Source organism: Nocardioides sp. Root1257, from assembly GCF_001425175.1.
GTDB lineage: Bacteria > Actinomycetota > Actinomycetes > Propionibacteriales > Nocardioidaceae > Nocardioides.
On the sequence record NZ_LMDV01000014.1, the window covers coordinates 112,771 to 168,142 of the forward strand.

Genomic DNA, 55,372 nt, shown 5'->3' on the forward strand with positions numbered 1-55,372 from the left:
CCTTCGAGAAGGTGCTCGACGACCCGAGCGCCCTCGGGCTGCCCGACTACGCGGAGGGCAACCCCGAGGGCTACCTGTTCCCCGCCACCTACGACTTCGGACCGGACGCCACGCCGGAGTCGATGCTGAAGGCCATGGTCACCCGCTGGCGCCAGGCCGCCGACGACGCCGACCTGGAGAACGCGGCGGCCGACCTCGGCTACACGCCGCAGGAGCTGATGACGGTCGCGAGCCTCGTGCAGGCCGAGGGCCGCGGTGACGACATGCCCAAGATCGCCCGCGTGATCTACAACCGCCTGGAGATCGAGCCCAACCCGGCCGCCGGCTACCTGCAGATCGACGCGTCGGTCAACTACGCGCTCGACCGTCCGGGCATCGCGGTGCTGACCCAGGACCAGATCGAGTCGGTCGCGGACTCGCCGTACAACACGTACAAGCAGAAGGGCCTGCCGCCGGCGCCGATCGAGTCGCCCGGGGACGACGCGATCGCCGCGGCCGCCCACCCGGTCGACGGCCCGTGGTTCTTCTACGTGACCGTCAACCTCAAGACCGGCGAGACCAAGTTCACCGACGACTACAACGAGTTCCTGCAGTTCAAGCAGGAGCTCAAGGACTACTGCGCCAACGAGTCCGGTGGTGCGTGCTGAGGTGCGCCGTCCTGGGTGATCCGATCGCCCACTCGCTGTCACCGGTCCTGCACCGGGCCGGGTATGCCGCGACCGGGCTCGACTGGGAGTACGACGCGGTCCGGGTGCCCGAGGTCGAGTTCACCGACTTCGTCCGCGGGCTCGATGGCGGATGGCGGGGGCTCTCGCTGACGATGCCGCTCAAGCGGAAGGCGTTGGGGCTCGCGGGCTCGGTCACCGCGCGCGCGGCGCTGGCCGCCGCCGCCAACACGCTCCTCCTCGAGGACGGCGTCGTCGTGCTGGCAGACAACACCGACCTGCCCGGGGCGGCTGCCGCGGTGCGCGAGAGGTACGACGGTCCGGTCCGCACGGCGACCGTGCTGGGCGGCGGTGCGACGGCGGCGTCGACCGGGCTGGCGATGGTCGACCTGGGTGCGACCTCCGTCCGGCTGCTCGTCCGCAGTCCCGACCGGGCCACCGAGGCGGCGGACGCGATCGCCGCCCATCCGTCGGGACCGAGCGTGGAGGTGGGCTCTCTCGCAGACAGTGCGGTGGCCGGCGACGTCGTCGTGAGCACGATCCCGGCGGCTGCCCAGGACGAAGGCCTCGTCGCCAGGTGCGCCGAGGTCCCGGTGGTCTTCGAGGTGATCTACGACCCGTGGCCGACCCCGATCGCGGCGTCGGCGGGGGACCGGGTCCTCGTCTCCGGCCTCGACCTGCTCGCCCACCAGGCCGTGCTGCAGTTCGAGCTCTTCACCGGCGTGCCCGGTCCGCTGGACGTGATGCGGTCCGCGGGCGCGGCCGAGCTCGCAGAGCGACACCGGGCGTGATCGGCGTGCCGCTCTGGCTCGTCGGGGTCGTCGTCCTGTGCGGGCTGGCCGGGTGGGGAGTGCCACGACTGATCGCCCGGATCCCGGAGCCCGTCCCGAAGGACGGGGAGGAGGCGGTGGACCGCTACGGACCGGTCGCGGCCCTGCCCGGGCTCGCGTGGCGAGCGGCGCTGGTCTCGGCCGTGGCCGGCGGCCTGGTCGCCGGATCGGTGGGCCTGGACTGGCCGCTCCTCTTCCTGCTGCCGCTGGTCCCCGTGGCCGTCGCGCTGGCGTTCGTCGACCTGCACACCCACCTGATCCCGACCAAGGTCGTCTGGCCGACGCTGGGCGGCACCGCCGTGCTCGCCGCCATGGCCGCCCTGGCCGACGGAGACCCGGTGGCCCTCCTCCACGCGGTCGTCGGCGCGGTCGTGGTCTTCGTGTTCTTCCACGCGCTGTGGTGGTTCTACCCGGCGGGCATGGGCTACGGCGACGTCCGGCTGTCGGCCGTCGTCGGCTTCGTGCTCGGCTACTTCGGCTGGGCGGAGCTCCTCGTCGGCGTCTACGGCGCCTTCGTGGTCTTCGCCGTGCTCGGCGTCGTCCGAGCTGCCCTGCGCCGCGACCGCACGGTGCTGCGCACGCCGCTGCCGTTCGGGCCGTTCCTGCTCGGGGGCGTCGTCGCTGGCATCGTGCTGGGCGGCACGCTGTGGGGACATCTCGTCTCCGGGTGACCGGCCGTCCCCTGCGTACGCCGCGTGAAACACTGGTCCCATGCTGCGTTGGCTCACCGCGGGCGAGTCCCACGGACCGTCCCTGGTCGCGATCCTCGAGGGGCTGCCCGCCCATGTCCGGGTGACGTCGGCCGACGTCGCCGACGCCCTCGCCCGGCGGCGCCTGGGCTACGGCCGCGGCGCCCGGATGAAGTTCGAGCAGGACGAGGTGACCCTCGTCGGCGGGGTCCGGCACGGCGAGACCCAGGGCGGCCCGGTCGCCATCCAGGTCGGCAACACCGAGTGGCCCAAGTGGGAGAAGGTGATGTCGGCCGACCCGGTCGACCCCGTCGAGCTCGAGGCGATGGCCCGCAACGCCCCGCTGACCCGTCCTCGGCCCGGTCACGCCGACCTCGCCGGGATGCAGAAGTACGCCTTCGACGACGCCCGGCCGATCCTCGAGCGCGCCTCGGCCCGCGAGACCGCCGCGAGGGTGGCGCTCGGACGGGTCGCCAGCAACTTCCTCGAGCAGGCCGTCGGCGCCCGCATCGTCTCGCACGTCATCGAGCTCGGCGGCGTCCGCGCCCCGGCCGGGCTCTGGCCCGAGCCCGACGACGTCACGCGCCTGGACGCGGACGAGGTGCGCTGCCTCGACGCCGACACCAGCAAGCTGATGGTCGAGCGCATCGACCAGGCGCACAAGGACGGGGACACCCTCGGCGGCGTCGTCGAGGTGGTCGTCCACGGCTTGCCGCCGGGCCTCGGCTCGCACGTGCACTGGGACCGGCGCCTCGACGCCCGCCTGGCGGGTGCCCTGATGGGCATCCAGGCGATCAAGGGGGTCGAGGTCGGGGACGGCTTCGAGCTCGCCGCCACGCCCGGGTCGCTCGCCCACGACGAGATCGTGCCGACGCCCGAGGGCATCCGGCGCGTCAGCGGCCGCTCCGGCGGCACCGAGGGCGGGATGACGACCGGCGAGATCCTGCGGGTCCGGGCGGCGATGAAGCCGATCGCGACCGTGCCGCGGGCGCTGCGCACCGTCGACCTCGCCACCGGCGAGGAGGCCGTCGCCCACCACCAGCGGTCCGACGTGTGCGCCGTGCCCGCCGCCGGGATCGTCGCCGAGGCGATGGTGGCGCTGGTGCTGGCCGAGGCGGTCCTGGAGAAGTTCGGCGGCGACTCGGTCCAGGAGACCCGGCGCAACGCCGAGTCCTACCTCGACACGCTCCGCTACCGGTGACCCGTCGATGATCGTGCTGATCGGGCCGATGGGGTCCGGCAAGACGACCGTCGGCGGTCTGGTGGCCGAGCGCCTCGGCACGGACCTGCGCGACACCGACCACGACGTCGAGGCGACCGCGGGACGGCCGATCTCCGAGATCTTCGTCGACGACGGCGAGGCCGCCTTCCGTGCACTCGAGCGGGCCGCGGTGGCCGAGGCGCTGGTGACCCACGACGGGGTGCTCGCGCTCGGCGGGGGAGCCGTGCTCGACCCCGGCACCCGCGACCTGCTCGCCGGTCACGACGTCGTCTTCCTCCGGGTCGGCCTCTCGGACGCCGTGAAGCGGGTCGGCCTGGGCGCCTCGCGACCCCTGCTGATCGGCAACGTCCGCGGTCGCATCAAGGCCCTGCTCGACGAGCGCACCCCGATCTACGAGTCGGTCGCCACGCTGGTGGTCGAGACCGACGGCCGGGACGCCGACGAGGTCGCCGACGAGGTCGTGTCGGCGCTGGCGGCGCGAGCATGAGCACCGTGGTCCGGGTGGCCGGCCCGGCGCCGTACGACGTCGTCGTCGGCCACGGCGTCGCCGACCGGCTGCCCACGCTCCTCGGTGCGGGCGTCACCCGGGTCGCCGTCGTGCACCCGGAGGGCCTGTCCGCCGACCCGGTCATCGAGGCACTCGAGAGCGACTACGAGGTCATCGGCATCGCGATCCCCGACGGCGAGAGCGCGAAGACGGCCACGGTCGCCGCCGGGTGCTGGGAGGTCCTCGGCGAGGCCGGGTTCACCCGCTCCGACGCGGTCGTGACGTACGGCGGCGGGGCGACGACCGACCTCGGCGGCTTCGTGGCCGCTACCTGGCTGCGCGGGGTCAAGGTCGTGCACGTGCCGACGACCCTGCTGGCGATGGTCGACGCCGCGGTCGGCGGGAAGACGGGCATCAACACCGGCGCCGGCAAGAACCTCGTCGGCTCCTTCCACGAGCCCACCGGCGTCCTCTGCGACCTGGCCACGCTCGAGACCCTCCCGCGCGCCGAGCTCGTGGCCGGGCTCGGCGAGGTCGTGAAGTGCGGCTTCATCGCCGACCCGGTCATCCTCGACCTCGTCGAGACGACGGATCCGGCCGAGCTGACGGCCGACTCAGCGGTGCTGCACGAGCTCGTCGAGCGTGCGATCCGGGTCAAGGCCGAGGTGGTCGCCGCCGACCTCAAGGAGACCGGCGGCCGCGACGGGCACCCGGGCCGGGAGGCGCTCAACTACGGGCACACGCTGGCGCACGCCATCGAGCGCACCGAGGGCTACACGATCCGGCACGGCGAGGCCGTGGCGATCGGCTGCGTCTTCGTCGCCGAGGTGGCCGGGCGCGCGGGCCTCCTCGCACCCGAGGTCGTCGCACGGCACCACTCCGCGTTCGCCCGGGTCGGGCTGCCCACGACGTACGACGGCGCGCCGTTCGAGACCCTGCACGCCGCCATGAAGGTCGACAAGAAGTCGCGCGGCAACCTCCTCCGCCTCGTCGTGCTGAGCGACGTCGGCGAGCCCCTGGTGCTGGCCGGCCCGGACGAGGCCGACCTGCGCGCCGCCTACGCTGCCATCGGAGGTCCCGCGTGACGAAGGTACTGGTCCTCAACGGCCCCAACCTCGGCCGGCTCGGCAAGCGCCAGCCCGAGATCTACGGCAGCACGACCCACGCGGAGCTCGTCGACCTGTGCGTCGGGTGGGGTCGCGACCTCGGGCTCGAGGTCGAGGTCCGGCAGACCAACCACGAGGGCGAGATGCTCGACTGGCTCAACGCGGCCGCCGACGAGGGCAACCCGGTGGTGCTCAACGCTGCCGCGTGGACGCACTACTCGTACGCGATCTTCGACGCCTGCGCCCAGCTGGTCGCCCCGCTGGTCGAGGTGCACATCTCCGACCCGCACCAGCGCCCCGAGGAGTTCCGGCACACGTCGGTGGTCACGCCGTACGCCGCCGAGGTGGTGAAGGGCCACGGGATCGACGGCTACCGGCTGGCCCTGGAGGTCGTCGCGCGGAGCTGACCAGTCGGGAACCGATCGCGTCGGACCACCGTCCGAGCACCCATGGACTCCAACGTGAGCGTGAGTGTGCGCAGCCTCCTCCTGGTGGGCCTGGTGCTGGCGGCGCTGGTGATCGCCTACCTGCTGGGTGGTGCGGGCGGAGGCGGCAGCACCGCTGAGGCCGCCGACGAAGCGACACCGGCACCGGCCGAGAAGCACGAGCTGACGATGACCGGGACCGGGGACGCCAGCGCGGTGCCGGACCAGCTGTCGTTCGCCCTGGCGGTGAACCTGACCCGTCCCGACCTCGCTGACGCCCTGGACGCCGCCAACCGCGCCATGTCGCGGGTGCTGGCGTCGCTGAAGGTGCACGGCGTCGAGAAGGGCGACGTGCAGACCACCGGGCTGTCGATGGACCCGGTCTACGACTACCCGAACTACGGTCCACCGGTGCTGCGCGGCTACCACGTCTCGGAGCGCGCCCGGGTGCTGGTCGACGACCTGAAGGACGGCGGCGCCGCCGTGACCGCCGCGGTCGCGGCAGGCGGCAACGACGTACGCGTCGACGACCTCCAGCTCCTGGTGGGGGACACCGACGCGGTCATGGAGAAGGCCCGCGACGCCGCCGTCGCGGAGGCGCGCACGAAGGCCGAGCAGTACGCCGCGGCGTCGGGCGAGGACCTCGGCGACGTGGTGACCATCAACGAGGTGCGGGCCAAGCCGCTCCCGACGCCGGTCGAGCAGTACGCCGACCTCGGCGCTGCGCTCGACCGGGCAGCCTCGGTGCCGATCCGCGCCGGCCGGGACGAGGCGTCCGTGACGGTCCGGATCGTGTGGGACCTCGCTTAGCGGGACGCGCGCGCGGCGGATTCTGCCGACCTCGGGGACGCCCGATAGACTCCTGCGCTGGTGCCCATCCGTGTGGGTGACCCATGAACCCACCCGACGCATGAAGGCTGGCTACGCGCGCATGGCAACGACGAACGACCTGAAGAACGGCATGGTTCTCAACATCGAAGGCCAGCTCTGGGCCGTGGTGGAGTTCCAGCACGTGAAGCCGGGCAAGGGCCCCGCGTTCGTGCGCACCAAGCTGAAGAACGTCGAGTCCAACAAGACCGTCGACAAGACCTTCAACGCCGGCACCAAGGTCGAGACCGCCACGGTCGACCGTCGCACCATGCAGTACCTCTACAACGACGGCTCGTCGTTCGTCTTCATGGACGTCTCCGACTACGAGCAGATCGAGATCGCTCCCGAGATCGTCGGCAACGCCGCGAACTTCCTCCTGGAGAACCAGGAGGCCGTGGTGGCCACCAACGAGGGCCGCGTCCTCTTCATCGAGCTCCCCGCCTCGGTCGAGCTGCTCATCACCTTCACCGAGCCCGGCCTCGCCGGCGACTCGGCCACCGGCCGCACCAAGCCGGCGACCCTCGAGACCGGGCACGAGATCCAGGTCCCGCTCTTCATCAACCAGGGCGAGAAGGTCAAGGTCGACACCCGCGACTCGTCGTACATGGGGCGCGTGAAGGGCTGATGTCGGCTCGCTCGAAGGCCCGGAAGCGGGCGCTCGACGTCCTCTTCGCCTCCGACGTGCGCGGCGAGTCCGCGACCACCGCGCTGGAGAACGCGATCGCCGACGGCGAGGGCCCGACCAACGACTACACCGCCGTCCTGGTGCGTGGGGTCGAGGAGCACCGCAGCCGCATCGACGAGGTGCTGGCGCAGTTCGCCGAGGGCTGGACCCTCCAGCGGATGCCCGCGGTCGACCGCAACGTCCTGCGCCTCGGCGTCTGGGAGCTGCTGTACGCCGACGACGTGCCCGACAGCGTCGCGATCAGCGAGGCGATGGCCCTGGTCACCGACCTGTCAACCGACGAGTCGCCGCAGTTCGTCAACGGCGTCCTCGGCGCGGTGCAGCGCAACAAGGCGTCGCTGGTCTGATGTCCCTACGCTGGGCACATGACTCAGCGTGAGGTGGACCTGGTCGTCATCGGCACCGGACCGGGCGGCGAGGCTCTCGCCACCGGCGCCGCGAAGGCGGGCCTGGAGGTCGTCGCCGTCGACAAGCACCTGGTCGGTGGCGAGTGTCCCTACTACGGCTGCATCCCGACCAAGATGATGGTCCGCGGCGCCGACGTCGTCGCGGAGGTACGCCGGGCCGCGGAGGTCGCCGGCGAGGCGACCATCGCGCCGTCGTGGGGCGTCGTGCACCGGCGCATCGACGAGCAGGCGACGACCCACTGGGACGACACGATCGCCGTCGACCGGCTGCGTGACGCGGGCGCCACCGTGCACCACGGCGTCGGCCGCCTCGCCGGCCCGAAGCAGGTCACCGTCGAGACCGCCGACGGCGAGACGCTCACCTACACCGCGCGTCGCGGCGTCGTGGTCAACCCCGGCACCCGCCCCGCGGTCCCGCCCGTGGACGGGCTCGCGGACACGCCGTACTGGACCAACCGCGACGCCGTGCAGCTCGCCGAGCTCCCGGGGTCCCTGGTCGTCATCGGCGGTGGGCCGATCGGCTGCGAGCTGGCCCAGGTCTTCGCCCGGTACGGCGTCCGGGTGACGGTCGTCCAGCACGGGCCGCGGCTGGTGCCGGCCAACGAGCCCGAGGCGGCGGAGCTGCTCGCCGAGGTCTTCGCCCACGAGGGCATCCGGGTGCTCACCGACGTCGAGCTCCAGCGGGCGTCGTACGCCGAGGGCGCCTTCACCCTCGGCCTCGACACCGGCGAGGAGCTGGTCGCCGACAAGGTGCTGGTGGCGGCCGGACGGACCCCCAACCTCGACGACCTCGGCCTGGAGTCGGTGGGCCTCGACCCGCACGCCCGGACCCTGCCGACCGACGACGACCTCCGGGTCCAGGACGGCCTGTGGGCCATCGGCGACGTGACGGGCAAGGGCGCATTCACGCACGTGTCGATGTACCAGTCCGCGGTCGCTCTCCGCGACGTCCTCGGGGAGGACGGTGCCCCCGCCCGCTACCACGCGGTGCCGCACGCGACCTTCACCGACCCGGAGATCGGCGGCGTCGGGATGAGCGAGCAGCAGGCGCGCGACGCGGGCCTGTCGGTGCGCACCGGTCTCACCCGGCTGGAGCAGTCGTCGCGCGGTTTCACCCACGGTCCCGGTGGGCACGGACTGATCAAGGTCGTCGAGGACGCCGACCGCGGGGTCCTGGTCGGTGCGACCGCGATGGGACCGGCAGGCGGCGAGATCCTCGGCTTCCTGGCCGTCGCGGTGCACGCGGAGGTCCCGGTCGACACGCTCAGGACGATGATCTATGCCTACCCGACCTTCCACCGCGCCATCGAGTCCGCGCTCGCCGATCTCTCCTGACAGCGACTGGATCGACCGGGCCGCCCGCGGCGGGCTCGACCAGGCGCTCCTCGGGTGCCAGGCCCGCCACCTCTCCCGCTAGGAGCTCCATGACCTCCGACGTCGATGTCGTCGTGCTCGGGCTCGGCGCGGGTGGCGAGTACGCCGCCCGCAAGCTCGCCGAGGCCGGCCTCCGGGTCGTCGGGGTCGAGCGCGACCTCGTGGGCGGCGAGTGCCCGTTCTACGGCTGCACCCCGTCGAAGCTGATGATCCATGCGGCCCACGACGGGCAGGGGCTGGGTCGGGCCGCGGCTCGGATCCGCGAGGCCAACCACGACTGGGACGACGAGACCCACACCGGGCCGCTCGAGGAGGCCGGCGTCCGGGTCGTCCGCGGGCACGGCCGCCTCGCCGGGCCGGGCCGCGTCGAGGTCGACGGCACGACGTACGACGCGCGGCTCGGCGTCGTCCTCGACACCGGCACCGCGCCCACCGTCCCGCCGGTCGACGGCCTCGCCGCGACGCCGTACTGGACCAACCGCGAGGTGATGCGGCAGGTCGAGACCCCCGAGTCGCTGGTCGTGCTCGGCGGCGGCCCGATCGGGTGCGAGCTGGCGCAGGCGTTCGCCCGGTTCGGGACCCGGGTGACGCTGGTCGAGGCCGAGGACCGGCTGCTCGGCCCGGAGGAGCCGGAGGCCGCCGAGGTCGTCACCCGACTGCTGCGCGCCGACGGCGTCGACGTGCGGGTCGGCGCCGAGCTGACCCGGGTCGAGCACGACGGCGCGTTCGTCCTCGAGGTCGGCGGTGTGGTCCTGGGCGCCCAGCACCTGCTGGTGGCGGTCGGCCGCACCCCGAACCTCGCCGACATCGGGCTGGAGACGGTCGGCCTGTCCCCGGACGCCGACCACCTGGACACCGACGAGTGGCTGCGGGCGGGGGAGCGGCTCTGGGCCGTCGGCGACATCACCGGCCAGGGCGCGTACACCCACGTCTCGCTCTACCAGGCCGAGGTCGCGGTGCGCGACCTGCTCGGCGCGGGCGGCCCGACCGCCGACTACCGAGCGGTCAGCCGGGTGACGTTCACGGATCCGGAGGTCGGGGCCGTCGGGCTCACCGAGGCCGGCGCGCGCGAGGCCGGTCTGCGGGTCGTGGTCGGGCACGCCGACATCCCGCGCGCGGCGCGCGGCTGGATCAACGAGGCCGAGGGGATCGTCAAGGTCGTCGCCGACGCAGACCGCGGGGTGCTGGTCGGCGGCACCGTCGTCGCGCCGTACGGCGGCGAGGTCGTCGGCCTGCTCAGCGCGGCCGTGCACGCCGCGATCCCGGTCGAGACCCTGCGCCGGATGCACTACGCCTACCCGACCTTCCACCGGGCGATCTCCGCCGCGCTGGCCGATCTCTGAGGAGCCTCCGACCGGTGCGTGTGACCACGTCAATTTCGGGGAAGGACCTGCGGGAGCCGGGACGGGCCCGGCCCTGAGGGAGGAACCGATGTCGCAGGAAGCATGGAGCTCCGGGGGCTCGCGACACGAGGCCGATGACACCAGCGACCGGCTGTACACGCCGGAGGACTTCGCGGCGTACGCCGCCCGCCGGGAGAACCGCGACGGCGGCGCCGGAGGCCGCGAGCCGATGACCTACGGCGACCCCCTCACCGACCCGCTCCCGTCCGCGGAGCCGCCGGTCGAGGCGGCCCCTCCCACGGCCCCGCCCGTCGCCCAGCCGGCGAGCACGCCGAGCACCCCGAACACCCCGCCGCCGGCCTACCGGCCCTCGACTCCGCCGCCGCCCGCCGCCCCGCCCGCTGCCGGTCCGCCAGCCACCCGCCCGCCGGTGACGACGGCCCCGGTGGCCGCCGCGCCGGCCCAGCCGGGCGCCGACGAGGCCGCCGGCGACGTACGCCGCTTCATGTCGGCCACCGACTTCCTGGACCGGCGCGACGCCGAGCAGGAGCACGGCCCGGCCACCTGGGGCTGGCGCGGGAAGGTCCGCCGCTGGAGCGGCGGCCTGATCACGCCGCGGATGGGCCCCGACGAGCTCGCCTACGAGCAGGACCGGGCCACCATCCAGCGCGACTTCGACGGCCCGCGCACCATCGCGTTCATCAACCCCAAGGGCGGCGCCGCGAAGACGACCGGCGTCCTGGCCGCCGGCTTCACGTTCGGCACCGTCCGCGGCGGCGGCGTGGTCGCGTGGGACAACAACGAGACCCGCGGCACCCTCGGCATCCGGGGCACCCGCAGCGCCCACCGCAACACCACGCGCGAGCTGCTCGAGGACCTCGAGCGGTTCACCGACGTCTACCAGTCCCGGATCGGCGACCTGGGCGCGTTCGTGCGCTCCCAGGGCGACGCCCACTTCGACGTGCTCGCCTCCGACGAGCGCCCCGACGTGACCGGGACCATCAAGGCGTCGGACTTCGACTCGGTGCACAAGCTCCTGGAGCGCTTCTACCGAGTCATCCTGATCGACACCGGCAACAACATGCGGGCCGAGAACTGGCTCGCCGCCGCCGGGGCAGCCGACCTCCTGGTCGTCACCTCGACGGTCCGTGAGGACACCGGCTACAGCGGTTTGTGGATGCTGGACGCCCTGCAGGACGCGGGCTACCAGGATCTCAAGCACAAGACGGTGACGGTGCTGTCCGACCCGTCCGCGAACGTCGACGCGAAGCTCGCGGCCGACCTCGTGGACGTCTACCAGCAGCGCACCCGCGGGGTCTACCGCGTCCCCTACGACCCGGCGCTCGTGGCCGGCTCGGTGGTGCCCTACGCGCAGCTGTCCGAGAACACCCGGATGCAGTGGCTGCGGGCCTGCGCCGGGATGGCCGCGGCGCTCTGACCGCTGGCTCGCTGCCTCCGGCCGCTCGACCCGGCCGGAGGTGGTGGGTCAGCTCTTCGCAGCACCCCACCCGTGCCACTTCTCGACGACCAGCCAGGCGCTGGTGCGCGGGCTCTCCCGGTTGGGATAGGGCTTGCCGGTGTAGTGGGTGCTGAGCCGGTCGATGTCGACGAGCCCCTCGTCCGCGCTCAGGCCCTCGACCCGACCGACCAGGGACACGTGCGTGTACCAGCCGGACTCGTCCAGGACGGTCAGGCTGACCCGGGGGTCGCGCCGCAGGTGCTGGAGCCGGACCCGGGTGTCGTCCATGTTGAGCAGCACCCGGTCGTCCTCCTCGAGGAGGTACCAGGTCGCCACCGAGATCGGCTGGCCGTCGGAGCGCAGGGTCGACACGACGGCGGGATTCGGCTTCAGCAGCAGCGCACGGACGTCGTCGCGGTACGGGAGCTCGGGCATGGATCCTCCTGGAGACGGGTTACGACGAGGTTAGGTCCCCTGTTTCCCCAGCGAGAGGTTCACCATGCGCGCAGTCGTCTATCGCGAGACCGGTCCGTCGTCGGTGCTGGAGCCGGTCGAGCGCGACCTGCCCGAGCCCGGTCCCGGCGAGGTGCGGGTGCGGGTGGTCAGGTCGGGCGTCAACCCGACGGACTGGAAGTTCCGCGCCGGGATGATGGCCGGGTGGGACGAGGTCGTCCCCGGGCAGGACGGCGCGGGAGTCGTCGACGCGGTCGGCCCCGGCGTCGAGGAGTTCGCCGTGGGCGACCGGGTCTGGCTGGTGCTCGCCCAGCACGGCCGGCCCTACGGCACCGCGGCCGAGTTCACGGTGCAGCCGGTCGAGCGGGTCGCGCCGCTGGCCGACGAGGCGTCGTACGACCTCGGCGCGAGTCTGGGGGTGCCCGCGGTGACGGCGCACCGGGCGCTGACCGCCGGCGAGGACGGACCCCACCGGCTCGGTCCGGGAACCCTGGCCGGCCGGGTCGTGCTGGTGGCCGGGGGAGCGGGCGCGGTTGGGAACGCCGCGATCCAGCTGGCCCGCTGGTCCGGCGCGACCGTCGTCACGACCGTGAGCAGCGACGAGAAGGCCGACCTCGCGCGTGCCGCGGGCGCCGACCACGTCGTCAACTACCGGGAGTCCGACGCGACGCAGGCCATCCGCGAGGTCGCACCGGACGGGGTCGACATCGTGGTCGAGGTGGCGCCCGCCCAGAACGTCGGCATCGACCTCGAGGTGGTCAAGGTGCACGGCCTGGTCTCGATCTACGCCAACAACGGCGGCGACGAGCTGACCATGCCGCTGCGCGCGGCGTTCGGGAAGAACCTTCGCTTCCAGTTCCTCATCCTCTACACGCTGCACGACCACCTGGTCCGGGCTGCGATGGAGGACGTCAACGCGGCCGTCGCGGCCGGGGCGCTCCGGGTCGGGGCCGAGGCGGGGGTCCCGCTGCACCACTTCGGGCTGGCCGAGACGGCCGCCGCTCAGGATGCTGTGGAGGCTGGCGCGGTCGGCAAGGTGCTGATCGACGTCACCGACGCGTAATCAGCACGGCCACCGATCTCAGGCACCGCGTGGTTGAGTGGTGAGGTGGCCAAACCGTTGTGGGTCGTCGTCGGTGTCGTCCTCGTGCTCGTCGGACTGCTGTGGACCTTGCAGGGCATCGACGTCATCCAGGGCAGCTCCATGAGCGGCACCCGGACCTGGTCCGTCATCGGCCCGATCGTGCTGCTCGTCGGGGCCTTCGTCATGTCGGTCGGCATCCGTGGACGCAAGCCCTAGCCACGGCCCGGACGGCGCCCCGGTCGGCCGCCGGGTGGTGCTCGGCCTCCTCGGGCTCGGTGCGCTCGGGGTCGTCACCGGCGCCTCGGTCCAGGACGGGCTCAGCAGGATGCTCGCGCCGGTCCAGCTGCGCGACCCGACCGGCCTGACCTCGCTGGTCCCGCTCGGCAACACCTGGCGCTACTACTCCGTCACCGGCGCGGTCGAGCCGCGCGACGCCTCGACGTACACGCTGAAGGTCGCCGGCCTCGTCGACCGTCCCACGACGTACCGGCTCCCGGACCTCGAGGCGCTGCCGCAGCTCTCGTTCACCGACACGTTCCACTGCGTCACCGGCTGGCACGTGCCGGACGTGCCATGGCGGGGCGTGCGGCTCTCCGACCTGCTCGACCGGGCAGCGCCGACGGACGAGGCGGTCGGCGTGCGCTTCCACTCCTTCGACGGCACCTACTCGGTCAACATGACCCTCGACCAGGCCCTGGCCGACGACGTGATCGTCGCGCTCGGGATGTACGGCAAGCCGGTGACCCACGACCACGGGGGTCCGGTGCGGATCTACTCCGGCTCGATGTACGGCTACAAGAGCACGAAGTGGCTCTCCGAGATCGAGGTGACCGACAACGACGACCCGGGCTACTGGGAGGCTCGCGGCTACCCGCTCGACGGGATCATCGGTGAGTGAGTCCGCCGCCCACTCCGTGGCGCGGTTCGCGCGCGCGGAGCGGCTGGTGCACCGCTCGGTCGCGATCCTGATGGGCGTCTGCCTGATCACCGCCGTGATCCTCTACAACGGCTCGCTGATGCTGGCGGTCGGTCACCGGCACGTCGTCGAGACCGTGCACGTCTGGAGCGGCCTCGCGCTGCCCGTCCCGATGCTGGCCGGCGCGCTCTCGGCGGCCTACCGCGCCGACGTACGCCGCCTCAACCGGTTCACCCCCGCCGACTGGCGGTGGCTGCGGAGCAAGGACCGGCGCGACGGCACCATCCGGGTCGGGAAGTTCAACGCCGGCCAGAAGGTCAACTCGTGGCTGGTCGCCGGGGCGACCGGGGTGCTGCTCGGCACCGGCGCGCTCATGTACTGGACCGGCCTGGTGCGGCTGTCGTGGCGCTCCGGAGCCACCTTCGTGCACGACTGGTCCGCCCTGGCGCTCGGTCTCCTCGTGCTCGGCCACATCGCGTACGCCGTCCGCGACCCCGAGGCCCGCCGCGGCATGCGCACCGGACGGGTCTCGACGCGCTGGGCGCGGACCGAGCACGCTGCCTGGGTGGACGAGCTGGAGGATCGGTCCATCCCCTGAGAATCGTCGGATCCCGGTTGGCCGGTCGGCCCTCGGCGCAGGTAAGGTGCGTCTCGATCGACATCCTTTAACGAGCCGTCCCGTGAGGCGGAGAAGGAGGTCCGAGGCAGTTGCCTGCGCACCCGTACGAAGAGTCCGTCCCGCTCTCCCGCGTCGTCCTCGACGCCGGTGACATCACGCGGGCGTTGACCCGCATCTCCCACGAGATCCTCGAGCGCAACAAGGGCGCCGACGACCTCGTCCTGCTCGGCATCCCGAGCCGAGGAGTCCCGCTGGCCCGCCGGATCGCCGAGCGGATCGCCTCCGTCGAGGGCCACGACGTGCCCGTCGGCTCGCTGGACATCACGATGTACCGCGACGACCTGCGGCTGAAGCCGGCCCGGGCGCTGCTGCCGACCGAGATCCCGCCGGGCGGGATCGACGGCAAGGTGGTCGTCCTGGTCGACGACGTGCTGTTCTCCGGCCGCACCATCCGGGCCGCGCTGGACGCGCTCGGCGACATCGGCCGCCCGACCGCGGTCCGCCTCGCCGTCCTCGTCGACCGTGGCCACCGCGAGCTGCCGATCCGCGCCGACTTCGTCGGCAAGAACCTCCCGACCTCGCTGGTCGAGCGGGTCAAGGTGCGGCTCCTGGGCGTCGACGACGTCGACGCCGTGACCATCGAGGGCTTCGGACCTCAGGAGGGAGCACGGTGAAGCGACACCTGCTGAGCGCGGCCGACCTGAGCCGCGACGACGCCGAGCTGGTCCTCGCGACCGCCGACGAGATGCGCTCGCTCGCGGACCGGCCGATCAAGAAGCTGCCCGCGCTGCGCGGCCGCACCGTGGTCAACCTCTTCTTCGAGGACTCGACCCGCACCCGGATCTCGTTCGAGGCGGCCGCCAAGCGGCTGAGCGCCGACGTCATCAACTTCTCCGCCAAGGGCTCGAGCCTGTCGAAGGGCGAGAGCCTCAAGGACACCGCCCTGACGCTCGAGGCGATGGGTGCCGACGCGGTCGTCGTCCGGCACGGCGCCAGCGGCGCCCCGCACCTCCTCGCCCACTCCGGCTGGGTGCGCTCCAGCGTGGTCAACGCCGGTGACGGCACCCACGAGCACCCGACCCAGGCGCTGCTCGACGCCTTCACGATGTGGAAGCACCTGGGGGAGTCGAAGCCCGGCGGGCTCGAGGGCCGCAGGATCGCGATCGTCGGCGACGTGCTGCACAGCCGGGTCGCGCGCTCCAACGCGCTGCTGCTGCGCACCCTCGGCGCCGAGGTCACGCTGGTCGCGCCGCCGACCCTGCTGCCGGTCGGCATCGAGGGCTGGCCGGTCGAGACGTCGTACGACCTCGACGGCGTGCTGCCCAAGGCCGACGCGGTGATGATGCTGCGGGTCCAGCGGGAGCGGATGCACGGCGGGTTCTTCCCGACCGCGCGGGAGTACTCGCGCCGCTACGGCCTCGACGGCAAGCGGATGGCGATGCTCCAGGACCACACGATCGTGATGCACCCCGGCCCGATGGTCCGCGGCATGGAGATCACGGCCGACGTGGCCGACTCCGACCGCTCCGTGATCGTCGAGCAGGTCACCAACGGCGTCGCCGTGCGGATGGCCGTCCTGTACCTGCTGCTCGGTGGTTCCGAGCCGGCTGTCGGAGGAGAAGAGTGAGCACGTCCTACCTGATCAAGAACGCCGCGATCCTCGGCGGCGAGCCGACCGACCTGCTGCTGCAGGACGGGACGATCCAGCAGATCGCGCCGGGTCTTGCGGCCGACGACGCGGTCGAGGTCATCGACGCGACCGGCCTGGTCGCGCTGCCCGGCCTGGTCGACCTGCACACGCACCTGCGTGAGCCGGGTCGCGAGGACGCCGAGACCGTGGACTCCGGGACCCAGGCGGCCGCGCTCGGCGGGTTCACCGCCGTCTTCGCGATGGCCAACACCGAGCCGGTCGCCGACACCGCCGGCGTCGTCGAGCAGGTCTGGCGGCTCGGTCGCGAGGCCGGTCACTGCGACGTCTACCCGATCGGCGCCGTCACCGTCGGCCTCCAGGGCGAGCGCCTCGCCGAGCTCGGTGCAATGGCCGACTCCGCCGCCCGCGTGCGGGTGTTCTCCGACGACGGCAAGTGCGTCCACGACCCGGTGCTGATGCGGCGGGCCCTGGAGTACGTCAAGGCGTTCGACGGCGTCGTCGCCCAGCACGCCCAGGAGCCGCGGCTCACCGAGGGCGCGCAGATGAACGAGGGCGAGCTGTCCGGCCGCCTCGGCCTCGCCGGCTGGCCCGCGGTCGCCGAGGAGGCGATCATCGCCCGCGACGTGCTGCTCGCCGAGCACGTCGGCTCGCGCCTGCACGTCTGCCACCTGAGCACCGCCGGGTCGGTCGAGATCGTCCGCTGGGCGAAGGCCAAGGGCGTGGACGTCACCGCCGAGGCCTGCCCGCACCACCTGCTGCTGACCGACGAGCTGGCGGCGACCTACGACCCGATCTACAAGGTCAACCCGCCGCTGCGCTCGGCCGCCGACGTCGAGGCGGTCAGGGCCGGCCTCGCCGATGGCACCATCGACATCGTCGCCACTGACCACGCGCCGCACCCGCACGAGGACAAGGACTGCGAGTGGGCGGCGGCCGCGTTCGGCATGCTCGGCCTCGAGACCGCGCTCTCGATCGTGCAGCAGACGATGGTCGACCCCGGCCTGCTCGACTGGGCCGGCGTCGCCGAGCGGATGTCCTACGCGCCGGCCCGGATCGGTCGGGTGGCCGACCACGGCCGTCCGATCGAGGTCGGCGCCCCCGCCAACGTGGTGCTCTACGACCCGGGCGCGACCCGGACGGTCGACCCGTCCGAATCGGCCAGCCTGAGCCGCAACACGCCCTACCGCGGGATGGAGCTGCCCGGCCGCGTGGTCGCGACGTTCCTCCGCGGCAAGGCCACCGTGCTCGACGGGAAGCTGGCATGAGCGCCCTCCTCGTCCTCGAGGACGGGCGCACCTTCACCGGCGAGACGTACGGCGCGGAGGGCGAGACCTTCGGCGAGGCGGTCTTCAACACCGGCATGACCGGCTACCAGGAGACGCTGACCGACCCGTCCTACCACCGCCAGGTCGTCGTGATGACGGCTCCGCACATCGGCAACACCGGCGTCAACGACGAGGACCCGGAGTCCTCGCGGATCTGGGTCGCCGGGTACGTCGTCCGCGACCCCGCCCGCCGCGCCTCGAACTGGCGCTCGCAGCGCAGCCTCGACGACGAGCTGCGGGCGCAGGGCGTCGTCGGGATCTCCGGCATCGACACCCGCGCGCTGACCCGTCACCTGCGCGAGCGCGGTGCGATGCGGGTCGGCATCTCCTCGACCGAGACCGACCCGGCCGCCCTGCTGGAGCGGGTGCTCGCGTCCGGCGAGATGGCCGGCTCCGAGCTCGCCTCGGAGGTGTCCACCGCGGAGGCCTACGTCGTCCCGGCTGCGGGGGAGAAGCGCTTCACCGTGGCCGCCCTCGACCTCGGGATCAAGGGCATGACGCCCTACCGGATGGCCGAGCGCGGCATCGAGGTGCACGTGCTGCCCGCGACCTCGACGCTCGACGACATCCGCGCGACCGGCGCGGACGGGCTGTTCTACTCGAACGGTCCCGGTGACCCGGCCGCGACCACGCACCAGATCGAGGTGCTCCAGGGGGCGCTGGCCGACGGGCTGCCCTACTTCGGCATCTGCTTCGGCAACCAGCTCTTCGGGCGGGCGCTCGGCTTCGGCACCTACAAGCTGAAGTACGGCCACCGCGGCATCAACCAGCCGGTCATGGACCGCACCACCGGCAAGACCGAGGTCACCGCCCACAACCACGGGTTCGCGGTCGACGCCCCGCTCGACGGCTCGACCAGGACGCCGTACGGCGAGGCGACCGTCAGCCACGTGTGCCTCAACGACGACGTGGTGGAGGGCCTCGAGCTCCGCGAGGACGGGAGGCTCAAGGGCTTCTCCGTCCAGTACCACCCCGAGGCCGCCGCCGGCCCGCACGACGCGGCGTACCTCTTCGACCGCTTTGTTCAGCTCATGGAGGGCACCGTCTGATGCCGAAGCGCGAGGACATCAAGTCCGTCATGGTGATCGGCTCCGGGCCGATCATCATCGGCCAGGCCTGCGAGTTCGACTACTCGGGCACCCAGGCCTGCCGGGTCCTCAAGGAGGAGGGCATCCGGGTCATCCTGGTCAACTCCAACCCGGCCACGATCATGACCGACCCCGAGTTCGCGGACGCGACGTACGTCGAGCCGATCACGCCCGACTTCGTCGAGAAGGTGATCGCCAAGGAGCGGCCCGACGCACTGCTCCCGACACTGGGCGGTCAGACCGCGCTCAACGCCGCCATCGCGCTGCACGAGCGCGGCATCCTGGAGAAGTACGGCGTCGAGATGATCGGCGCCAGCTTCGAGGCGATCCACCGTGGCGAGAACCGCGAGCTCTTCAACGCGATCGTCGACAAGGTGGGCGGCGAGACCGCGCGCAGCTTCGTCTGCCACACGCTCGAGGACTGCGAGAAGGCGACGGTCGAGCTGGGCTACCCGGTGGTCGTGCGCCCGTCGTTCACCATGGGCGGCACCGGCTCCGGCATCGCTTACGACGAGGGCGACCTCGCGCGCATCGCGGGCGCCGGCCTGGCCGCCAGCCCGACCACCGAGGTCCTGATCGAGGAGTCGATCATCGGGTGGAAGGAGTACGAGCTGGAGGTGATGCGCGACAAGGCCGACAACGTCGTCATCATCTGCTCGATCGAGAACCTCGACCCGATGGGCGTCCACACCGGCGACTCGATCACCGTCGCCCCCGCGATGACGCTCACCGACCGGGAGTACCAGCACCTGCGCGACCTGGCGATCGGCATCATCCGCGAGGTCGGCGTCGACACCGGCGGCTGCAACATCCAGTACGCCGTCAACCCCGCCGACGGCCGGGTGATCGTCATCGAGATGAACCCCCGGGTCTCGCGCTCCAGTGCGCTCGCCTCGAAGGCCACCGGCTTCCCGATCGCCAAGATCGCCGCCAAGGTCGCGATCGGCTACACGCTCGACGAGATCCCCAACGACATCACGGTGCGCGCCGACGGCTCCAGCACGCCCGCGGCGTTCGAGCCGACGCTCGACTACGTCGTGGTGAAGGTCCCGCGCTTCGCGTTCGAGAAGTTCCCCGGCGCCGACCCGCGGCTGACCACGCACATGAAGTCCGTCGGCGAGGCGATGGCGATCGGCCGCAGCTTCACCGAGGCGCTCCAGAAGGCGCTGCGCTCGCTGGAGTCCAAGGACGCCGCCTTCGACTGGCACCAGGAGTGGGTCGAGCTCGACAAGGCCGCGCTGCTGGCCGAGATCGAGGTCCCGCACGACGGCCGGCTCAAGAAGGTCATGGACGCGCTGCGCGCCGGCGCCACGGCCGAGGAGATCTTCGACCACACCCGGATCGACCCGTGGTTCGTCGACCAGCTGCTGCTGATCAACGAGGTCGCCGAGGAGGTCACCGCGGCGCCCGAGCTGACGCCGACCCTGCTGCGCAAGGCCAAGCGGCACGGCTTCTCCGACGTGCAGATCGGCAAGATCCGCGGCATGACCGCCGACGTCGTCCGGGGCGTGCGCCACGCCCTGGGCATCCGGCCGGTCTACAAGACGGTCGACACCTGCGCCGCCGAGTTCGCCGCGGCCACGCCGTACCACTACTCGTCGTACGACGAGGAGACCGAGGTCTCGCCCCGGGAGAAGCCGGCCGTGATCATCCTCGGCTCGGGCCCGAACCGGATCGGCCAGGGCATCGAGTTCGACTACTCGTGCGTGCACGCCTCGCTCACCCTGAGCCAGGCGGGCTACGAGACGATCATGGTCAACTGCAACCCGGAGACGGTCTCGACCGACTACGACACGTCCGACCGCCTCTACTTCGAGCCGCTGACCCTCGAGGACGTGCTCGAGATCGTGCACGCGGAGGAGCAGGCCGGCCCGGTGCTCGGGGTGATCTGCCAGCTCGGCGGCCAGACCCCGCTCGGGCTCGCGCAGGGCCTCAAGGACAACGGCGTGACGATCCTCGGCACCTCGCCCGAGGCGATCCACCTGGCCGAGGAGCGCGGCGCCTTCGGGCGGGTGCTCGCGGACGCCGGGCTGCCCGCGCCGAAGTACGGCATGGCCACCAGCTTCCCCGACGCCCACCGCATCGCGGCCGAGATCGGCTACCCGGTGATGGTTCGGCCGTCGTACGTGCTGGGCGGTCGCGGCATGGAGATCGTGTACGACGACGAGGCGCTCGCGGGCTACATCGCGCGCTCCACCGAGATCGGCCCCGCGCACCCGGTGCTGGTCGACCGCTTCATCGACGACGCCGTCGAGATCGACGTCGACGCGCTGTTCGACGGCGAGGAGCTCTTCCTCGGCGGCGTGATGGAGCACATCGAGGAGGCCGGCATCCACTCCGGCGACTCGTCGTGCGCGCTGCCGCCGATCACGCTCGGCAAGGCCGAGATCGACCGGATCCGCACGGCGACCGAGGCGATCGCACGCGGCGTCGGCGTGCTCGGGCTGCTGAACATCCAGTTCGCCCTCGGCTCCGACGTGCTCTACGTCCTCGAGGCCAACCCGCGGGCCAGCCGCACGGTCCCGTTCGTCTCCAAGGCGACCGCCACCCAGCTCGCGAAGGCAGCGGCGCGGGTGATGCTGGGGGAGTCGATCGCCTCGCTGCGGGACGCCGGCATGCTGCCGGCCACCGGCGACGGCGGCACCCTGCCGGCCGACCAGCCGATCGCGGTCAAGGAGGCGGTGATGCCGTTCAACCGGTTCCGCAGCCCCGACGGCAAGCAGGTCGACACGGTCCTCGGCCCGGAGATGAAGTCGACCGGCGAGGTGATGGGCTTCGACGCCGACTTCGGCACGGCTTTCGCGAAGGCCCAGGCCGGCGCGTTCGGCCCGCTCCCGACCGGCGGCAAGGTCTTCGTGAGCATGGCCAACCGCGACAAGCGACACATGATCTTTCCGATCAAGGTGCTCGCCGACCACGGGTTCGAGATCCTCGCGACCCAGGGCACCGCCGAGGTGCTGCGCCGCAACGGGGTGCGCACCACGATCGTGCGCAAGCACTGGGAGGGCGAGGGGCCGAACGGCGAGAAGACCACCGTGCAGCTGATCCTCGACGGTGAGATCCAGCTCGTCATCAACACGCCCAACGGCTCGACCAGCGGCGGCTCGGCGCGCGTCGACGGCTACGAGATCCGCACCGCCGCGGTGATGGCCAACATCCCGTGCATCACCACCGTCCAGGGCCTGGGCGCGGCGGTGCAGGGCATCGAGGCGCTGGAGCGGGGCGAGATCGGCGTGCGGTCGCTGCAGGACTGGGCGTTGGCCAGGAAGACGGCCGAGTGATCTACCGGACGATCTTCGACCACGGGTTCACCCGCACCGACCCGGAGAAGGCGCACCACGCGGCGTTCCGGGCGATCCGGGCGGCCCGGCCGGTCACCTCTCTACGACGTACGCCGGGGACGCCGGTGCAGGCCCTCGGCCTGACCTTCCCCAACGTGCTCGGACTGGCCGCCGGCTTCGACAAGAACGCCGTCGGCATCGACGGTCTCGCAGCCCTCGGCTTCGGCCACGTCGAGATCGGCACCGTGACCGGCGAGCCGCAGCCCGGCAATCCGAAGCCACGGCTCTTCCGGCTCCCCGAGGACTGCGCGGTCGTCAACCGGATGGGCTTCAACAACGACGGCGCCGAGGTCGTGGCCGAGCGGCTGAGGGCCCGCGGGCGCCGCCCGGGACCGGTCCTCGGCGTCAACATCGGCAAGAGCAAGGTCGTCCCCGAGGACGAGGCGGTCCGCGACTACGAGAAGTCGGCCCGCCTGCTCGCGCCGTACGCCGACTACCTGGTCGTCAACGTCAGCTCCCCGAACACGCCCGGACTGCGCAACCTCCAGGCGGTCGAGAAGCTCGAGCCGATCCTGACCGCGGTGCAGGCGATCGCTGGCGGCGTGCCGCTGCTCGTGAAGATCGCCCCCGACCTGTCCGACGACGACGTCCTCGCGGTCGCCGACCTGGCGCTCGCGATCGGCCTCGACGGCATCATCGCCACCAACACGACGATCTCGCGCGAGGGGCTCCGCACGCCCGAGGCGAAGGTCGAGGAGATCGGCGCCGGGGGGCTCTCGGGCCGTCCGCTCACCGACCGGTCGCTCGACGTGCTGCGCCTGCTGCGCGGCCGGGTCGGGCCTGACCTGACGCTGATCGGCGTCGGCGGCATCACCACGGTCGAGGACGCGCGGGCCCGCCTCGACGCCGGCGCCACCCTCCTGCAGGGCTACACCGCGTTCATCTACGAGGGCCCGCTGTGGCCCCGCCGGATCATCAGGGGCGTGCAGGGGTGAAGGGAGTGGCGGGCCTACCACGCGTAGCGGTAGTGGTCGGCTCGTCGCCGCAGCGCCGCGTCGCGCGCAGGTCGGAGCTCCTCGTCGATGGTGGCCCAGCGGCCCTGGTCGAGCGTGACACTCGGCGCGCGGACCGGCAGGGACTCCTGCAGGCGCAGTCGATCGGCGGTGCTCGGGTGGGTGGCATCGACGCGGCTGCCGTCGGCCTGCGCTGGCAGGGCACGGCGAGCGGACTCACTGACGGCCAGGACCCGTTCGCGGATCTCGACGGCCAGGTCCGGACGGCCCGGATCCACGGCGGCGCGATTGGCCGCGACGTCGATGACGTCGCCGAGCAGCAGGGTCTCGAGCATCTCGATGCCGCCCGCCGTCCCGGCCAGGACCGAGCCTGCGGTGTCGGCGCGCAGCTCGTCGCGCCGCGACGCCGCCGCGTGGACGATCTCCATCAGTCGGACGTAGCCGACGAGCGGCAGTCGGAGCGGCGCGGTGGCGATGGTCGCGAAGAGCGGCAGTCGGCCCTCGGTGCTCACGAGGCCATCGGGCGTTGCCAGGTCGAGCCAGCAGCGGAGGGTGCGGTCCGCCCACCAGACGTACCGACCGTGGACGACGTCGCGTCCGGCGAAGTGCGCGAGCTCGTGCCCGAGAAGCGCGATCCGCGCCTGGGGGCCGAGAGCCACCCAGAGCGGCGCCCCGATGACCAGCTCCCGCTGACGCAGCCCGCGGTTGGCGGCGTACGCGTTGATGCTGGCGTCCAGGGCGACGTACGTCGGTGCCGGAGTGCCCAGGGAATCCGACAGCTCCCGGAGCAGAGACATGAACTCCGGTGCGGTGTCGGGCTGGACCAGCTCGTGCGACTCGTGGCCCCGGCGAGGGAGCACGAGTGCCAGCACGGGCAGCAGCACCACGATGCCGAGCGTCCGCTGCACCCAGTTGTCGCCGAGCTCGACGAGCCAACCGCCGAGCACGGCGATCGCGAGCGTCACGAGGTGGATCACCGTCGCCAGCACGAACGCGGCAACACGAGCGGCAGGGCGCGGACGTCCGATGCTCGTCGCGTCCTGGCCGTCGATGCGCTCGCGCAGGGAGGGTCCGTCCACGGGCCGAATCGTAGGTCCCGCCGCGCGCTGCGCGAGACCGAAGAGAGGAACTGACATGACCTTCGGAGCCCGCCTCCACGCCGCGATCGCCGATCGCGGCCCGTTCTGCGTCGGCATCGACCCGCACTCGGCGCTCCTGCACGACTGGGGACTCACCGACGACGTGGCGGGCCTCGAGACCTTCGCGATGACCGTCGTCGAGGCGGTCGCCCCGCACGTGAGCGTCGTGAAGCCCCAGTCGGCGTTCTACGAGCGCTTCGGCAGCCGGGGGATCGCGGTGCTCGAGCGGGTCATCGCCGAGTCACGTGCCGCCGGCGCGCTGGTGCTGCTTGACGTCAAGCGCGGCGACATCGGCTCGACCAGCCAGGCGTACGCCGACGCCTACCTCGACCCGACCTCGCCGCTGGCCTCGGACGCGATCACGGTCAGTCCGTTCCTCGGCTTCGGCTCGCTCGACCCGATCTTCGACAGCGCGCGCCGGCACGACGGCGGTGTCTTCGTGCTCGCGCTGACCTCGAACAAGGAGGGGCCCGAGGTCCAGCACGCCAGCACCGCGGATGGCGGCACGGTCGCCGGCCTGATGCTCGACCACCTGCGCCGCCTCAACGCCGACGCCGAGCCGCTCGGCTCCTTCGGTGCCGTCGTGGGAGCGACCATCGGCTCGACCGACGAGGACCTCGCCTTCAACGGACCGATCCTCGCGCCGGGGTTCGGGGCCCAGGGCGGGACGATCGCCGACGTACGCCGCCTCTTCGGCTCGGCGGCCGCGGTGCTCCCGAGCTCGTCGCGCGAGGTGCTCCGGCTCCAGGGCCCGGACGCGATGCGCGACTACGTCCTGCGCACCAACCAGGAGCTGCGCTCGTGAGGCGCGTCGCCGTCGTCTCGCTCCTGCTGCCGCTCCTCCTGGCCGGGTGCGGCGACGACAAGGACGCCTACTGCGACGCCGTGCAGGACCACCAGAAGGACCTCAGCGAGACCCTGGGCGACGGGTCGCCGGACGCGTTGCTGAAGGCGCTCGGCACCTTCCAGGACCTGGCCGACCAGGCGCCCGCCGACATCACGGACGAGTGGCAGCAGGTGATCCGCAGTCTGAAGAGCCTGAAGCAGGCACTCCAGGACGCCGGCGTCGACCCGGCGACCTACGACCGCGCCCACCCTCCCGCCAGTCTCACCACGGACGAGAAGAAGAAGATCGACGCGGCAGCAGCCGATGTCGGGAGCGGTGCCACGCTGCAGGCCCTGTCGGACCTGGACCAGCAGGCACGCGATGTCTGCCACACCCCGCTGACGGTCTGACGCCCCGATTGCTGCCCGTCCGCCGTTCTGACTAGATTGACCACCTGCGTCCCGCACCACCTCCCGAACCCCGAAGGACCCGTGCTCGTGGCTCTGCCCCCGCTCACCCCTGAACAGCGTCAGGCGGCCCTCGACAAGGCCGCCGCATCCCGGAGGGAGCGGGCCGAGGTCAAGAACCGGCTGAAGAACTCGGGTGCCTCGATCGCCGACGTGCTCGAGGAGGGCCAGCGCAACGAGGTCATCGGGAAGATGCGGGTCGTCGACCTGCTCCAGGCGATGCCCGGCCTCGGCAAGGTGCGCGCGCGCCAGCTCATGGAGCGCCTCGGCATCGCCGAGAGCCGGCGGGTCCGGGGCCTCGGCACCAAGCAGGTGGCGGCGCTCGAGAAGGAGTTCGCGGCGCGTGACTGAGCCCTCCCGGCTCGTCGTTCTCGCGGGACCGACCGCGGTCGGGAAGGGCACCGTCGCCGCCGACGTACGCCGGCACCACCCGGAGGCCTGGATCTCGGTCTCCGCGACGACCCGCGCGCCGCGCCCGGGCGAGCAGGACGGCGTGCACTACTGGTTCGTCGACGACGACCAGTTCGACGCGATGATCGAGCGCGGCGACCTGCTCGAGTGGGCGGTCGTCCACAAGGCGGCCCGCTACGGCACCCCTCGCCAGCCGGTGGAGGCCGTCCTCGCGACCGGCCGCCCCGCCCTGCTGGAGATCGACCTGCAGGGCGCGCGGCAGGTCCGCGCGAGCATGCCGAACGCGTTGTTCGTCTTCCTGAAGCCCCCCTCGTGGGACGAGCTGGTCCGCCGACTCGTCGGTCGGGGCACCGAGACGGCGGAGGAACGGGAGCGCCGGCTCGTCACCGCGCGCGAGGAGCTGGCCGCCGAGGAGGAGTTCGACGTGAGCATCGTGAACCACGAAGTTCACGCTGCAGCCGAGGAGTTGGTAGCCTTGATGCTGCAATCCCCAACCGATCAGTGAGGCTTCTGCGTGGCTGCCCCGAACATCGCCGCTGAGGGTGTCACCAACCCCTCGATCGACGACCTGCTCTCCAAGACCGACAGCAAGTACAAGCTGGTTCTCTTCAGCGCCAAGCGTGCTCGCCAGATCAACGCCTACTACTCGCAGCTGGGCGAGGGCCTGCTCGAGTACGTCGGCCCGCTCGTGGACACCCACGTGCAGGAGAAGCCGCTGTCGATCGCGCTCCGCGAGATCAACGACGACCTCCTGGTCTGCGAGGACATCGACCCCGCCGAGCTCGCTGCCGAGGAGGCCGCCGCCCAGGCTGCCGCCGAGGCCGGCCTCGCGGGCAACTGACCTGACGGGTCGATGACCCCGACGACTGAGCGTCACGACACGGCCGTCTCCTCCGGGAGGCGGCCTCGTGTCGTTCTCGGGGTGTCCGGCGGGATCGCCGCCTACAAGGCGTGCGAGCTGCTGCGGCGCCTCACCGAGTCGGGCCACGACGTGACCGTCGTCCCGACCGCCGCCGCGCTGGAGTTCGTGGGCGCGCCGACCTGGTCGGCGCTGTCCGGCAAGCCGGTGGCCACCGACGTGTGGAGCAACGTCCACGAGGTGCCGCACGTCCGGATCGGCCAGGAGGCCGATCTCGTCGTGGTCGCGCCGGCGACCGCGGACCTTCTGGCCAAGGCCACGCACGGTCTCGCCGACGACCTGCTGACCTCCACGCTGCTGACCGCGCGCTGCCCGGTGGTCTTCGCCCCGGCGATGCACACGGAGATGTGGGAGCACCCGGCCACCCGCGCCAACGTCGCCACGCTCCGCGAGCGTGGCGCGCTCGTCATCGAGCCCGCCGAGGGCCGCCTGACCGGCAAGGACACCGGCAAGGGCCGGCTGCCCGAGCCCGACGAGATCTTCGAGGTCTGCCGCGAGGTCCTGTCCCGCGGTACGACGGACCTCGACCTCGCCGGCCGCCACGTGGTGGTGTCCGCCGGCGGGACGCGGGAGTACCTCGACCCGGTCCGCTTCCTCGGCAACCGCTCCTCCGGGCTGCAGGGCTACGCCCTGGCCCGGGCGGCCGCGGCCCGGGGCGCCGAGGTGACGCTCATCGCCGCCAACGTGACCCTGGCGGACCCGGCCGGGGTCAAGGTCGTGCGGGTCGAGACGACCGCGCAGCTCCGCCAGGAGGTCGTCTCCGCTGCGGCTGCGGCCGACGCCGTCGTGATGGCCGCAGCCCCGGCCGACTTCCGGCCCACCGGCGTCAGCGACGCGAAGATCAAGAAGGCCGCGGACGGCTCGGCGCCCGCCATCGAGCTCGTCCAGAACCCCGACATCCTCCACGAGATCGGCACCGAGCGCGCCCGCGAGGGCCAGGTCGTCGTCGGTTTCGCGGCCGAGACCGGTGACGAGACCGGTTCCGTGCTCGACCTGGCGCGCGCGAAGCTCGTGCGCAAGGGCTGCGACCTGCTCGTGGTCAACGACGTGAGCGGGGGAGCCGTCTTCGGCAGCCCCGACAACGAAGCCATGATCCTGGCGGCCGACGGCGGCGACGTCGAGGTGCCGCGCGGATCCAAGTCGGCCCTGGCCCACGTCATCTGGGACCAGGTCCGCAGCCGTCTCCGCTGAACCGCTGAGACCGCCGTACCACCCCGTGGGACGCCAGTTAGGGTGTTCCGCACCACCCCATCGCACCACCCAGCGCACCAAGGAGCAGCAGTGACCGGACGTCTCTTCACGTCGGAATCGGTGACCGAGGGCCACCCGGACAAGATCGCTGACCAGATCAGCGACTCCGTCCTCGACGCGATGCTCGAGCAGGACCCCCACAGCCGGGTCGCGGTCGAGACACTGCTCACCACCGGCCTCGTCGTCGTCGCCGGCGAGGTGACCACGACCGGCTACGTCGACATCAAGCAGAAGGTCCGCGACCGGATCCTCGAGATCGGCTACGACTCCTCGCTCAAGGGCTTCGACGGCGCGTCCTGCGGCGTCATGGTGGCGATCGGCGGCCAGTCCGGCGACATCGCCCAGGGCGTCGACACCGGCCACGAGAGTCGCACCGGGTCCGTCGACGCCATGGACAAGCAGGGCGCCGGCGACCAGGGCCTGATGTTCGGCTACGCCTGCGACGACACCGACGTGCTGATGCCGCTCCCGATCGTGATCGCCCAGCGGCTCGCCGAGCAGCTCACCGCGGTCCGCAAGGACGGGACGCTGCCCTACCTGCGTCCCGACGGGAAGACCCAGGTCACCATCGAGTACGACGCCGACAACCGCCCGGTGCGCGTCGACACCGTCGTGCTCTCGACGCAGCACTCCGAGGAGACCGAGCTCGACGCGCTCGAGGCCGACGTCAAGAAGCACGTCATCGACCCGGTCCTCGACACGTTCAGGATCCCCTCGGAGGGCTACCGCCTCCTGGTCAACCCGACCGGCCGCTTCGTCGTCGGCGGCCCGATGGGCGACGCCGGCCTGACCGGCCGCAAGATCATCGTCGACACCTACGGCGGCATGGCCCGCCACGGTGGCGGCGCCTTCTCGGGCAAGGACCCGTCGAAGGTCGACCGCTCGGCGGCGTACGCCATGCGCTGGGTCGCCAAGAACGTCGTGGCCGCCGGCCTGGCCCGTCGCTGCGAGGCGCAGGTCGCCTACGCGATCGGCAAGGCCCAGCCCGTCGGCGTCTTCATCGAGACCTTCGGCACCGGCACCGTGTCCGACGAGCAGATCCAGCAGGCGGTGCTCGAGGTCTTCGACCTGCGCCCGGCCGCGATCATCCGCGACCTCGACCTGCTGCGCCCCATCTACGCCAAGACCGCGGCGTACGGCCACTTCGGCCGCGAGCTGCCGGAGTTCACCTGGGAGCGCACCGACCGCGCCGACGCCCTGAAGGCGGCCGCCGGCCTCTGACAGGCGCAGATTCACAGCAGATCGACAGCGGACATGCCCCGATCGGGGCATGTCCGCTGTCGCGTCGTGGGCCTAGCGTGAATCGTCCGCTCGGGTTGCCATCCCGCCCCAGGAGCCACGATGTCCAGGCCACGCATGCTGTCGCACTTCTTCGCCCTCCTCCTGGTGAGCGGAGCCCTGGCCGCGGTGCCGACCTCGCCGGCCGGGGCGGCTGACCCGGAGAGCCGGGCGCTGGCCCGCCTCGACGACGACTCCGACCGGCCGGTCACGATGCGTGGCGCCGGGTCGGGCGGACACGCCGGCTTCATCGGGGTGCCCGCCGGCGGCGAGCTCGACAACCCCGACGTGCACCCCGGCACCGGGGTGGCCGAGGCCGCCGACCTGCACGTCGCCCGGTACGGCGCGGCGGTCGGCGCGGAGCGCTCCGGCACGACCTGGAACCAGACGTCGGCACGGCCGACCGCCGTGGGCGACGTCGTCCGCTACCAGCAGGAGGTCGCGGGGGTGCCGGTCGTCGGGGGCCAGGTCGTGGTCAGTCTCCGCTCCGACCGCGAGCTGTCCTCGATGCTGGCCGAGACCTCCGAGGTCACGCGGGTCGCGGACGCGACGGTCGGGGAGAGCGAGGCGGAGGCGGAGGCTCGGGCGGCGTTCCTCAAGGGCTCCGGGGCCGGCGGCGGCACGACCGTCGAATCCCTGGGCCGCTGGGTGCTCGACGCCGGACTGATCGGAGGCGACCCGGCGGTCGACGCCCGCGGTGTCTGGCGGTTCGAGGTCACCCGCGACGCAGACGAGCGACGCCAGATCATGATCGACGACCGCACCGGGGCGGTGCTGATGGACGTCGACGAGATCCAGCACGCGGTCGACCGGGTCGTCTGCGACGACAACAACGTCCGCCGGTCGAGCGACGTGCCTTGCACCTCGGGCTTCGCGCGCACGGAGGGCGCCCCGGCGAACGGTCAGGCCGACGTCGACACGGCGTACGACCTGAGCGGCGTGGTGGCCGACTTCTACCAGCAGGTCGCGGGCGTCGACCTGACGCAGCTGCTGGGCATCACCGTGTCCGGCCAGAAGAAGCTCGCCTCGACGGTGCGGTGGTGCTACACCGGCTCCAGCAACGCGTGCCCCTACGACAACGCCTTCTGGAACGGCTCCCAGATGTACTACGGCCAGGGGTACGCCGTGGCGGACGACGTCGTGGGTCACGAGATCACGCACGGCTTCACCGAGCGCAACTCCGGGCTCTTCTACTGGGGCCAGTCGGGCGCCATGAACGAGTCGATCTCCGACATCATCGGCGAGATCATCGACCACCGGCATCCGTCGGCCGGCGACTCACCGACGAACTGGGCGATGGGCGAGGACATCCCCGGCTTCCCGGACGGCCTCCGCAACATGGCGGACCCGACCGTGTTCAACGACCCCGACACGACGTCGAGCACGTTCTACCGGAAGGAGGCCAGCACCTACCCCGACAACGACGGGGTGCACACCAACTCCGGCGTCGGCAACAAGACGGCGTTCCTGATCTCCCAGGGCGGGACGTTCAACGGGCAGACGATGACGGGGATCGACACCGGGGACCCGACGCTCACGAAGTCGGCGCGGCTGTGGGTCCTGGTCGACCAGTCGCTCACCTCCGGCAGCGACTACGCGGACGAGGCCGCCGTGCTCGACCAGAGCTGCCAGGCCCTGCTCGCCGGAGGGACGGCCGGGTTCACCGCCGACGACTGCACCAACGTCCACAAGGCGACGCTGGCGACCCAGCTCCGCGACACCCCCACCAACAACCCCCAGCCGGCCGACGCCGCCGCCGACTGCCCGGCGGGCACGACCAAGCGGGTGCTCATGGACAGCGAGACCGGCGCGCCGGCGTCGACCTTCGTCGCCGGACCGACCTGGGCGCGTGAGGCGACGCTGTCGCACTCCGCCCCGGACGCCTGGGTGTCCAGCGATCCCGCCGCCGTGGGGACGAGCGCCCTCGTCGCCAGCACGTCGGTCCCGTTGCCCGCCGGTCAGTCGTCCTACCTCTACTTCCAGCAGTGGCGCGTGCTGGACTACGACACGGGCGGCTTCTACGACGGCGGCACCGTCGAGGTCGATGCGGGCGCCGGTCCGGTCGACACCGCGAGCCTGCCCTGGATCAACGGTCCGAGCCAGACGATCCACTCGGGCTTCTCGAACCCGGCAGCGGGCCGGCTGGGCTTCGGGGGCGACAGCCGCGGGTACCTCGCCAGCCGGGTCGACCTGAGCAGCTTCGCAGGGAGCTCGGTCAAGCCTCGGTTCACGATGAACACCGACAGCTCGATCTCCTTCCCGGGCTGGGCGGTCGACGACATCTCGCTGTACACCTGCGACGTGCCCGCCCTCGCGAGCTCGGTGGCGCCGACCGTGTCGGGCAGTCCGCGCGTCGGCAGCACCCTGACCGCCGCTCCCGGCAGCTGGACCCCGACCCCGGACTCGTTCGCCTTCCAGTGGCTGCGCGCCGGCACCCCGATCGGCGGTGCGACGACGGCGAGCTACGCGCCGGTGGCCACCGACGTCGGACAGACCCTGTCGGTCCGGGTCACCGCGGTGAAGGCGGGCTTCACCTCCGGCACCGCGACCAGCGGCCCGACGGCGGCCGTCGGCCTGGGCACCCTGGTGCGAGGCACGCCGACCGTGGCCGGGAAGGCCCAGGTCGGGGCGAGGCTCACCGTGAAGCCGGGGACCTGGAGGCCCGCGGGGGTCACCCTCCGTCTCCAGTGGCTGCGCAACGGCAAGCCGATCAACAAGGCCACGAGGTCGACGTACGCCGTGACCAGGGCCGACCAGGGCAAGCGGATCTCCGTGCGGGTGACGGGCAGCAGGGCCGGCTACGCCACGGCGACAGCGACGTCGAAGGCGACCGGGAAGGTGAAGGCGAAGAAGCGCCGGTAGTCCGCACCGTCAGCGGGCGCTGGTAGAACTGCGCCCATGGCCGACCCCGACGAGCACCCGGAGCTGCTGCCGGGCATGGCCCGGGCGTCGGTGAAGGCCTCACAGGCCAAGGCCCGCGCCACCCGCGCGCGCAAGGCCGCGGAGGCCGAGCCGGCGGCCGTCGACCCGGTGGCGCAGGTGCTCGTCGACGTCCCGCTCGCCCACCTGGACCGCCCGTTCGACTACGCCGTCCCGGCCGCGATGGCTGACACGGCCGTCCCGGGCGCGCGGGTCAAGGTCCGCTTCGCGGGGCAGGACGTCGACGGCTTCGTGCTCGCCCGGGGCACCGAGAGCGAGCACGCCGGTCGTCTCACCCCGCTGCGCCGGGTCGTCAGCCCCGAGCCGGTCATCCACCGCGAGATCGCGGGGCTGGCCGGCGAGCTCGCCGAGAGGTACGCCGGCACCCGCTCCGACGTGCTGCGGCTCGCGATCCCGACCCGGCATGCGACCACGGAGAAGGAGCCGTCCCCGGCCGCGGTGCCGTGGCGCCACGACGCCCGAGCGGGGGAGCAGGCCTGGGCCGAGCACGCGCCCGGCCCGGCCTTCCTGCGGCACCTGGCCGTCGGCGGCAGCCCCCGAGCGGTCTGGTCCGCGGCGCCGGCCACCGACTGGCCGGCGCTCGTCGCCCACGCCGCGGCCGCCACGCACGCGTCGGGCCGGGGCGTCGTGATCTGCGTGCCCGACGGCAAGGACGTGGCCCGCGTGGACCGCGCGCTGGTCGCGGCGATGGGCGAGGGTCAGCACGTCACCCTCACCGCCGACGCCGGCCCGGCGCGGCGCTACCGCGACTTCCTCGCGGTCAGCCGAGGGGCCCGGCGCGTCGTCGTCGGCACCCGCGCGGCCGGGTTCGCCCCCGTCCGCGACCTCGGGCTCGTCGTCATCTGGGACGACGGCGACGACCTGCACGCCGAGCCGCGGGCCCCCTACCCCCACACCCGCGAGACGCTGCTGCTGCGCGCCGAGCGCGAGGGCGCGGGCGCCCTGATCGGCGGGTTCGTGCGCACCGTCGAGGCGGCGTACCTGCTCCGCACCGGCTGGGCCCAGGAGATCACCGCCGACCGGGCGGAGGTACGCCGGCGGGTGACCGTCCAGGTCGCCGGCACCGAGACCGACCGAGACCTGCACGCGCGCGGTGCGCGGATCCCGCGCGAGGTCCACCTCGTGGTCCGCGACGCCCTGGAGACCGGTCCGGTCCTGGTCCAGACGCCGCGGCTGGGCTACGTCAACGTCCTCGCCTGCGAGCGCTGCCGCACGCCGGCCCGCTGCGACGTGTGCCAGGGGCCGCTCGCCCTGACCGGCCCCGCGACCCCGCCGGCGTGCCGGTGGTGCGGCACCGCCGACGAGGCCTGGGCGTGCCGCGAGTGCGGGCACCGCGGGCTGCGGGCCCCCGTCCTCGGGGACGCCCGGACCGCCGAGGAGCTGGGCCGGGCACTGCCGAACATCCGGGTCCGCACCAGCTCCGGCGACACCGTCCTCGCGACCGTCTCGGGCACCCGCCAGGTCGTCGTCGCCACTCCGGGGGCCGAACCGGTCGCCGAGGGCGGCTACGCCGCGGTGGTGCTGCTCGACACCTGGCTGCTGCTCTCGCGCATCGACCTGCGCGCCGGCGAGGAGGCGCTGCGCCGGTGGGCCGACGCCGCCGCGCTGGTCCGGCCGGGAGGGCGGGTGGTCGCCGTCGGCGACCCGGCCCACCCGACCCTCCAGGCGCTGGTGCGCTGGGACCCGGCCGGTCACGCCGAGCGCGAGACAGATGAGCGGCTGGCGGCCCACCTGCCGCCCGCCAGCCGGCTGGCCACGATCACGGGCGAGCCCGGGGCGGTCGACGACGCCGTCACGCTCCTGGCGGCACCGGCGTCGGCCGAGCTGCTGGGTCCGGTGGACGTCTCCGAGGGGGAGAGCCGGGTCGTCGTCCGGGTGCCCCGGGCCGAGGGTGCCGACCTGTCGCGGGCTCTCGGCGAGCTCCAGCGGCTTCGCTCGGCGCGCAAGCTCGACGCCGTGCGCATCCAGGTCGACCCCCCGACGCTCTGAGGCGCTCCTGGTCTCGACACGCGCCGTCGGGTCCGCTGACGCGTCCCCGGGCGCTTGCTCGACCACCGACAGGGAGTCCGCTGCGCGTCCTCCCTAGACTGTCGCGGTGCCCATCCAGCCGATCCGACTCTTCGGAGACCCCGTCCTGCGCAAGCCCGCGATCGAGGTCGTCGACTTCGACAAGGAGCTCCGCCGCCTGGTCGAGGACCTGACCGACACGATGCTGGAGGCACCCGGTGCCGGCCTGGCCGCGCCGCAGATCGGGGTCGGCCTGCGAGTGTTCACCTGGCACGTCGACGGCGAGCTCGGCCACCTCGTCAACCCGCGCCTCGAGCTCTCCACCGACACCCAGCACGGTCCCGAGGGCTGCCTCTCCATCCCGGACCTGAGCTTCGACTGCACCCGCGCGCTCTCGGTGGTCGCCCACGGCTTCGACATGCACGGCGAGCCGGTCGTGATCGAGGGCTCCGAGCTGCTCGCCCGCGCGATCCAGCACGAGACCGACCACCTCGACGGCGTGCTCTTCGTCGACCGGCTCGACACCGATGCCCGCAAGGCCGCGATGAAGGCGATCCGGGAGGCCGAGTGGTTCGGGCTCGAGCGGCCGACGGTCAAGGTGTCGCCGCACGCCACCAACGGCTTCGGGTTCTGAGCGGGATGCGCGTCGTCTTCGCCGGCACCCCCGAGGTCGCCCTGCCCTCCCTGGACGCCATCGCCGCGTCCGGCCACGAGCTCGTCGGCGTCGTCACCCGGCCCGACGCGCCCTTCGGCCGTGGCCGCAAGCTCACGCCGAGCCCGGTGGCCGTGCGCGCCGAGGAGCTGGGCGTCCCGGTCCTCAAGCCCGAGCACCCGCGCGACCCGGAGTTCCAGGAGGCCCTGCGCGCGCTCCGGCCGGAGTGCTGCCCGGTGGTCGCGTACGGCGCGATGCTGCCGCAGTCGGCACTCGACATCCCGACCGTCGGCTGGGTCAACCTGCACTTCTCCGTGCTGCCGCACTGGCGCGGTGCGGCCCCGGTGCAGCACGCGATCTGGAACAACGACGAGGTCACCGGCGCGACGACCTTCCTGATCGTCAAGGAGCTCGACGCGGGCCCGACCTTCGGGGTGATGACCGAACGGATCCAGCCCGACGACACCTCCGGCGACCTCCTCGGCCGGCTCGCCGAGGGCGGCGCGGGGCTGCTCGTCGCGACCCTCGACGGGATCGAGGACGGCTCCCTGGACGCGCGACCCCAGCAGGCCGAGGGGGTGTCCTTCGCGCCGAAGATCCTGGTGGAGGACGCCCGCATCGACTGGTCGCGGCCGGCCATCGCCGTCGACTGCCAGGTGCGCGCGTGCACGCCCGCGCCCGGCGCGTGGACGACGTACGACGGCGAGCGCGTCAAAGTCGGCCCGGTGACGCTCACCGAGCAGGTGCTGGAGCCCGGCCGGCTCGAGGTCAGCAAGGCCGAGGTGCTCGTGGGCACCGGCACCCACGCCGTACGCCTCGGCGACGTGAAGCCGCACGGGCGCAAGCAGATGCCCGCCGCCGACTGGGTCCGGGGCCAGCGGATCGAGACCGGCGCAGCAGTCGGAGTGCCTGCCGATGCCGGCTGACCGGAAGCCCCGCGTCGACCCGGCCCGGATGGTCGCCTTCGAGGTGCTCAAGGCGGTCCGCGTCGACGACGCCTACACCAACCTGGTGCTGCCCGCCCTGCTGCGCGAGCACCGCCTGAGCGGCCGCGACGCCGCCTTCGCCACCGAGCTCGCCTCCGGGACGATCCGCTGGCAGGGGCTCTACGACGCGATCCTGGCCGCCTGCATCGACCGCTCCCTGAACAAGGTCGAGCTGAAGGTGCTCGACGGCCTGCGGCTCGGCTGCCACCAGCTGCTCGCCATGCGGGTGCCGACCCACGCCGCGATCAGCACCACCGTCGACCTGGTGCGCTTCCGCGTCAGCCAGGGCGCGGCCGGCTTCGCCAACGCGGTGCTCCGCAAGGTCTCCCAGCAGGACCTGGAGGCCTGGACCGCCCAGGTGGCGCCCGACGTGGCGACCGCCTCCAGCCACCCCGCCTGGGTGGTCGACGAGCTCCGCGCCGCCCTCGGCCGCGACGACGAGCTCGAGGCGCTGCTGGCCGCCGACAACGCACGCCCGAAGGTCACCCTGGTCGCCCGGCCCGGCCGCGCCACCCGCGAGGAGCTGGGGGGTGAGCCCACGCGCTTCTCGCCGTACGGCGTCGTGCTGGCCGGCGGCGACCCCGGCCAGGTCCGGGCGGTCGCCCAGGGACGCGCGGGCGTCCAGGACGAGGGCTCGCAGCTGGTCGCGATCGCCGCCGCCGCCGCAGCGGTCGATGGCCGTGACGCCCGCTGGCTCGACCTCTGCGCCGGGCCTGGTGGCAAGGCCGCGCTGCTCGCCGCGTTGGCCGCCGAGCGAGGCGCCGCCCTGGTCGGGTCGGAGCGCCAGCCGCACCGCGCCGGCCTCGTCCGCAAGGCCCTGACCGGTGGTCCGGGGGTGCTCGGGGTCGTCGCCGCCGACGGCACGCGGCCGCCGTACCGGTCCGGCGCCTTCGACCGCGTCCTCGTCGACGCGCCCTGCACCGGACTGGGTGCGCTCCGGCGTCGCCCCGAGGCGCGCTGGCGCCGTCGTCCCGCCGACATCGCCGAGCTGGTGCCGCTCCAGGAGAGCCTCGTCGCGTCGGCCCTGGACCTGACGCGTTCCGGCGGCGTCGTGCTCTACGCGACCTGCTCGCCGGTGCTCGCCGAGACCGCCGGCGTCGTCAGGGCCGTCCTCGAGAGCCGCGACGACGTCCTCCTCGAGGACCTCGGCCCGGTGCTCCCCGACGTGCCCGACGCGGCAGGTCCGCTGCCGGGCACGCTGCAGCTGTGGCCGCACCGGCACGGCACCGACGCGATGTTCCTGGCGCTGCTGCGCAGACGGTGAGCTACTTCTTCCACCGAGTCTCGTAGCGGAGCGCGTCGAGGAGCTCGTGGAGGACGTCCAGGGGCACGTCGTCGGCGGGCTGCACGGTCACGAAGTAGTTCGCGCCGACGTGCACGACCTGGTCGGACGGGTGGTCGGGGTCGTCGCCGGACCAGGAGTCGTACTCCGACATCGGCCGGGTCACCACCGTCAGGAAGCTGTCGCCCTTCGACACCGGGAACTTGTCGTCGGCAGCGGTGCCGACCTCCCAGTCCGGCAGCGCGCCCAGCACGACGGTCACGGGCAGGCGCTGGGCCGTCGGCTGGACGACGTCGGGGGGCGGCGGTGTCGCCGAGGCCGTGGGGGTCGGCTGGGTGGCCACCCCGGGATCGGTGCCGGTGGTGTCGTCGGAGCCGCCCAGGGAGCTGCCGAGGATCCCGACGACGGCCACGCCGGCGACCACGCAGCCGAGTCCGGCGGCCGCCGTACGACGGCGGCGCATGCGCGTGCCGGTGCGGGTGGAGACGCGGATCAGCTGGTCGAGGTCGGGGTCCTCGTCGCGCACCCGGTCGCGGAGTGCGGTGCCGAGCTCGGTGGGGTCGTCGTGGGTCATCAGGTGGTCCTCTCGATCAGGTCGGCGGCGAGCAGCGGGCGGAGCCGCTGGAGCGCGCGCCGGGAGCGGGTGCGCACGGCCGACTCGGTGATGCCGAGGTCGTGGGCCGTGTCGGCGACGCTGCGGTCCTCCCAGTAGCGCAGCACCAGCACCGCCCGGTCGTGCGGCGGCAGGGTGGCGAGCGCGTCCAGCAGGTCCAGCCGGGTCGTGTGGTCGTCCTCGGGCGCGGCGGGCTCCGGCCCGAGGGTGGGATCCGCCGGCAGCTCGCTGTTGCGACGCAGCCGGCGGTGCGAGAGGTAGGTGTTGAGCAGCGTCCGGCGCGCGTACGCCAGCGGGTCGTCGGCGCGCGACACCCGACGCCACGAGGCGTAGACGCGGGCGTACGTCGCCTGCGTCAGGTCCTCGGTGAGGTGGTGGTCCCCGGTGAGCAGCAGCGCCGATCGGTGCAGCCGCGGCCCGGTGGTCCGCACGAACTCGGCGAACTCCTCGGCATCGTTCCTCGTCACAGCAGATCAGACTCCTCGAGTGCCCCGTCAGGTGACAGGCGACCGGGACTTTTCTCAGTCCAGCACGTGGCGCAGGTAGCGGCCGGGCGCGTCGAGGTAGGCCTTCCAGTGCTGCACCAGCTCGAGCTCCTCCCACGTCGTACGCCGCAGTCCCCACTCACCGACCTCGAGGATCGTGGCGCCCGGCATCGCCGCGAGCACGGGGGAGTGCGTCGCGCAGAGGACCTGCCCGCCGTCCTCGACCACGGCGCCCAGCGTGGAGATCAGGCCGAGGGTGGACGAGAACGACAGCGCCGCCTCGGGCTCGTCGAGGCAGTAGAAGCCCGACGAGTCGAAGCGGGTGCGCAGCACGGCCAGGAACGACTCGCCGTGGCTCATCTCGTGGAAGCGCGGGTCGCGGCGCCCGGCGTCCTGCGGGCCGGGGTTGTCCTCCAGGTAGCTGTAGAAGCCGTGCATCGTCTCCGCGCGGAGGAAGAAGCCCCAACGTCCGCCCCCGAGCCCGCGCCGGAGCCGGAGCGTCCGCCCGAGCGGCGACTCGGACGATCGCGTCGCGTGCTGGCTGCCCGTCGATCCGCCCTCGGCGCCGAGGCCGTAGGCCATCGCGATCGCCTCGACGATGGTCGACTTGCCGGATCCGTTCTCCCCGACCAGGAAGGTCACGCCCGGCGGGAGGGTGAGCCCGTCGGCCACCAGCTGGGCGACGGCGGGGATCGTCATCGGCGAGGCTCCCGCCGGCAGCCGGCGTTCGGGGTCCACCTCCACGCGTACCACCGGCGGCTGGTCGAAGTCCACCTCCGAACCGTACGACGCCGGACCGCCTACATTGGGCGCATGCCCTCGAAGCCGCCCGCGGTCGAGATCGACGTCGACGACCGGGTGGTGCGAGTGAGCAACCCGGACCGGGTCTACTTCCCGGAGAGCGGCGCGACCAAGCTCGACCTCGTCGAGTACTACCTGGCCGTCGGTCCGGGCATCGTGAACGCGCTCTTCGAGCGGCCCTGCATGCTGCACCGCTTCCCGAAGGGGCTGTCGGGGGAGAAGGTCCACCAGAAGCGGCTCCCGAACGGCGCGCCCCCGTGGGTGGAGACGGTCCAGCTGCACTTCCCGCGCTGGAACCGCACCGCCGACGAGCTCTGCGTGACCGAGCTCGGCGCGGTGATCTGGGCCGTGCAGATGTCGACGGTCGAGTTCCACCCCTGGAACAGCCGGCGCGAGGACACCGAGGTCCCCGACGAGTGGCGCATCGACCTCGACCCGGGTCCGCTCAGCGACTACGCCCAGGTCCGCCGGGTCGCGCACGTGGTCCACGAGGTGCTCGACGAGCTCGGTGCGGTCGGCTACCCGAAGACCAGCGGCAGCAAGGGGATGCACGTCTACGTGCGGATCCGTCCGGAGCACGGGTTCAAGCAGGTACGCCGGGGTGCGCTCGCGTTCGCGCGCGAGATCGAGCGCCGGATGCCCGAGGACGTCACCACGCAGTGGTGGAAGAAGGACCGCGACCCTCACCACCTCTTCGTCGACTACAACCAGAACGCCCGCGACCACACGATCGCCGCGGCGTACTCCGTCCGTGGCCTGCCCGATGCTCGTGTCTCCACGCCGATCCGCTGGGACGAGGTCGACGACGCCGACCCGCACGACTTCACGATCTTCACCGTCCCGGACCGGTTCGCCGAGCTCGGCGACCTGCACGCCGACATCGACGACCACCCCTTCGACATCACGCCGCTCCTGGAGTGGGCCGAGCGCGACGAGGCCGCGGGCGCGGTGACGCCGACCGAACCCGAGGAGGACGCATGAAGACACCCGAACGCATGCAGGTCGAGGGACGCGCACTGAGCTGCGTGGTGTGCGAAGGCGGCACCTTCACCCGGCGCACGATCACGCTCATCACCTCGGGGGTCGCCAACTCGGGCTTCAACAAGGAGGTCGACGCGGTGACCTGCAGCAGCTGCGGCTACATCCACCAGTTCGTGCGCGGCGTCGTGCAGACGGTCGAGGAGCCGGCCTAGCCGGTGATCTCGGCGCGCCGGAGCCGGACCAGCTCCTCGATCACCTCGTCGGGGACCGGGCGCTCGGTCGTGCACTGCACACCGCCCTTGGTGACGGTGAACCCGTCGAGCCGGTCGCGCACGGCGTCGACGGCCTCGGGACTGAACGGATAGATCCCGACGTGCGCCTTCGCAGGGTTGATCCCCAGCAGCGGCTTCCCGGCCAGCCGCCAGGCGAGCATCCCGTAGCTGGTGCCCTCCTCGGCGTCCGGCTCGGTGGCCAGCACGACGGCGCGGACGTGGTCGACGTACTCGTCGAAGGTCGGCATCGGGCCACGCTAGCCCGTCACTAGACTTCCGGGCGTGGGCCACATCCAGATCACGCCGAGCATCCTCAACGCCGACTTCGCCCGCCTGGGCGAGGAGGTCGCCCGGATCGGCAGTGCCGACTGGGTGCACGTCGACGTGATGGACAACCACTTCGTGCCCAACCTGACCTTCGGCCCCACGATGGTCGAGGCGCTGGCCCGCTCGACCGACGTACCCCTCGACGCGCACCTGATGATCGAGGACGCCGACAACGAGGCGCTGGCGTACGTCGAGGCCGGCTGCGGCTCGGTGACGTTCCACGTCGAGGCCGCGAAGGCGCCGGTGCGGCTGGCCCGCGAGATCCGTGCCCACGGCGCCCGCGCGAGCATGGCGCTCAAGCCGGCGACGCCGATCGACCCCTACGAGGACCTGCTCGCCGAGCTCGACATGGTGCTGATCATGACCGTCGAGCCGGGCTTCGGCGGCCAGAAGTTCCTCGACCTGTGCCTGCCGAAGATCCGCCGCGCCCGCGAGCTGATGGACAAGCACGGCGTCGAGACCTGGCTCCAGGTCGACGGCGGCGTGAGCCTCGAGACGATCGAGCGCTGCGCGGAGGCCGGCGCGGACGTGTTCGTCGCCGGGTCGGCCGTCTACTCCGCCGACGACCCCGACCGGATGATCGGCGACCTGCGTGCCAAGGCGGCGTCCACCCGCTGAGCGGTCCCGTCTCGTGATGTGACCCGTCCCACGGAGCCGGGCGACCGGCTCTGTGGCAGACTCGCCCCGACGAGTTTTCAACTCGCGTGCTCTGGGGTCGGTGTAATTCCGAGCCGGCGGTGACTGAGAGATCAGAAGTCCGCGACCCGGTCACAGCCAGTGACCGGTTGACCAGGTGAGAATCCTGGACCGACGGTGAAAGTCCGGATGGGAAGCGCACGCAGGTGTCGTCACGCGTACGTCGTACGTGTGCGACCCGTCCAGCCCCGGAGTCCGTGATCGGACGATGAGGGGCCAGCCATGAGCACCACCGCCGCCGAGCAGGCCGCGATGCGTCGCGCCCTCGAGCTGGCGGCGACGCCGGGCGTCCCGCTCGGCCCCAACCCGCGCGTCGGCTGCGTCCTGCTCGCCGACGACGGCAGCACGGTCGCCGAGGGCTTCCACCGCGGCGCCGGCACGCCGCACGCCGAGGCCGACGCGCTCGCCCGGGCGGGCGACCGGGCGCGGGGGACGACCGCCGTCGTCACCCTCGAGCCCTGCAACCACACGGGCCGCACCGCCCCGTGCGCGCAGGCGCTCATCGCGGCCGGCGTACGCCGGGTCGTGTTCGCGCAGTCCGACCCCAACCCCGCCGCTGCCGGGGGCGCCGACACCCTGCGCGCCGCCGGCATCGAGGTCGAGTCGGGACTGATGACGGTCGAGTCGAGACTTCTGAACACGGTCTGGACCTTCGCGGTGGAGCACGGTCGCCCGTTCGTCACCTGGAAGTTCGCCACCACCCTCGACGGTCGCAGCGCGGCCGCCGACGGCACCAGCCGCTGGGTCAGCTCGCTCGCCTCGCGACGCGACACCCACCGGCTCCGGGCGCTGTGCGACGTCATGCTGGTCGGCACCAACACCGTCGCCGTCGACGACCCGCTGCTGACCGTCCGCGACGACCAGGACCAGCCGCTCCCCGTCCAGCCGCTGCGGGCGGTCATGGGGGAGCGCGACCTCGACCCGGGCCGCCGGCTCTTCAACAGTGACGCGGACAGCGTCCACCTCCGCACCCGGGACCCGCGCGAGGCGCTCGCGGAGCTCTACGCCCGCGACCGCCAGCACGTCTTCCTCGAGGGCGGACCGACCCTGGCTGCCGCCTTCCTGCACGCGGACCTGGTCGACGAGATCGTCGTGTACGTCGCGCCGATGCTCCTCGGCGCCGGTCGCTCCGCCGTCGCCGACCTCGGAATCACGACCATCGCCGATGCGTTCCGACCCCGGGTCACCGACATCACCGTGCTCGACGGTGACCCGGACGGCAACGTCCGGTTCACCCTGACCCCCGAGAGGCACTGACATGTTCACCGGAATCGTCGAGGAGCTCGGCACCGTCGCCGCGGTCGAGGACCAGGGCGACGCGATCCGCCTCAGCATCCGCGCCACCACCGTGCTCGAGGACGCCGGACTCGGCGACTCGATCTCCGTCAACGGCTGCTGCCTGACGATCACGACGTACGACGCGGAGACCTGGACCGCCGACGTCATGCAGGAGACGCTCGACAAGACCAGCCTGTACGGCGTACGCCCCGGCGACCGGGTCAACCTCGAGCGCGCGGTCACCGCCGACAAGCGCCTCGGCGGCCACATCGTGCAGGGCCACGTCGACGGCGTCGGCACCGTGGTGAGCCGCACCCCCAGCGAGCACTGGGAGGTCGTCGAGATCGCCATGCCCGGGGCCCTGAGCCGCTACCTCGTCGACAAGGGCTCGATCACCGTCGACGGCGTCAGCCTGACCGTCGTCGAGGCGGGCACCGACCGGTTCACGGTCAGCCTGATCCCCGAGACCCTGGCGCGCACCACGCTCGGCACCCGCCAGCCCGGCGACCGCGTCAACCTCGAGGTCGACGTGATCGCCAAGTACGTCGAGCGGCTGCTCCCGTACGCCGGGAAGGACGACGCATGAGCACCCTGTCCTCGTTCTACGACGCCCACCTGACCATCGCCGGTCACCCGATCACCTGGCGCGAGATCCTCGGCAACGCGTTCGGCTTCGCCTCCGCCGTCGGCGGGCTCCGGCGCCGGGTCTGGGCCTGGCCGGTCGGCATCGTCGGCAACGTCCTGCTCTTCACCGTCTTCATCGCCGCGACGTTCGACGCGCAGGCCCAGCAGCCGCTCTTCGGCCAGGCCGGCCGCCAGGTCTTCTTCATCATCACCAGCATTTACGGGTGGCACCGCTGGCAGCAGGCCAAGCAGGCCCACGGCGGTGGCGACGTCCCGGCCGTCGACCCGCGGTGGGCGACCGCGCGGGAGCGGGTCGCCTACCTGGTCGCGGCAGCCGCGGGCGTCCTCGTGTGCCAGTGGGTGTTCTCGGTCGTCGGCGCCGGCTGGCCGGCGCCGCGCTGGTACTACTGGTGCGACGCCTGGATCTTCGTCGGCTCGATGCTGGCGACGTACGCGATGGCGCGCGGCTGGAACGACTTCTGGCTCGCCTGGATCGCGGTCGACCTGGTCGGCGTACCGCTGCTGTGGCACTCGGGCTACTACCCCTCCGCGATCCTCTACGTCTTCTACGGCGGCCTCTGCGTCGCCGGCTTCATCACCTGGCTGCGCGCCAGCACGACCGCACCCGGTCAGGAACTCCGAGAGAAGGTCCCCGCATGACCGAGCACCAGCACGAGAACGTCCGGCTCGACAGCATCGAGCGAGCCATCGCCGATATCGCCGCCGGCAGGGCCGTGATCGTCGTCGACGACGAGACCCGCGAGAACGAGGGCGACATCATCTTCGCCGCCAGCAAGGCGACGCCGGACCTGATGGCGTTCACGATCCGGCACAGCAGCGGCGTCATCTGCGTCCCGATGCCGGCCGACATGCTCGACCGGCTCGAGATCCCGCTGATGACACCGCACAACAAGGACAAGCTGCGCACGGCGTACACGATCTCCGTCGACGCGCGCGACGGCGTCAGCACCGGCATCTCCGCTGCCGACCGCGCCCACACGGCCCGCGTCCTCGCCGACTCGGCGACCGAGCCGTGGGAGATCACCCGCCCCGGGCACGTCTTCCCGCTGCGCTACCGCGAGGGTGGCGTGCTCGTCCGCCGCGGCCACACCGAGGCCGCCGTCGACCTGGCCACGCTCGCCGGCCTCACGCCGGCCGGCGTCCTGGTCGAGGTCGTCAATGACGACGGCACCATGAAGCGGGCGCCCGAGCTGCGCGAGTTCGCCGACGAGCACGGCCTGGCGATGATCTCGATCGACGACCTGGTCCGCTACCGGCGCCGCCACGAGAACCTCGTGGAGCGGGTCGCCGAGACCCGGCTGCCCACGCGCCACGGCGACTTCACGGCGTACGGCTACCGGATCACGGTGGACGACTCCGAGCACATCGCCCTCGTGTACGGCGACGTGTCGGGCGACGCCCCGGTGCTGACCCGGGTCCACTCCGAGTGCCTGACCGGCGACGTCTTCGGCAGCAGCCGCTGCGACTGCGGCCCGCAGCTCGACGAGGCGCTGGAGCGCATCGTCGCGGAGGGTCGCGGCGTGGTCGTCTACCTGCGGGGGCACGAGGGCCGGGGGATCGGCCTGGTCGCCAAGCTGCAGGCCTACCAGCTCCAGGACGGCGGCCGCGACACCGTGGACGCCAACCTCGACCTCGGCCTGCCGGCCGACGCGCGCCACTACGGCACCGCCACCCAGGTGCTGCGCGACCTCGGGGTGACCAACGTCCGGCTGATGACCAACAACCCGGACAAGGTCGAGAACCTCGAGGACTTCGGCGTCCACGTCGCCGAGCGGGTGGCGCTCACGCCGCACCCCAACGACCACAACCTCGCCTACCTGCTGACCAAGCGTGACCGGATGGGCCACGACCTCCCCAACCTCGCTGCCGAGGCAGCCGACCTCGCGAACGGAGCCTGACATGTCCGGAGACGGAGCACCCGACCAGGAGGTCTTCGACGCCAGTGGCCTCAAGGTCGCCATCGTCGCTGCCAGCTGGCACACCCAGGTGATGGACGGGCTGCTCGGCGGCGCCGAGCGCGCGCTCGCCGAGTACGGCGTCACGCAGCACCGCACCGTCCGGGTCCCCGGCACCTTCGAGCTGCCCGTGGTCGCCGGCGCGCTCGCGGCGCAGGGGTACGGCGCGGTCGTCGCCCTCGGCGTCGTGATCCGCGGCGGCACGCCGCACTTCGAGTACGTCTGCAGCGCCGCGACCGACGGGCTCGTCCGGGTCGCCCTCGACCACACGGTGGCCGTCGGCTTCGGCGTGCTCACCTGCGACAACGACCAGCAGGCCTTCGAGCGGGCGGGCCTGCCTCACTCGCGCGAGGACAAGGGCTACGAGGCGACGTCGGCCGCGCTGCTCACCGCCCGGACCCTGGCGTCGGTGAGGACCAGCACGCCGTAGGGTTGAGGCCGTGAAGACGTTCGACGAGCTCTGGACCGAGCTGAGCGAGAAGGCCCGGTCCCGCCCTGAGGGATCCGGCACCGTGCGCGAGCTCGACGCCGGGGTCCATTTCATCGGCAAGAAGCTGGTCGAGGAGGCCGCCGAGTCCTGGATGGCCGCGGAGCACGAGGGTCGCGAGCGGGCAGCCGAGGAGATCAGCCAGCTGCTCTACCACGCCCAGGTGCTCATGCTCGCGACCGGCATCGAGCTCGACGACGTCTACGCCCACCTCTGAAAGAACCTGCCATGTCCCTGAGAATCGCGGTCCCCAACAAGGGCTCGCTCTCGCAGTCGGCCACCGACATCCTGCGCGAGGCCGGCTACCGGCAGCGCGAGGACTCCAAGCAGCTGACCCTGATCGACACCGACAACGGCGTCGAGTTCTTCTACCTGCGCCCGCGCGACATCGCGCTGTACGTCGGCGAGGGCACCCTCGACGTCGGCATCACCGGCCGCGACCTGCTGCGCGACTCGGGTGCCAAGGCCGACGAGGTCACCGGGCTCGGCTTCGGCCGAAGCCGCTTCCGCTTCGCCGGGCCGCTGGGCGTCTTCTCCGACCTGAGCCAGCTGGCCGGCGCCCGGATCGCCACGTCGTACGTCGGGGTGGTGCGGTCGTTCCTCGAGGAGCACGGCATCGAGGCGACCGTCGTACGCCTCGACGGCGCCGTCGAGACCAGCATCAAGCTGGGCGTCGCCGACGTGATCGCCGACGTGGTCGAGACCGGCAGCACCCTGCGCCAGGCCGGCCTGGAGGTCTTCGGGGCGACGATCCTCGAGTCCGAGGCCGTGCTGGTGACCCGCGGCGGCTCCGTGCCGTCCGGCTTCGAGGTCTTCAAGCGTCGCATCGAGGGCGTCCTGGTCGCCCGCAGCTACGTGATGATGGACTACGACATCGAGGAGGCCCGGGTCAGCGCCGCCGTCGCCCTGACCCCGGGCATCGAGGGTCCGACCATCGCGCCGCTCCATCGCGAGGGCTGGGTCGCGGTCCGCGCCATGGTCCCGCGCGACGGCTCCCAGCGGCTGATGGACGAGCTCTACGACATCGGTGCCCGCGGCATCCTGCTCACCGACATCCATGCCTGCCGGCTCTGAGCCGCGCCGGGTGCCGAGCCTGCCCCACACCTGGCGCCCCTTCGGCGTCCGGATGGCCGGCACGGTCCTCGGCGCCGGCCTGCTGGTGGTCTGCGCGCTGACCTGGATCGGGTTCGACGAGGAGACCCAGGCCCGGTTCACCTGGTTCCAGCGCGGCACCGTGCTCGCGCTCGGCCTGCTCGCCTTCACGCTGTGGTTCGCGCTGGTCCGCTCGCGGGTCGTCGCCGAGGAGCGTCGCCTCGTGGTCGTCAACGGCTACCGCCGGCGCGAGTTCGAGTGGGCCCAGCTCGTCGCGGTGCACCTGCCGCCCGGCGCGCCGTGGGCCACCATCGACCTCGCCGACGGCACCACGGTGGCAGCCATGGGCATCCAGGGCTCCGACGGCGACCGCGCCAAGCAGGCGGTCCGCCAGCTCCGGGCGCTGGTCGACCAGCAGACCGCGGCGGGCTAGGCGTCAGCCGCGCCCCAGGCCGAGCGCCGTGAGCACGTCGGCGCCGCCGTCGAGCACGCCGGGCACCGTCCCGTCACCCTCGCCCTCGCCGGGCGGCGTGGCCGCCGGGTCGTCGGTCAGGCGGACCTCCCGGCAGCCGTAGTCGTCCACGACCACGCCCACGAGCCCGTCGTCGCCGGGGTAGACGACCATCCAGCGCGGCCCGAGGTCGGCGGTGCACACCCGACTGCCGTCCGCGAAGGGCACCACCTGCTGCAGCGCGTCGTCGAGGGCCGAGAGCTCCGGCGCCGCCACCGCGGCCGCGCGGCCGTGCAGCACCCAGGCGAGCTCGGTCCCGCCGCCCTGCGTCTGGGCGGAGTCGACGGGGTCGTAGCGACACGTCCAGGCCCGCTCGGGCGCCGGCAGCGTCGGTTGCTCCTGGGCGTCTTCCTGGGCGCCGAAGCCGTGTCCGTCGGGGTCGTCGCCCCGGGCCAGCTTCGGCGGGCACACGGTCGCGGGATCGACGGTGGGTGCCGCCGACGCCGTCGAACGCCCGGAGTCGGCCGCCGGATCCTTGGCGTCGGAGGACGAGCCACCGCAACCGGCGAGCACCGCCGTGAGCGTGGCGACGACGAACGGGACCGGGACCGTGGGTCTCATGGCACTGGGACGATGCCAGACCGGGGACGGTTCCCTCTAGGTCCGGACGACCAGGTCGACCCGGTCCCGGGTCCCGTGCCGGTCGAAGTGCGCCTGCTCGCCGACCGCCCACGCCTCCCAGTACGGCGCGAACGCGTCGCCGTCCCGTGCCAGACCGCGCGCCATGCGCACGTCGTGCGCCGCCTCGACCCAGACCAGCACCGTCACCAGGTCGGCGACGCCGAGGGAGCCGGACCCGACCCCCTCGAGCACGACCAGGGGTGCGGGTGCGACCGTCACCGTCTCGGCGTACGCCCCCGCGACCCAGTCGTAGCGCCGGTAGGTGCCGGGTCGACCGCCCCCGAGCGGCCGCAGCAGCCCGTCGAGCTGGGCGTCCACCCGGGGCAACCCGTCCCAGCCCTCGAAGAGGTCGTCCATGTGCACGAGTGCGGCGGACGGCTCGAGCCGGACGATCTCGCCGGCGAGGGTCGTCTTGCCGGAGCCGGACGGACCGTCGACACAGATCAGGCGGCCCGCCCCGAGGCTCGCCGGGCGGGATCGGGCGAGCTCGACGACCGCGGCAGCCTCAGAAGGCGAGCCCATGCCCGCGATAGCTGGGCACCGTGTCGACGAACTCGCTGCCCTGCAGCAGGTGCACCGTCAGCGAGTGCTCGAACGGCTCGCCCGACTTGGCCGGCCGGAACCACACCAGGTCGCCGATCTCCAGGAGGTCCGCGGGCTGTCCGGTGATCGGGGTCTGCACCTCGCCGGCGCCCTCGAGCCCCGTGAGCTCCAGCCCGGCCGGCGCCCACGGCGTCGGGAGCCGGTCCACGCCCGCCGGCCCGGAGGCGACGATGCCCCCACCGTGCACCGTGACCATCCCCGGCGCGGGGCGCCGTACGACGGGGAGGCCGAGGTACGACGCGGCTCGCGGCTCGAAGGAGCGGTAGTGGTCGAAGAGGGTCGGCACCAGCAGCCCTGATCCTGCGGCGATCTCGGTGACGACCGGGTCGGCCGCGGTGGCCTGCACCGAGCCCGAGCCGCCGGCGTTCCAGAACTCGAGGTCCGTGAGCTGCCGGAGCTCGTGGTCGATCTCCTTGCGGCGTACGGCGAGCTGCGACATCGACAGGGTCTTGAGCCGTCGGATGATCGCGGACCGCGCCTTCGCGGTGGGGACCGTGTCCTGGAGGCCGGCGACCTGGCCCTCGTAGGTCATCGCCCCGACGAGCCGGAAGCCGTCGCGGCCGGTGATCTCCCGCGCCAGCTCGACGACGTCCGCCGTGTCCTGGAGAGGCGAGCGCTTCGGGCCGACGTGCTGCCCGGCGAGCCGGAGGCCGGCATCGACGTCGACGCAGACCCGCACCGGCGTCGTGGGGGAGACCCGGACGCTGTCGATCACGTCGAGGTGCGGGGTGCTGTCGACCATCAGGGTGATCGCCGCGGCCGCCTCCGGCGAGGCGACCAGCTCGGAGAGCGCGCCGCGGTCGACGGTCGGGTAGGCGACGACGATGTCGTCGCAGATGCCCTGGGCGTGCAGCCACAGCGCCTCGCGGAGCGTGAACGCGAGCACGCCGTGGAACCCGTCGTGGGCGAGCGCGCGCTCCACCAGGGCGGGGATCCGCAGCGACTTGGAGGCCACCCGGATCGGCAGGTCGTTCGCGCGGCGGACCAGGTCGTCGGCGTTCGCGTCGAACGCGTCGAGGTCGACGACGAAGACGGGCGTCGGGAGCGGGACGCCGAGCTTCGCGACGGCGTCGCCGAGCCGGGTCCACAGCTGGTTGCGCGCTGCAGGGGAGGACGCGCTCACTTGATGCCTCGCTTGCGCAGCAGCGCCTCGATGTCGGCCATGTCGTCATCCTCGGCCAACGCGGGGCGTCCCTTGGCACCGGGTCCGGCACTCGGAAGCGGCTTCGACTTCTCCGCGGGACCGACCTCGCGTGCCCGCAGCCGTCCGGACACGCCGATGAGCACCACCGACACCCCCGCCAGGACGATGCCCAGCCACACGACCGGGCTCCACACCAGGTGGCCGGCCCAGTCGCTGATCTCGCCGGCGATCCCGGTGAACATCTGCAGCGTCTTCGTCAGGTACGCCGCGAGCGGGAGCAGCGTGAAGCCGAGCGCGCGTGTCCCGGAGGCGAGACCCCGGTTGCGGAAGGCGAACCAGGTCCAGATGCCGCCGGCCACGGTCAGGCTCAGGGTGAGTGCCGCCCAGGCTGCGTCGTCCACGCTCCCAGCGTCCCACACGGCAGGTGAGCGGCGGCTCAGGCGAGCGCGGCCACCTTGGCGTGCGCCGGCACGCCGCCGAGCAGTCCTCGACGCCGCAGCAGCGGCGTCACGCCCTCGGCGAAGCGGTAGGCCTCCTCGACGTGCGGGTAGCCGGACAGCACGAACTCGTCGATCCCGAGGCGGTGGTACTCCTCGAGCCGGTCCGCGACCTCCTCGTGGCTGCCGACCAGGGCCGTGCCGGCACCGCCCCGGACCAGGCCGACGCCGCTCCACAGGTTCGGGCTGACCTCGAGCTCGCGCGCCGAGGAGTACGACGTCCGCGACCGCAGCCCGAGCATCCGGCGCTGACCGGTCGACTCGCTCTGCTGCAGCGCCTCCTGCGCCTTGGCGACGGTCGCCGGGTCGAGCCCGTCGAGCAGCCACTGGGCGTGCGCCCACGCCTCCTCGGAGGTGTCGCGCGACAGGGTGTGGATGCGCAGCCCGAAGCGGAGGGTCCGACCCTGCTCGGCCGCGAGGCCGCGCACCCACTCCAGCTTCTCCGCGACCTGCTCGGTCGGCTCGCCCCAGGTGAGGTAGACGTCGGCGTGCCGTGCCGCCACGGGTCCGGCGGGCCCGGACGAGCCGCCGAAGTAGATCGGCGGCACCGGGTCGATGCCACCGCTGACCTGGGCTCCCTCGGCGTCGAAGAACCGGCCGTGGAAGTCGAAGGGCGCCTGGGTCCAGGTCCCCCGGACGACCGACAGGAACTCGTCGGTGCGTGCGTAGCGCTCCTCCTTCGAGGCGGTGTCGCCGAAGCGTGCCTGCTCGCGCGGCTCGCCGCCGGTGACGACGTTGAGCATCAGCCGGCCGCCGGACAGCCGCTGGTACGCCGCGGCCATCTGCGCGGCCAGCACCGGGTTGATGACCCCGGGCCGGAACGCGACGAGGAACTTCAGGCGCGAGGTCTCGCGGAGCAGCGCGGCCGTGGTCAGCCAGGCGTCCTCGCAGAACGTGCCGGTCGGCGTGAGCACGCCCTCGAAGCCGGCCTGCTCGGCCGTACGGGCGACCTGGGCCAGGTAGTCGATCGTGGGCGGCCGGAAGTCGCCCTCGACGGTGTCCGCCAGACCGGTGATCCCTCCGGGCACACCCTGGCCGGCGCCGACCAGCGACCGGCTGTCGCCGGAGGTGGGCAGGAACCAGTGCAGCTTGACGGTCATGTCACTCCTTGCCGGTGGTCGCGTCGTTGAAGTCGTCGATGAAGTACGGCGCGACGTCGAACTTGCCCGGGAGCAGGTCGTTGTCGGCGAACGAGTCGGCCATCTCCTGCTCGGAGTCGATGACGGTCTGGTCGATCGGGACGACCTGGACCTGCCGCTTCTTCACGGCGGCCAGGGTGATCGAGTCGGACAGCCCGGTCTCCTCCGCCCACACCTTCGCCCAGTCCTCCTGGTGGGTCTGCGACCAGACCTGCGCCTTCGCGATGCGCGACAGGTAGTCCGAGAGGGCCTCCTTGGTCGCCGGGTCGTCGAGCGCGACGTCCGAGGCGACCTGGAAGGTGTAGCCGTTGGCGAGCTTGCTGCCGTCGGCGATCACCTTCGCGTCGGCCTCCTGCTCGGCCTGCGAGGTGAACGGCTCCCAGATCGCCCAGGCGTCCAGGTGGCCGGCCGAGAAGGCGGCGAGCGCGTCTCCGGGCTGGAGGTTCTTGATCGTCACGTCGGAGTACTTCAGCCCCGCGTCCTGCAGCTGGGCCAGCAGGTTGTAGTTGGCCGAGCTGCCCTCGGCGACGCCGACGGTCTTGCCCTTGAGCTCCGAGACGTCCTTGATGGGGGAGTCGCCGGGCACGACGATCGCGTCGCCCGCGCCGCCGTACGTCGCTCCCTGGACGACCTTGATCTCGCTCTTGCCGGCGGCCGCGAAGAGCGGCGGGGTGTTGCCGACGCCACCGACGTGGATGGCGCCGGCGTTCAGGGCCTCGAGGAGCGGCGGACCGGAGGTGAACTCCTTCCACTCGATCTTGTAGTCGACGTCGTCGAGCTCGCCGGCGGCCTGGAGCAGCGCCTTCGAGCCGCCCTTCTGGTCGCCGACGATCAGGGTCACCTTCGACAGGTCGACGGAGCCGTCGTCCTTGACGGCGCCCTCGTTGCCGGTCGCGTCGCCGCCGCAGCCGGCGAAGGCCAGGGCGGAAGCGAGGACGGCACCGAGAACGGTGATCTTGGTACGGCGGCGGTTCATGCTGCTCCTTCGTTGTGCAGTGGCGTGCGATTCGGGTTGGCAGAGGTGGGCTGCACGCCCAGGGCGGCGAGCATCTCGGCCCGGATCCGGGCGATCTCGGGCTTCGACGGCGCGCGGTTGTCGCGACGCGGCTCGATCGACCACTCGCGGGCGATCCGCCCGCCGTCCATGACCAGCACCCGGTCGGCGAGCGCGATCGCCTCGTCGACGTCGTGGGTGACGATCAGGATGGCCATCGAGTGCCGGCGCCAGAGGTCGATGACCAGCTGGTGCATGTCGATCCGGGTGAGCGCGTCGAGGGCGCTGAACGGCTCGTCGAGCAGCATCAGCGCGGGGTTGCTCACCAGCGCGCGGGCCAGCGAGACGCGCTGGGCCTGCCCGCCCGACAGCTGCAGCGGCCAGGCCTCCAGCTTGTCGCCGAGGCCGACCTCGGCGAGCGTCTTCTCGGCCAGCTCGAAGCGCTGCTTGCGCTCCGGCCCGTTGAGGAGCGCGAGCGCGACGTTGTCGCGGACCGTGCGCCAGGGGAGCAGCCGCGGCTCCTGGAAGGCCACCGATGTACGACCGGAGACCTCGACCTCGCCCGCCGGGGTGGGGTCGAGGTGGGACAGGCTGCGCAGCAGCGTCGACTTGCCGCAGCCGCTGCGGCCGAGCAGGGCGACGAACTCACCCGGTGCGATGTCGAGGTCGATCGAGTGCAGCACGTGGGTGTCGCCGAAGGAGCGGTCGTGCCCACGGACCCGGACCACGGTCTCCGACGTCTGGCTGGTGGGGGGTGCGGTCAGGCTCGCCATGCGAGGGCCTTCCTCTCGAGGTAGCGGACCAGCGCGTCGGTGCAGAGACCGAGCACGGCGTAGACGGCGAGACCGACGACGATGATGTCGGTCTGGTTGAACTCGCGGGCCTGGTTGATCATGGCGCCGAGGCCGGTGTCGGCCCCGATGGTCTCCGCGACGATCACCGACAGCCACGCGATGCCGAGGCTCTGCCGCAGGCCCACGAGCGTCTGCGGAAGGGCGCCGGGGAGCACCACGTGGCGGACCTGCTGACGGCGGGTCAGGTGCATGGAGCGCGCCGCCTCGAGGACCTTGCGGTCGATCCCGCGGATGCCACCCAGGGTGTTCAGGTAGAGGGGGAAGCACGCACCCAGGCCGATCAGGGTCACCTTCGGCAGCTCGCCGAGGCCGAACCAGGTGATGAAGAGCGAGATCAGGCCGAGGTGCGGCAGCGTGCGCAGCATCTGCATCGGCGGGTCGATGGCGTCGTCGCCGATCCGGTTGAGGCCGGCGACCACGGCCAGCAGGACGCCGATCGAGCCGCCGATGACCAGCCCGAGGACGACCCGCTGGAGCGAGATCAGGGTCTCGCTGCCCAGGGTGCCGTCCTGGATCAGCTCGATCGCACGCGACGCGATCTGCGCCGGCGAGGCCATCTTGCGCGGATCGATCACGCCCGCGGAGCTCAGGGCCTGCCAGACGGCGATGATCACGATCGGGGAGACCCAGCGGCGCAGGAACGCGAACCGGGAGGCACGGGACCGTCTCGCTCGAGGTCGTGGGGGAGCGGTGGTCGGGTCGCCGACCAGGGCTGTGGTGGACATGGGGCTCATGTCTAGACCGCTTTCCCTCACTAAATCAAGTGAAACACTCGACTTTGAATCGTGCGACGAGTCACACCGCTGCGTCGCCGGTCGATTCGGCCCGGGTCCGTCGCCCGAGGACAATGGCTGCGTGCTCGAACCCGACCCGACCCACTCCCGTGTGATCCCCGATCCCGGGTTCCCGGGCGACGACGGGTCGGCGGCGCCCGAGCTCGCCGCGGCCCTGGCCGCCTGGCAGGACGACAGCACGGCGTACGCCGAGGCCCTCGGTGCCCTCCAGCGCTCCCGCGTCGTGGTCCCGGTCGTCGCGGTGCTCGGCGAGGTCGAGCACGACGACGCCGGCCTGGCCCGCGAGAAGGACAGCGACATGGCGACCGTCCTCGTGCAGGGCGCCGACGGCCGCCTCGCGCTGCTCGCCTTCACCGGCACCGCCGCGCTCGCCACGTGGAGCCGCGAGGCCCGACCGGTCCCCGTGACGGCTCAGGTCGCGGCGCGCTCCGCGCTGCAGGACGGCGCCGCTGCGCTCGTCGTGGACCTGGCCGGACCGGTGCGGTTCGTCGTCGAGGGCGACGACCTGCGCGGTCTCGCCGAGGGGTGGACGTTGGCCCGGGTCCCCGGGGGCGTCGCCTGGATTCGGCCCGAGCGGGAATCTTCGGCTAGCATCTTGCGTTGACCGATCAGTTCCGACCCGACCGTCCGCGGTGGAGCCGGAGCAGATCTCACAAGCGGAGCCAGCAGCATCGTCTCCCACCCGCATCGACCGCCCCAGCAATGGGTCAGCTCCACAGGTCGTCGGGTCCGGTCCCGAAGGCTTGGCCTGCGGCGTGGACGTGTTCCCCACCGTGAGCCTGATGGTCTTCGACGGCACTCCCATGGCGTGGGAGGCGCCGCGACTGGCTTCCGCTTGCACAAGCGGAAGCCTTTGTTGATTTCGGACCTCCTCGGGGGGCCGGTGCCGGCGAGGACTTCCGGTCACATGGCCACCAGGAGGACACATCAGCACCGAGCTGCGCATCAACGACAGGATCCGGGTTCCCGAGGTCCGACTCGTTGGACCCAACGGGGAGACGGTCGGCATCGTGCCGACCGACCAGGCCCTGAAGCTCGCCCAGGAGGCGGACCTCGACCTCGTCGAGATCGCCCCGCAGGGCAAGCCGCCAGTCTGCAAGCTCATGGACTACGGCAAGTTCAAGTACGAGAACGCCCAGAAGGCTCGCGAGGCCCGTCGCAACCAGACGAACGTGATCATCAAGGAGATGAAGCTTCGTCCGAAGATCGACGCGCACGACTACGAGACCAAGAAGGGTCACGTCGTGCGGTTCCTGCGCGCCGGCGACAAGGTCAAGATCACGATCATGTTCCGCGGTCGCGAGCAGCACCGGCCCGAGCTGGGCTTCCGGCTGCTGCAGAAGCTGGCCGAGGACGTGACGGAGCTGGGCTTCGTCGAGTCGGCGCCCAAGCAGGACGGCCGCAACATGATCATGGTGCTCGGCCCGCACAAG

The 55,372-nt window shown here is 72.4% G+C and carries 62 protein-coding genes and 1 riboswitch (2 of these 63 running past the window's edge); of the genes, 48 read left to right on the plus strand and 14 right to left on the minus strand.

Annotated features, from left to right (window positions below; all coding sequences use genetic code 11):
• From mltG to ASC77_RS24640, 13 genes are all read left to right on the plus strand, one after another.
• A protein-coding gene (mltG, locus tag ASC77_RS24580; RefSeq protein WP_056159486.1) for an endolytic transglycosylase MltG crosses the window boundary here: on the plus strand, positions 1–647 show its 3' portion. It extends 541 nt beyond the left edge of the window; 647 of the gene's 1,188 nt are visible here — the last part of the coding sequence; its start codon lies off the left edge, out of view; the stop codon is at positions 645–647.
• Complete coding sequence (locus ASC77_RS24585) at positions 641–1,456, plus strand: shikimate dehydrogenase (RefSeq protein WP_056159487.1); 816 nt, start codon at positions 641–643, stop codon at positions 1,454–1,456. Before mltG ends, ASC77_RS24585 begins: the two co-directional genes overlap by 7 nt.
• Positions 1,457–1,461: 5 nt before the next feature.
• Positions 1,462–2,166 carry a prepilin peptidase gene (locus tag ASC77_RS24590; protein ID WP_157560363.1) on the plus strand — a complete coding sequence of 235 codons (705 nt, stop codon included), beginning with the start codon at positions 1,462–1,464 and terminating at the stop codon, positions 2,164–2,166.
• Positions 2,167–2,206: 40 nt separating this feature from the next.
• Complete coding sequence (gene aroC, locus ASC77_RS24595) at positions 2,207–3,385, plus strand: chorismate synthase (protein ID WP_156391278.1); 1,179 nt, start codon at positions 2,207–2,209, stop codon at positions 3,383–3,385.
• 7 nt (positions 3,386–3,392) lie between these two features.
• Positions 3,393–3,893 carry a shikimate kinase gene (locus ASC77_RS24600; protein ID WP_235547949.1) on the plus strand — a complete coding sequence of 167 codons (501 nt, stop codon included), beginning with the start codon at positions 3,393–3,395 and terminating at the stop codon, positions 3,891–3,893.
• On the plus strand, positions 3,890–4,978 hold the full coding sequence (aroB, locus tag ASC77_RS24605) for a 3-dehydroquinate synthase (protein WP_056159493.1): 1,089 nt from the start codon (positions 3,890–3,892) through the stop codon (positions 4,976–4,978). Before ASC77_RS24600 ends, aroB begins: the two co-directional genes overlap by 4 nt.
• Positions 4,975–5,406, plus strand: a complete 432-nt coding sequence (locus ASC77_RS24610) for a type II 3-dehydroquinate dehydratase (protein ID WP_056159496.1) — start codon at positions 4,975–4,977, stop codon at positions 5,404–5,406. Before aroB ends, ASC77_RS24610 begins: the two co-directional genes overlap by 4 nt.
• Before the next feature lie 42 nt (positions 5,407–5,448).
• Positions 5,449–6,234, plus strand: a complete 786-nt coding sequence (locus ASC77_RS24615) for an SIMPL domain-containing protein (RefSeq protein ID WP_056159499.1) — start codon at positions 5,449–5,451, stop codon at positions 6,232–6,234.
• A 121-nt stretch (positions 6,235–6,355) separates the two neighbouring features.
• Complete coding sequence (efp, locus tag ASC77_RS24620) at positions 6,356–6,919, plus strand: elongation factor P (RefSeq protein ID WP_056159746.1); 564 nt, start codon at positions 6,356–6,358, stop codon at positions 6,917–6,919.
• Positions 6,919–7,326: a transcription antitermination factor NusB gene (gene nusB / locus ASC77_RS24625; protein ID WP_056159501.1), complete on the plus strand. Its 408-nt coding sequence runs from the start codon at positions 6,919–6,921 to the stop codon at positions 7,324–7,326. The genes efp and nusB overlap by 1 nt, the downstream gene beginning before the upstream one ends.
• Before the next feature lie 18 nt (positions 7,327–7,344).
• The gene (locus ASC77_RS24630; RefSeq protein ID WP_056159504.1) at positions 7,345–8,721 is read left to right on the plus strand and encodes a dihydrolipoyl dehydrogenase family protein; all 1,377 of its coding nucleotides are present in this window, start codon (positions 7,345–7,347) and stop codon (positions 8,719–8,721) included.
• An 89-nt stretch (positions 8,722–8,810) separates the two neighbouring features.
• A complete protein-coding gene (locus ASC77_RS24635) occupies positions 8,811–10,103 on the plus strand; it encodes a dihydrolipoyl dehydrogenase family protein (RefSeq protein WP_056159507.1) in 1,293 nt (430 codons plus the stop codon).
• Positions 10,104–10,191: 88 nt separating this feature from the next.
• Positions 10,192–11,541, plus strand: coding sequence for a MinD/ParA family protein (locus tag ASC77_RS24640; RefSeq protein WP_056159510.1), 1,350 nt, complete (start codon positions 10,192–10,194; stop codon positions 11,539–11,541).
• Positions 11,542–11,589: 48 nt separating this feature from the next.
• Here the strand turns inward: ASC77_RS24640 and ASC77_RS24645 are convergent, their stop codons facing one another.
• A complete protein-coding gene (locus tag ASC77_RS24645) occupies positions 11,590–11,997 on the minus strand; it encodes a PPOX class F420-dependent oxidoreductase (protein WP_056159513.1) in 408 nt (135 codons plus the stop codon).
• Positions 11,998–12,061: 64 nt separating this feature from the next.
• On the opposite strand from ASC77_RS24645, the gene ASC77_RS24650 reads away from it, so the two are divergent.
• The 10 genes from ASC77_RS24650 to ASC77_RS24695 all read left to right on the plus strand — a co-directional run bounded on the left by ASC77_RS24650 (position 12,062) and on the right by ASC77_RS24695 (position 22,974).
• Complete coding sequence (locus tag ASC77_RS24650; protein WP_056159515.1) at positions 12,062–13,078, plus strand: NADPH:quinone reductase; 1,017 nt, start codon at positions 12,062–12,064, stop codon at positions 13,076–13,078.
• A 45-nt stretch (positions 13,079–13,123) separates the two neighbouring features.
• Positions 13,124–13,315: a hypothetical protein gene (locus ASC77_RS24655; protein WP_056159517.1), complete on the plus strand. Its 192-nt coding sequence runs from the start codon at positions 13,124–13,126 to the stop codon at positions 13,313–13,315.
• Entirely contained in the window at positions 13,299–13,997 is a 699-nt protein-coding gene (locus tag ASC77_RS24660; RefSeq protein WP_056159520.1) for a molybdopterin-dependent oxidoreductase, read from the plus strand. Before ASC77_RS24655 ends, ASC77_RS24660 begins: the two co-directional genes overlap by 17 nt.
• A complete protein-coding gene (locus tag ASC77_RS24665) occupies positions 13,990–14,613 on the plus strand; it encodes a cytochrome b/b6 domain-containing protein (protein WP_200945134.1) in 624 nt (207 codons plus the stop codon). Before ASC77_RS24660 ends, ASC77_RS24665 begins: the two co-directional genes overlap by 8 nt.
• Before the next feature lie 110 nt (positions 14,614–14,723).
• Entirely contained in the window at positions 14,724–15,308 is a 585-nt protein-coding gene (gene pyrR, locus ASC77_RS24670; protein WP_056159523.1) for a bifunctional pyr operon transcriptional regulator/uracil phosphoribosyltransferase PyrR, read from the plus strand.
• A complete protein-coding gene (locus tag ASC77_RS24675; RefSeq protein WP_056159526.1) occupies positions 15,305–16,261 on the plus strand; it encodes an aspartate carbamoyltransferase catalytic subunit in 957 nt (318 codons plus the stop codon). Before pyrR ends, ASC77_RS24675 begins: the two co-directional genes overlap by 4 nt.
• Positions 16,258–17,550, plus strand: coding sequence for a dihydroorotase (locus ASC77_RS24680; protein ID WP_056159528.1), 1,293 nt, complete (start codon positions 16,258–16,260; stop codon positions 17,548–17,550). The genes ASC77_RS24675 and ASC77_RS24680 overlap by 4 nt, the downstream gene beginning before the upstream one ends.
• Complete coding sequence (gene carA / locus ASC77_RS24685) at positions 17,547–18,659, plus strand: glutamine-hydrolyzing carbamoyl-phosphate synthase small subunit (protein ID WP_056159531.1); 1,113 nt, start codon at positions 17,547–17,549, stop codon at positions 18,657–18,659. Before ASC77_RS24680 ends, carA begins: the two co-directional genes overlap by 4 nt.
• Positions 18,659–21,979, plus strand: a complete 3,321-nt coding sequence (carB, locus tag ASC77_RS24690) for a carbamoyl-phosphate synthase large subunit (protein WP_056159534.1) — start codon at positions 18,659–18,661, stop codon at positions 21,977–21,979. The genes carA and carB overlap by 1 nt, the downstream gene beginning before the upstream one ends.
• Before the next feature lie 11 nt (positions 21,980–21,990).
• Entirely contained in the window at positions 21,991–22,974 is a 984-nt protein-coding gene (locus tag ASC77_RS24695; protein WP_414813215.1) for a quinone-dependent dihydroorotate dehydrogenase, read from the plus strand.
• 14 nt (positions 22,975–22,988) lie between these two features.
• Here the strand turns inward: ASC77_RS24695 and ASC77_RS24700 are convergent, their stop codons facing one another.
• Positions 22,989–24,071 carry a M48 family metalloprotease gene (locus ASC77_RS24700; protein ID WP_056159540.1) on the minus strand — a complete coding sequence of 361 codons (1,083 nt, stop codon included), beginning with the start codon at positions 24,069–24,071 and terminating at the stop codon, positions 22,989–22,991.
• A 55-nt stretch (positions 24,072–24,126) separates the two neighbouring features.
• On the opposite strand from ASC77_RS24700, the gene pyrF reads away from it, so the two are divergent.
• From pyrF to ASC77_RS24760, 12 genes are all read left to right on the plus strand, one after another.
• On the plus strand, positions 24,127–24,936 hold the full coding sequence (pyrF, locus tag ASC77_RS24705) for an orotidine-5'-phosphate decarboxylase (protein WP_056159543.1): 810 nt from the start codon (positions 24,127–24,129) through the stop codon (positions 24,934–24,936).
• On the plus strand, positions 24,933–25,367 hold the full coding sequence (locus tag ASC77_RS24710) for a hypothetical protein (protein WP_056159546.1): 435 nt from the start codon (positions 24,933–24,935) through the stop codon (positions 25,365–25,367). The genes pyrF and ASC77_RS24710 overlap by 4 nt, the downstream gene beginning before the upstream one ends.
• 87 nt (positions 25,368–25,454) lie before the next feature.
• The gene (mihF, locus tag ASC77_RS24715; protein WP_056159754.1) at positions 25,455–25,775 is read left to right on the plus strand and encodes an integration host factor, actinobacterial type; all 321 of its coding nucleotides are present in this window, start codon (positions 25,455–25,457) and stop codon (positions 25,773–25,775) included.
• Positions 25,768–26,340, plus strand: a complete 573-nt coding sequence (gmk, locus tag ASC77_RS24720; RefSeq protein ID WP_056159549.1) for a guanylate kinase — start codon at positions 25,768–25,770, stop codon at positions 26,338–26,340. The genes mihF and gmk overlap by 8 nt, the downstream gene beginning before the upstream one ends.
• Positions 26,341–26,349: 9 nt before the next feature.
• Positions 26,350–26,676 (plus strand): DNA-directed RNA polymerase subunit omega, encoded by a 327-nt coding sequence (rpoZ, locus tag ASC77_RS24725; RefSeq protein ID WP_056159553.1) that lies wholly within the window; start codon positions 26,350–26,352, stop codon positions 26,674–26,676.
• Between the two features lie 12 nt (positions 26,677–26,688).
• The gene (gene coaBC / locus ASC77_RS24730; RefSeq protein WP_056159557.1) at positions 26,689–27,945 is read left to right on the plus strand and encodes a bifunctional phosphopantothenoylcysteine decarboxylase/phosphopantothenate--cysteine ligase CoaBC; all 1,257 of its coding nucleotides are present in this window, start codon (positions 26,689–26,691) and stop codon (positions 27,943–27,945) included.
• A gap of 90 nt (positions 27,946–28,035) precedes the next feature.
• The gene (gene metK, locus ASC77_RS24735) at positions 28,036–29,226 is read left to right on the plus strand and encodes a methionine adenosyltransferase (RefSeq protein ID WP_056159560.1); all 1,191 of its coding nucleotides are present in this window, start codon (positions 28,036–28,038) and stop codon (positions 29,224–29,226) included.
• 120 nt (positions 29,227–29,346) lie between these two features.
• The gene (locus tag ASC77_RS24740) at positions 29,347–32,145 is read left to right on the plus strand and encodes a M4 family metallopeptidase (RefSeq protein ID WP_156391279.1); all 2,799 of its coding nucleotides are present in this window, start codon (positions 29,347–29,349) and stop codon (positions 32,143–32,145) included.
• A 36-nt stretch (positions 32,146–32,181) separates the two neighbouring features.
• Positions 32,182–34,212 carry a primosomal protein N' gene (locus tag ASC77_RS24745; RefSeq protein WP_082575307.1) on the plus strand — a complete coding sequence of 677 codons (2,031 nt, stop codon included), beginning with the start codon at positions 32,182–32,184 and terminating at the stop codon, positions 34,210–34,212.
• A gap of 106 nt (positions 34,213–34,318) precedes the next feature.
• Complete coding sequence (def, locus tag ASC77_RS24750; RefSeq protein ID WP_056159565.1) at positions 34,319–34,864, plus strand: peptide deformylase; 546 nt, start codon at positions 34,319–34,321, stop codon at positions 34,862–34,864.
• A gap of 5 nt (positions 34,865–34,869) precedes the next feature.
• Positions 34,870–35,808, plus strand: coding sequence for a methionyl-tRNA formyltransferase (fmt, locus tag ASC77_RS24755; RefSeq protein WP_056159569.1), 939 nt, complete (start codon positions 34,870–34,872; stop codon positions 35,806–35,808).
• Positions 35,798–37,132, plus strand: coding sequence for an RsmB/NOP family class I SAM-dependent RNA methyltransferase (locus ASC77_RS24760; RefSeq protein ID WP_056159572.1), 1,335 nt, complete (start codon positions 35,798–35,800; stop codon positions 37,130–37,132). Before fmt ends, ASC77_RS24760 begins: the two co-directional genes overlap by 11 nt.
• Position 37,133: 1 nt before the next feature.
• On the opposite strand, the gene ASC77_RS24765 is transcribed toward ASC77_RS24760, so the two are convergent.
• From ASC77_RS24765 to ASC77_RS24775, 3 genes are read right to left on the minus strand one after another with little or no spacing between them, the layout of a single operon-like run.
• Entirely contained in the window at positions 37,134–37,724 is a 591-nt protein-coding gene (locus ASC77_RS24765) for a hypothetical protein (RefSeq protein ID WP_056159575.1), read from the minus strand.
• A complete protein-coding gene (locus tag ASC77_RS24770) occupies positions 37,724–38,230 on the minus strand; it encodes a SigE family RNA polymerase sigma factor (RefSeq protein ID WP_056159577.1) in 507 nt (168 codons plus the stop codon). The genes ASC77_RS24765 and ASC77_RS24770 overlap by 1 nt, the downstream gene beginning before the upstream one ends.
• Positions 38,231–38,284: 54 nt before the next feature.
• A complete protein-coding gene (locus ASC77_RS24775; RefSeq protein ID WP_056159579.1) occupies positions 38,285–39,022 on the minus strand; it encodes an AAA family ATPase in 738 nt (245 codons plus the stop codon).
• A gap of 39 nt (positions 39,023–39,061) precedes the next feature.
• On the opposite strand from ASC77_RS24775, the gene ligD reads away from it, so the two are divergent.
• Positions 39,062–40,030 carry a non-homologous end-joining DNA ligase gene (gene ligD, locus ASC77_RS24780; protein ID WP_056159582.1) on the plus strand — a complete coding sequence of 323 codons (969 nt, stop codon included), beginning with the start codon at positions 39,062–39,064 and terminating at the stop codon, positions 40,028–40,030.
• Positions 40,027–40,242 carry a hypothetical protein gene (locus tag ASC77_RS24785; RefSeq protein ID WP_156391280.1) on the plus strand — a complete coding sequence of 72 codons (216 nt, stop codon included), beginning with the start codon at positions 40,027–40,029 and terminating at the stop codon, positions 40,240–40,242. The genes ligD and ASC77_RS24785 overlap by 4 nt, the downstream gene beginning before the upstream one ends.
• On the opposite strand, the gene ASC77_RS24790 is transcribed toward ASC77_RS24785, so the two are convergent.
• Positions 40,239–40,550, minus strand: coding sequence for an iron chaperone (locus ASC77_RS24790; RefSeq protein ID WP_056159587.1), 312 nt, complete (start codon positions 40,548–40,550; stop codon positions 40,239–40,241). The two genes, ASC77_RS24785 and ASC77_RS24790, sit on opposite strands and share 4 nt — an antisense overlap.
• A 34-nt stretch (positions 40,551–40,584) precedes the next feature.
• Between ASC77_RS24790 and rpe the strand changes: the two genes are divergently transcribed.
• The 9 genes from rpe to ASC77_RS24835 all read left to right on the plus strand — a co-directional run bounded on the left by rpe (position 40,585) and on the right by ASC77_RS24835 (position 47,215).
• Positions 40,585–41,247 carry a ribulose-phosphate 3-epimerase gene (gene rpe / locus ASC77_RS24795; RefSeq protein ID WP_082575308.1) on the plus strand — a complete coding sequence of 221 codons (663 nt, stop codon included), beginning with the start codon at positions 40,585–40,587 and terminating at the stop codon, positions 41,245–41,247.
• 82 nt (positions 41,248–41,329) lie between these two features.
• Positions 41,330–41,471: riboswitch (FMN riboswitch) on the plus strand.
• Positions 41,472–41,547: 76 nt separating this feature from the next.
• Complete coding sequence (ribD, locus tag ASC77_RS24800) at positions 41,548–42,582, plus strand: bifunctional diaminohydroxyphosphoribosylaminopyrimidine deaminase/5-amino-6-(5-phosphoribosylamino)uracil reductase RibD (protein WP_056159591.1); 1,035 nt, start codon at positions 41,548–41,550, stop codon at positions 42,580–42,582.
• Between the two features lies 1 nt (position 42,583).
• A complete protein-coding gene (locus ASC77_RS24805) occupies positions 42,584–43,189 on the plus strand; it encodes a riboflavin synthase (protein WP_056159594.1) in 606 nt (201 codons plus the stop codon).
• The gene (locus tag ASC77_RS24810) at positions 43,186–43,887 is read left to right on the plus strand and encodes a nicotinamide mononucleotide transporter family protein (protein ID WP_056159597.1); all 702 of its coding nucleotides are present in this window, start codon (positions 43,186–43,188) and stop codon (positions 43,885–43,887) included. The genes ASC77_RS24805 and ASC77_RS24810 overlap by 4 nt, the downstream gene beginning before the upstream one ends.
• Entirely contained in the window at positions 43,884–45,146 is a 1,263-nt protein-coding gene (locus ASC77_RS24815; protein WP_056159600.1) for a bifunctional 3,4-dihydroxy-2-butanone-4-phosphate synthase/GTP cyclohydrolase II, read from the plus strand. The genes ASC77_RS24810 and ASC77_RS24815 overlap by 4 nt, the downstream gene beginning before the upstream one ends.
• Position 45,147: 1 nt before the next feature.
• Positions 45,148–45,633 carry a 6,7-dimethyl-8-ribityllumazine synthase gene (gene ribH, locus ASC77_RS24820; protein WP_056159603.1) on the plus strand — a complete coding sequence of 162 codons (486 nt, stop codon included), beginning with the start codon at positions 45,148–45,150 and terminating at the stop codon, positions 45,631–45,633.
• Between the two features lie 10 nt (positions 45,634–45,643).
• On the plus strand, positions 45,644–45,907 hold the full coding sequence (locus ASC77_RS24825) for a phosphoribosyl-ATP diphosphatase (protein ID WP_056159606.1): 264 nt from the start codon (positions 45,644–45,646) through the stop codon (positions 45,905–45,907).
• Positions 45,908–45,918: 11 nt separating this feature from the next.
• Entirely contained in the window at positions 45,919–46,764 is an 846-nt protein-coding gene (hisG, locus tag ASC77_RS24830; RefSeq protein WP_056159609.1) for an ATP phosphoribosyltransferase, read from the plus strand.
• A gap of 10 nt (positions 46,765–46,774) precedes the next feature.
• A complete protein-coding gene (locus tag ASC77_RS24835) occupies positions 46,775–47,215 on the plus strand; it encodes a PH domain-containing protein (RefSeq protein ID WP_235547951.1) in 441 nt (146 codons plus the stop codon).
• Between the two features lie 3 nt (positions 47,216–47,218).
• Here ASC77_RS24835 and ASC77_RS24840 read toward each other — a convergent pair whose 3' ends face one another.
• From ASC77_RS24840 to ASC77_RS24875, 8 genes are read right to left on the minus strand one after another with little or no spacing between them, the layout of a single operon-like run.
• On the minus strand, positions 47,219–47,854 hold the full coding sequence (locus ASC77_RS24840; RefSeq protein WP_056159615.1) for a hypothetical protein: 636 nt from the start codon (positions 47,852–47,854) through the stop codon (positions 47,219–47,221).
• Positions 47,855–47,890: 36 nt separating this feature from the next.
• On the minus strand, positions 47,891–48,436 hold the full coding sequence (locus ASC77_RS24845; protein WP_056159618.1) for a uridine kinase: 546 nt from the start codon (positions 48,434–48,436) through the stop codon (positions 47,891–47,893).
• Positions 48,420–49,640, minus strand: coding sequence for an amino acid deaminase/aldolase (locus ASC77_RS24850; RefSeq protein ID WP_200945135.1), 1,221 nt, complete (start codon positions 49,638–49,640; stop codon positions 48,420–48,422). Before ASC77_RS24850 ends, ASC77_RS24845 begins: the two co-directional genes overlap by 17 nt.
• The gene (locus tag ASC77_RS24855) at positions 49,637–50,062 is read right to left on the minus strand and encodes a hypothetical protein (protein WP_056159621.1); all 426 of its coding nucleotides are present in this window, start codon (positions 50,060–50,062) and stop codon (positions 49,637–49,639) included. Before ASC77_RS24855 ends, ASC77_RS24850 begins: the two co-directional genes overlap by 4 nt.
• Positions 50,063–50,097: 35 nt before the next feature.
• A complete protein-coding gene (locus ASC77_RS24860; protein WP_056159624.1) occupies positions 50,098–51,258 on the minus strand; it encodes an LLM class flavin-dependent oxidoreductase in 1,161 nt (386 codons plus the stop codon).
• Between the two features lies 1 nt (position 51,259).
• Positions 51,260–52,273 carry an ABC transporter substrate-binding protein gene (locus ASC77_RS24865; protein ID WP_056159627.1) on the minus strand — a complete coding sequence of 338 codons (1,014 nt, stop codon included), beginning with the start codon at positions 52,271–52,273 and terminating at the stop codon, positions 51,260–51,262.
• On the minus strand, positions 52,270–53,064 hold the full coding sequence (locus tag ASC77_RS24870) for an ABC transporter ATP-binding protein (protein ID WP_056159630.1): 795 nt from the start codon (positions 53,062–53,064) through the stop codon (positions 52,270–52,272). The genes ASC77_RS24865 and ASC77_RS24870 overlap by 4 nt, the downstream gene beginning before the upstream one ends.
• A complete protein-coding gene (locus ASC77_RS24875) occupies positions 53,052–53,870 on the minus strand; it encodes an ABC transporter permease (RefSeq protein WP_056159631.1) in 819 nt (272 codons plus the stop codon). The genes ASC77_RS24870 and ASC77_RS24875 overlap by 13 nt, the downstream gene beginning before the upstream one ends.
• Positions 53,871–54,000: 130 nt before the next feature.
• Between ASC77_RS24875 and ASC77_RS24880 the strand changes: the two genes are divergently transcribed.
• Together ASC77_RS24880 and infC are read left to right on the plus strand one after the other, a co-directional pair.
• Complete coding sequence (locus ASC77_RS24880) at positions 54,001–54,543, plus strand: SseB family protein (RefSeq protein ID WP_056159634.1); 543 nt, start codon at positions 54,001–54,003, stop codon at positions 54,541–54,543.
• 322 nt (positions 54,544–54,865) lie between these two features.
• Positions 54,866–55,372, plus strand: partial view of a translation initiation factor IF-3 gene (gene infC / locus ASC77_RS24885; protein ID WP_235547968.1) — the 5' portion only. It continues 177 nt past the right edge of the window; the window shows 507 of its 684 coding nt (coding positions 1–507); its start codon is at positions 54,866–54,868; the stop codon falls past the right edge of the window.

Bases quoted from the DNA above. Each gene is read 5' to 3' on its own strand.
- carA (WP_056159531.1), top strand. From the start codon at position 17,547: ATGAGCGCCCTCCTCGTCCTCGAGGACGGGCGCACCTTCACCGGCGAG.
- ASC77_RS24615 (WP_056159499.1), top strand. From the start codon at position 5,449: ATGGACTCCAACGTGAGCGTGAGTGTGCGCAGCCTCCTCCTGGTGGGC.
- ASC77_RS24765 (WP_056159575.1), bottom strand. From the start codon at position 37,724: ATGACCCACGACGACCCCACCGAGCTCGGCACCGCACTCCGCGACCGG.
- carB (WP_056159534.1), top strand. From the start codon at position 18,659: ATGCCGAAGCGCGAGGACATCAAGTCCGTCATGGTGATCGGCTCCGGG.
- coaBC (WP_056159557.1), top strand. From the start codon at position 26,689: ATGACCCCGACGACTGAGCGTCACGACACGGCCGTCTCCTCCGGGAGG.
- ASC77_RS24650 (WP_056159515.1), top strand. From the start codon at position 12,062: ATGCGCGCAGTCGTCTATCGCGAGACCGGTCCGTCGTCGGTGCTGGAG.
- hisG (WP_056159609.1), top strand. From the start codon at position 45,919: ATGTCCCTGAGAATCGCGGTCCCCAACAAGGGCTCGCTCTCGCAGTCG.
- ASC77_RS24635 (WP_056159507.1), top strand. From the start codon at position 8,811: ATGACCTCCGACGTCGATGTCGTCGTGCTCGGGCTCGGCGCGGGTGGC.
- ASC77_RS24810 (WP_056159597.1), top strand. From the start codon at position 43,186: ATGAGCACCCTGTCCTCGTTCTACGACGCCCACCTGACCATCGCCGGT.
- aroB (WP_056159493.1), top strand. From the start codon at position 3,890: ATGAGCACCGTGGTCCGGGTGGCCGGCCCGGCGCCGTACGACGTCGTC.
- fmt (WP_056159569.1), top strand. From the start codon at position 34,870: ATGCGCGTCGTCTTCGCCGGCACCCCCGAGGTCGCCCTGCCCTCCCTG.
- ASC77_RS24865 (WP_056159627.1), bottom strand. From the start codon at position 52,273: ATGAACCGCCGCCGTACCAAGATCACCGTTCTCGGTGCCGTCCTCGCT.
- ASC77_RS24845 (WP_056159618.1), bottom strand. From the start codon at position 48,436: ATGGGCTCGCCTTCTGAGGCTGCCGCGGTCGTCGAGCTCGCCCGATCC.
- ASC77_RS24790 (WP_056159587.1), bottom strand. From the start codon at position 40,550: ATGCCGACCTTCGACGAGTACGTCGACCACGTCCGCGCCGTCGTGCTG.
- aroC (WP_156391278.1), top strand. From the start codon at position 2,207: ATGCTGCGTTGGCTCACCGCGGGCGAGTCCCACGGACCGTCCCTGGTC.
- ASC77_RS24745 (WP_082575307.1), top strand. From the start codon at position 32,182: ATGGCCGACCCCGACGAGCACCCGGAGCTGCTGCCGGGCATGGCCCGG.
- ASC77_RS24645 (WP_056159513.1), bottom strand. From the start codon at position 11,997: ATGCCCGAGCTCCCGTACCGCGACGACGTCCGTGCGCTGCTGCTGAAG.
- pyrF (WP_056159543.1), top strand. From the start codon at position 24,127: ATGACCTTCGGAGCCCGCCTCCACGCCGCGATCGCCGATCGCGGCCCG.
- ASC77_RS24740 (WP_156391279.1), top strand. From the start codon at position 29,347: ATGTCCAGGCCACGCATGCTGTCGCACTTCTTCGCCCTCCTCCTGGTG.
- ribH (WP_056159603.1), top strand. From the start codon at position 45,148: ATGTCCGGAGACGGAGCACCCGACCAGGAGGTCTTCGACGCCAGTGGC.
- ASC77_RS24840 (WP_056159615.1), bottom strand. From the start codon at position 47,854: ATGAGACCCACGGTCCCGGTCCCGTTCGTCGTCGCCACGCTCACGGCG.
- ASC77_RS24785 (WP_156391280.1), top strand. From the start codon at position 40,027: ATGAAGACACCCGAACGCATGCAGGTCGAGGGACGCGCACTGAGCTGC.
- ASC77_RS24600 (WP_235547949.1), top strand. From the start codon at position 3,393: ATGATCGTGCTGATCGGGCCGATGGGGTCCGGCAAGACGACCGTCGGC.
- ligD (WP_056159582.1), top strand. From the start codon at position 39,062: ATGCCCTCGAAGCCGCCCGCGGTCGAGATCGACGTCGACGACCGGGTG.
- ASC77_RS24640 (WP_056159510.1), top strand. From the start codon at position 10,192: ATGTCGCAGGAAGCATGGAGCTCCGGGGGCTCGCGACACGAGGCCGAT.
- ASC77_RS24805 (WP_056159594.1), top strand. From the start codon at position 42,584: ATGTTCACCGGAATCGTCGAGGAGCTCGGCACCGTCGCCGCGGTCGAG.
- ASC77_RS24860 (WP_056159624.1), bottom strand. From the start codon at position 51,258: ATGACCGTCAAGCTGCACTGGTTCCTGCCCACCTCCGGCGACAGCCGG.
- ASC77_RS24875 (WP_056159631.1), bottom strand. From the start codon at position 53,870: ATGTCCACCACAGCCCTGGTCGGCGACCCGACCACCGCTCCCCCACGA.
- ASC77_RS24870 (WP_056159630.1), bottom strand. From the start codon at position 53,064: ATGGCGAGCCTGACCGCACCCCCCACCAGCCAGACGTCGGAGACCGTG.
- ribD (WP_056159591.1), top strand. From the start codon at position 41,548: ATGAGCACCACCGCCGCCGAGCAGGCCGCGATGCGTCGCGCCCTCGAG.
- ASC77_RS24760 (WP_056159572.1), top strand. From the start codon at position 35,798: ATGCCGGCTGACCGGAAGCCCCGCGTCGACCCGGCCCGGATGGTCGCC.
- nusB (WP_056159501.1), top strand. From the start codon at position 6,919: ATGTCGGCTCGCTCGAAGGCCCGGAAGCGGGCGCTCGACGTCCTCTTC.
- ASC77_RS24815 (WP_056159600.1), top strand. From the start codon at position 43,884: ATGACCGAGCACCAGCACGAGAACGTCCGGCTCGACAGCATCGAGCGA.
- ASC77_RS24630 (WP_056159504.1), top strand. From the start codon at position 7,345: ATGACTCAGCGTGAGGTGGACCTGGTCGTCATCGGCACCGGACCGGGC.
- efp (WP_056159746.1), top strand. From the start codon at position 6,356: ATGGCAACGACGAACGACCTGAAGAACGGCATGGTTCTCAACATCGAA.